Below are 57671 nucleotides of genomic sequence, written 5' to 3'. Positions count from 1 at the left end.
GCGGCCAAACTGCCGACTCCAGCCACCGCGCAGATAATCGGTGTTGTTGCCAGCAAAAGTGGTACTGCGTGCCCAGGAGAATGAAAGGTTGCCCAGTCCCTCTGTCGACCAGCTGATGCCACTGCCCCACTGATAATGGCTGCGACTCAGGCTATTAAGATTTTCCCTGTCAGCCCGTTGCAGAGCATCACTCAGTTCACGGTACCCGGCGGTTTGCTGACGCCCGTTGGCGCTGATGCTCAGGCGTTCATTCAAGCTGTGGCTGAGCAGAACAGACAGCAGAGTGCCGGTATCGTTGTGATCGACATCCTGTGCCAGGGTACTTTGCAGGCTGAGACGGGTCGAGTCAAACAGCTGGGTATCCAGGTTCAGCGCCCCGGCACGATAAGGTTCAGCCCCCAGTACGCCAGCATTCAGACTGATAAGCGGCGTGAGCTGCCAGCCAGTCGCTACCGTACCCAGCAAGGGTGCCTTACCCTCCTGCTGATCGAGTCGGCCTACGCCAAACGACAATCCGGGTGAGACCAGCGGCGCATGCATCAGCAAAGTGGCGGCCGGTACAATAAACTGCCGGGTCTCACTGTTGCTCCCCGTCAGGGTGACCACTAAATCAGTTCGGGTATTCAGCAGTGAGAATCCCTTAAGCCGGAAAGGACCAGCCGGTACGGCAGTGCTGTAAACCAGTACACCAGACTGGCGTACCTCAACCACGGACTGTGTCTGTGCGACGCCCTCGACCAGTCCGGCACCGTCCTGGCCAGATGTCAGTGCCGATTCAGGAAACAGCTGAAAACCCAGTACCTGACCGGTACCGAATAACGAGTTGGAGAGACTTATCTGACCTGCCTGCAGCACCTTTTTAATGCCGACAAAGCTGCGCTGGGCATAGGCTCCCTGATAATTGATACTCGCTTCACCGTTGAAGCGAGTAAAGGTCTGGCGGCTACGGACTATCCAGTCACCGGCATTGAATCCCGCTTCGGTACCGAGCTGACCAAAGTTGAGCCCCCCGGCAACGCCGGATGAGCTCAGATACCGGGCATCATAGTTGAGCATGCCCGCCACACCGCCGTGCTGCCAGTTGCCGTCTTCAACCCCAAGTACACTGAGCGCTTCAGGTGGGACGACCAGGGTTACCTTCCCTTCGCCAGGCGAAGGCAGTATCCCGGCTCGCGGTAAGGCGCGGCGAAGGTCAAAACAGGCTGCGCTATCAGCATAACCTGGAGGGGGTTCTATTCCGGCAGCCCGCAGAAAGGCGCGATCGGCACAGAGAGTACCCGCCTTATCAAATCTCACGCGGACCCGTCCACGGGAATTACCGTTGACGAAAAGCTCCACAGAACTTTCTCCGGGCAGAAAGCGCGGGGCTTGACCAAACAGGGCGGCAACACTGGGGTCGATGCCGCGACCGCTCAGTACGCGGGTATCGAAAATCAGGTTATCCTGAACATGCGTTTTATCGACCGCCCCGGCAAAGCTTGCGAAGAGCGAGGTAATCAATAGCGGAAGCAAACGCCGAAGCACCCGGCACCAATAGCGTTGTATTGCGAGCAACATCCTGTCACCCCTCTTTTTTATGATACCAGCGATGCCTCATAGCTATCGACGGTAAAACCCCAGGTAGTAGCGGGAGAGATTCGAACTTTACTGGCCTTTTCAGCGCCGGTGCCACCGCGTTTCGTCTGCCGGGTCAGTATCAGCTGCTGGCCCGGCAACACATAGCTATACGGCAGATTCCAGGCCACCTGGTCAGGCAATGAGGTCACCCCCTGCCCGAGACGCACAACGTAGGGGGACGGATTACTGACGCTCAACACTTCGGCCTTCAGGGACCAGATCAGACGCTTCCAGGGAGCTTCATCGCGGGCAAGACCCGCCGGGCGAATGATGACCGGCAGGTTCTGACGCACCGTAATATGCACCGAATTCTTATCTTTTTCCTGCGGAGGAACCCCTTCAAATACCACGCGTTTAAGACGCTCTGTTTTCAGTGGTGTTTTGCTGGTCAGCATAAAGCGAACACGCTGAGTCTTGCCGGGTTCAACGCGCGCCATCGGCGGCGTGACGATCAGCAGTTTTTCGCTATCCTGGGCAATATTCTGCAGAGTGGTCAGCAGCAGAACGGGAAAACTGTCGGTGTTTTGCAGATTGATAGCACCTTCACCATCGCCTTCCTCAATGATAACGACCGATGACTCGGGCAGCATGCCCGTGGCCTGGGCGCTGGCAGACAGCAGCCACAGGGCAGCCGCGAAGGCTGTGCAAAAAGCGGAGACGTTCATATAAGAAACCATCCATGTCTGTAAGCGAAAAGAAAAAATTAAAATGGCCGATTACGACAGAGAAAGACCGGGCTCGAGGCCCGGTCAACAGAAAAATCACAGGTAGACCAGCTCCAGCGTGGTCAGGCCGTCCAGTTTAATTGGCTTGGTGATGTCAAGATCTGAGATCTTGTTGAGGTAAGCCTGGACATTAAGCTTGCCGGATAATGTTGTAAAAGAAATTGGCTGAAGTTCTCCTTTTTTTGCAACACTGCCGAGTAACTTGTCGCCACCATAAACAGCAATTCCCTTCCATTGACGCCAACTCAATGTGTTTGCTTTATATATTCCATCAACCTCAACATTATCTGCCAAAATATTCGAAATAGAGATGGTGTATCCCCCTATCTTTTTATTGCCATCCTGGCCAAGACCGACAACATAGTCGCCATACGTAGTATTAATACCGTCTGGTGCTTTTGTACTACCGCCCGACTGCTCACTTGCAGTTCCAGCAGCAGTTCCAGGACGACCATTGATACCTGTTAAGGCAACTTGTGCTGGCGAATCACAGGTAATGGCAAAGTCCAGTTGCTTCGCAGCAAGTTGATTTAATTCATCTCTCTTTAAAGCTGCAATTTGAATTTTGCCATAGTCGATAACACCGCCGCCACTCAGCGTCGGTTTGCAGGCCGCCGGAGTAATGGTACCGATAACTTTCACATCAATGCTCACAGCCATGACGACGGAGGAGGTGGTGGCCAGCACAACGAGTGCACAGGCAGCTTTTTTAACTATATTCATCATGATATTTCCCTTCCATGTGGATTTATTGATAAACCGGCAAAATATCCTGAGCCGGCAGGTGCCGAGAGGTATATCCTCTTCAGCAGTTAACAATCTCGAATTATTTAAGATGCATAAAAAAATCGCTGAGTTATCTGGACTCCAATTTTTCAATGCGTTAACTTGTGTATACTGACAACTAATCGTTTAAGAAAAGAATAAAGCACAGCATTTATATAGTGATTTATCGAAGAACACTGCAGAAAAAAATAAAAACATTTCATCATAAAACGGAATAAATTAGACTATAAATCACTGTGTTAATCCCAGCCCGTCATACTTGACCGCAAGTAAACAAACACAGAACCCAGTTCAACATAGCCATTAAAGACCGAACGCAGGGTTAGAGATGGCTTGCCGCCAAGGAATAACCGGATCATTATACCGACAAATACATATCAGATAAAACACTTGATCGAAAAAAACATATATTTGGAATATTACTCTAAACATATTCATACCACAGCATATAAGATCGTTAAATAAAAATATTTACCGCCATTAGTTATCAAATAACTCACAAATAATCCTTTATCAAAGTTATATATATAATCCATCCAATTAAAATAAATAATCACATTTAACAACAACCTTATTGAGCTAATGTTATATAATATGTACTTGGAGAAATATTTCTGTTAATTGACTTACAGAATAAATCATTCTGTATTTTCCTGCTATAACTGCACCATGACTATAAGATGATTTTTAACTTTCTATGAATGCTACCCGTCATGATGATGTTCGCGATAATTGAAATTTCAAATATCCCCACACCGGGGGATATTTGAGTCCGCCAGAGCTTACAAAAACATCCCGCCTGAAGCTTCAATACGCTGTGCGTTTACCCAGCCCATGCCTTCATTCAGTATCGCCGCAATCGCCTGGCCGATATCATCCGGCTGGCCAACCCGACCTAGTGCCGTTTGCGAGGCAATAGCTTGGGCAATATGTGGATTATCTCTTACCGCACCTTCACCAAAATCAGTCGCAATAGCGCCTGGCGCAATAATGTTCACCGCAATACCCCGCGGCCCCAGCTCTTTCGCCAGATAGACCGTCAGAACCTCCATCGCTCCCTTCATTGCGGCATAGGCGGCTTTCCCTGGCAGCGCAAAACGGGTCAGGCCGGTTGAAACATTCAAGATGCGCCCGCCATCTGCCAGCAGTGGAAGTAACCGCTGCGTCAGGAAAAAGGGACCTTTAAGATGAATGTTCATCAGCAGGTCAAATTGCGCTTCAGTGGTGTCAGCGAAGCTGGCATCAAGTCCAATTCCGGCGTTGTTTAATAAATAATCAAAGGTATCGCGCTGCCATAGCAGGTTGAGTTGTTTACTTACCTCTGAAGCAAAAGCACTGAAGGTAGATGAATCGCCGACGTTAAGAGGAATTGCTGCAGATTTCCTGCCCATTCGTTGAATTTCATCAACAACATCCTGCGCTTCTTGCTGTTTGCTGTGATAGGTAAGGAGTACATCGACTCCCTTCGCAGCCAGAGCTAAAGCCGCATTTTTACCTAAGCCACGACTACCGCCGGTGATTAAAACGATACGCTGATGCATAAGAATCCTCTTTATTGTTCCGGGTATGCTGAAAACCAAGCTTATTAGCTATCAAGGGAACAATAAATACGTCAAAATACGCTTAACTGTTTCACTTGGAACAACAATGCGGGTAAAACATGGATAAAATATACGCAATGCAGTTGTTCTTATGCGTCGCAGAACGCGAGAGTTTTACCCGTGCAGCCGAAAGTCTCGGCATCCCTAAAGGGAGCATTTCCCGGCAAATTCAGGCGCTGGAAAATATGCTCGGCACACGTTTATTGCATCGAACCACCCGACGTGTTCAGCTAACACAGGACGGCATGGTGTATTACGAACGAGCCCGGGACTTGCTGGCGAATCTTGATGAGCTTGATAGCCTGTTCCAGCACGACCCGGCAAGTGTCAGTGGTCGGTTACGGGTCGATATGCCAGTAAGCCTGGCACGGGGTCTGGTTATTCCTAAGCTGCGTGAGTTCCTGCAACTCTACCCCGGTATTGAACTGGAACTCAGTAGCTGTGACCGTATGGTCGATGTGATTCGTGAAGGCTTCGACTGCGTGGTCCGTGTCGGGCATTTGAAAGATTCCGGCCTGATTGCCCGACCCATTGGTAAACTGACTATGATTAACTGCGCCAGTCCGGATTATTTAGCGCGTTTTGGCTACCCGGAAACACTGGATGACCTGACATCACATGCTGTGGTTCACTATGCGTTAAACTTAGGTACGCGCCCACAAGGATTTGAGGTTTGGACAGATAATACCACTCGCTGGGTCAAGACCGGGGGAATGCTGACCGTTAACAGTACAGAAACCTATCAGGCTTCCTGTCTGGCGGGTCTGGGAATTATTCAGGTACCGCGTATTGGCGTGAAGTCCTTGTTAAAGCAAGGTAGTCTGACTGAAATTTTGCCGCAATACCGCGCCGAACCGATGCCGGTTTCACTGCTTTATCCCCATCGCCGTAACCTGTCACGCCGGGTACATCTGTTTATGGAGTGGCTAACCGGGGTACTAAAAAACTATGTTGATTGAGCCAGCGACTATAATTTCTTAACGTCCTGCTACACCAAAAGGAGCATTTACCTGATGAGCTTGCCGGATAATAACGAAAAAAAGCCAGTCACGCCGTCTGAGAAACAGACCGCCACCTCTACTGACCAGGATGTTCCCGCGTGCGAACAAAAAAAAGCACTGGTGACATTTAAAACCGGTAACAGTGCGCTGAATAGCACCATTAACACCGTAAACAAAACCGCCAGAAACCCGATGGTGGCCCATCTGTTGCGCACCGTAGAGCGCTTTAACGATCGTATGGGTAATCAGTTTGGCGCAGCTATTACCTATTTTTCATTTCTCTCACTGATCCCGATGCTGATGGTTTCCTTCGCCGCAGGGGGTTATATCCTTGCCGAGCATCCCACGCTTTTAGAGGATATCTTTGCCAAAATACTCAGCAATGTCAGCGACCCTACGCTTGCAGCCACGCTGCAAAACACCATTAATATTGCGATTCAACAGCGAACCACTGTTGGTCTGGTCGGTTTACTGATTGCACTGTATTCCGGTATCAACTGGATGGGTAATCTGCGGGAAGCGGTGAGAGCTCAGACGAGAAAAACCTGGGAACGGACGGAGCAGGATAAAGAGAAAATCTGGACTAAATACTTACGTGATTTTGTCTATTTAACCGGGATGCTGATAGCCATAATTCTGACGCTAATCATCACCTCTATTTCCGGTTCAGCGCAGTCACTTATTATCCGTTTTCTGCACCTGGAGTCGATTGAGTGGTTACGTCCCACCTGGCATTTAGTCGGTCTGGCTATTTCAATTTTTGCTAACTACTTGCTGTTTTTCTGGATTTTCTGGCGACTTCCTTATCATCGTCCACCTAAAAAGGCGCTGATCCGCGGTACGCTGATAGCCGCTATAGGCTTTGAGATCATTAAGATGATAATGACCTATAGCCTGCCTAAACTTGTCAGCTCGCCATCCGGAGCTGCTTTCGGTTCAGTGCTGGGGCTAATGGCTTTCTTTTACTTCTTCGCCCGTCTGACCCTGCTTTGCGCAGCCTGGATTGGTACTGCAGAATATCCGGAAGACAAAAAATTATCCGATGAAGATACTACACAGTAATATTTAATACGGGTGTACGCCCTCTCTGACTGAGGAGAGGGTGCGCAGGAACATCGCTCAAAAGAGATCAAGCCAGATGTATCAGGACATTTTCCAGCTGTGCAAAGGGAACCGGGCGTGAGAAATAGTAGCCTTGGGCAGCAAACGCTGGCGAAGCTTGAACATCTAACCATTCATCAAGAGTCTCAACCCCTTCGACAATAACGCCTTTGCAGTGACTGTTCATCAGATGGATTAGCGTGGTAAATAAATTACGTCCTTCATCGCTTTTTCTCAGCATGATAAACAATTCACGAGCCACCTTTATGTAGTCGTAACGAACCTCACTCAGTGCAGAGAAGTTTGCCATTCCGGTGCCAAAGTCATCCAGCCATAGCGGCCCAAACTCCTTGATTCTTACCAGCGTCTCGGTTGTCGGTAACGTAATATGTTCAACCAGTTCAAATCGTATCCACGGAAGTCGGTCTATCAAATCCCTGATGGACGTATGATCTTTCATTGCCAGTAGGGTTGGGCCATCAACGTTAATCGATGCCAGGATCTCATATTTAAGGAAGAGGCTTTCCTGGGCCAGCAGACACTGTAATTGTTCTTCAATGACGAGCAGGCGATAACGAATAGGGATAGAGGAGAAATAACGATCGGGGGGTATACGAATACTGCCATCATCAGGGTGTGTCACTACGGTAAGCATTTCAACAGCCATCAGTTTGCCATCTGTCTTATAGATTGGCTGGATGGTGTACTCACGCAGGCACTGCAACCAAAACCGTCGTTGCTGTAAACTTTCGACACTCGCTTCAAACGTATTCAGCCTGTGAGTGATCTGCTTCAACTTCATCTGCATGTCCTGTTTGATGTGATTACCCGCATAGCTCATCGAGAGATTATCGGCGTTGAGGCTAAGAACTTTACGTTCATCTTCGATACAAGATTTAACCCGATAAATATTATCCTATTATAAAAATGCTGACAGATTCGATTTTTTTAGAAACATTGTTTTAAATAATTTGACTCACCTGGCAACGCAACCGACAATGAAAATATTTCCTTCTGAGTTCACTTTATCTACAGGTTTCCCTATGCCGAACAAGAAAATAGCCGTTATTGGTGAATGCATGATAGAGCTATCCCAAAAAGGTGCGGATGTCAGCCGCGGCTTTGGTGGTGACACTCTTAATACTTCCGTCTACATCGCCCGTCAGGTCGACGCCGATAAACTCGCAGTACATTATATTACTGCTCTCGGTAACGATAGTTTTAGTCAACAAATGTTAGAGGCCTGGCAACAAGAAAATGTCCTGACCTCACTGACACAGCGCCTGGAGCATCGTCTTCCGGGACTCTATTACATAGAGACCGATGCCAGCGGCGAGCGCACTTTCTACTACTGGCGCAATGAAGCGGCTGCCCGCTTCTGGCTTGAGAGCGAACAGTCAGAGGCAATCTGTGCCGAACTGGCACAATTCGACTACCTCTATCTGAGCGGTATCAGCCTTGCGATTCTTGACACCGCCAGCCGTAGTAAATTATTTACTCTGCTGGAAAAAACACGCGCTAACGGCGGCAAGGTTATTTTTGATAATAACTATCGTCCGCGTCTATGGGCAAGCAAAGAAGAAACCCAGCAAGTTTATCAGCAAATTCTTACTCATACTGATATCGCCTTCCTGACGCTTGATGACGAAGATGCCCTGTGGGGAGAGAAACCTGTAGAAGAGGTGATTCAGCGTACTCAGGCTGCTGGCGTTAATGAAATTATCATTAAGCGTGGTGCAGACGCCTGTCTGGTTGCCATCAAAGGTGAAGACGTCATTGAAGTGCCAGCGGTTAAATTACCGAAAGAGAAGGTTATTGATACCACCGCAGCAGGGGACTCATTCAGCGCGGGTTATCTGGCGGTACGTTTGAGCGGTGGAACTCCAGAAGCCGCAGCAAAACGCGGACATTTGACGGCAAGTACCGTGATTCAATATCGCGGCGCGATCATTCCTAAAGACGCAATGCCGGAATAATCAGCGTTCGAAATAGTCAAGGGAGCCAGAATACTGGCTCCCTTTCACCTGAGCTGGCACACCCTGTACACTAAGGCGATACGGCTTCCACTTCCTGCTTAGGATCATCCGTTGCAGGCGGCGTCGCCTTCGGCATCATGACTTTATCCCAGACAGCCTGAAGCTCTTTCATATTATATTCTGGCTCACCCTGAGGTTGCAGAAGTATCAGTGACATATCATGGGACAGCTGCTGACGCAGATCCTGATTTAAGACAGCGACCGTCAGATTATCAAGGAAGTCCTGACGCAGCCTCTGATAGTTCTCTGGTGCAATATCAACCACCTGATTTTGCTGAGAGCGCATACGCTGGCCCATTAGCATGTCAGTATCCATCCGGGCATAAGTGGTAAATAATTGGCTTAACTCATTTTTCTTCTGCGCTATCAGAGTATTAAACTCATCCTGTGACAGGCCATTATTTTTAACTGCCAGTAATTCTCGCCCTACCTGCTCCAGATTAGTGGTTAACTTATCAGTGGGTGATTCAATATTGATGGCGCATTGAGCAAGCTGATAAAGCACACGACAATCAAAGCTCAAGTTGGCGTCCTTGATGTTCTTTTTTTCCAGATGCTGACGAACATTCCAGAACAGCGCTTCCCGGGCTAAATCTGCACGCCAATAGTTCAGCAATGCGCCAGACTCACGGATAGGCTGCCAGGGAGTATCCCAGGTCAGTGATAACTTATTCTGACGAACATGATTGCTCATCAGGCTAACCGGAGCAGGATTGAGTGCCGACAGGGTAGGTACTGGAGCGGGTGCCTCACGTTTTCCTTTCAGCTCACCAAAGGTTTTATTCAGCTGCTCAACAAGACTGCGGCTATCGACATTGCCAACAACGACTAGGGTCATCGCATCCGGCGTATACCATTTCTCATAAAAGCCTTTTAGCTTTTCGGCATCAATCGGATGAATCATATTGCTCGCGGGATCGTGTCCCAGCAAAGTCGAGCCCTTCAAACGATAGCGCCACCAGTTATCCTGGGTATCAGGCCAGGTCTTTACGGGGTTATCCATGCCTAAAGTGGCATTAACGGCTTCTGAAGTTACCTGTAAGTCACCGGTGCTTTTTGCCAGCGAATGTAACGCCGTTTTTAGCAAGTCACTGCGGTTATTGGGCAAACTTAAACTAAATAATGTGTTGTCATAAGAAACGATTGCCGGGGGAGCAGGACGCTGCGGATCAACGCTTTGCTGCCATAATAAACCCGACTGCTGGCCCGCCTGATTAAGCATCAGACGTGACAGAAAATGACTAAAACCACTCTGCTGTGCGCTTTCTACCAGTGACCCGGTATTAATAAGTAAGCGCATTTCTACACGGTCGCTGGGACGCTGAGGTGTGGCTAAAATGTGCCACTGAAAACCATTTGCCAGCTTCCCTTGCTGCCAGGCCTGGTCAGGCTGTAATGTTTCTGCCTGCGCGTAACTGCCGGTGATGAGTAGCAGTAACCCACTGGCTAAAAGTCTAATTTTGGTGTTCTGCATATGAACCCCTAAAAACAATCCGGGTTAAAAAATAGATGCCGTGAGCTTGTTTACTTGCTCTGTCGTCATGAACCAACTTGTTCGACCACATTTTTACGAAAACGTCACCCAGGAAAATGAAAAATAAACATATGGGTCAAATTGCTGAAGAATATCGCTTGCCTGTGCTTATCAGTTTCTTCGGCAATGCTACAAACAACTTGAATTATTTAGGATCTCTATTGTTAATCCAGGTAGCGAGACTCAAACTGCGCCACAGGCTGAGCCTGACTAAATAAGTATCCCTGAGCATGACTGACACCATGAGCGACTAGCCAGTCTCTCTGCTGCTCAGTCTCAACGCCTTCAGCAACAATCTGCAAGTCCAGGGTACTGGCCATCGTGATGATAACCTCGACCATCGCACCATCTTCCGGAAGTCCTTGAACAAAGCTCTTATCAATTTTTAAAAAATCGACCGGAACTGATTTCATATGGTGCAAATCACGTAAACAGGCATATCCCATGCCAAAATCGTCCAGCGCAATACGCACCCCGGCTTCGTGTAATGGCCGTAAGATATTCGCTGCTGCCTGAGGATCATCGATGCGGCGGCTTTCGGTTATCTCAATCGTCAGTGTTTCCGGGTCAACCTGATATCGCTCCAGCAAGTTAAGTAATGCAGGCACCATATCTTTGTGCATTAACTGCAGAACCGAAAGATTGACCGACAAAGGTATCATAATGCCGCGTTTCTGCCAGGCTGACAGTACCCGGCATGACTCTTCCAGAACCCAGCTTCCTACAGTCACCATCAGACCACAATCTTCAATACGCTCAATAAGCCCCTCGGGCAAAGACCAGACTTCATCAGACTGTTGCTGGCGTAGCAAAACTTCCGCGCCTATAAGCTGACCAGACAGCATATTAAGCTGGGGTTGTAGCCAGATAGCAAACTCACTATCACTGAGCGCGGCTAAACGATTATTTTTTGTCACCAGTAAAAGGTCGGTTGAATCATCATCAAGCGGCTCAAAAAATTGTATTTGATCGCCGCCACGATAGCTGGCAATCAGTGCCGCAGAGCTCGCCCGATGACAAACATCTTTAGCGCTCAACGCCGGACTCAACATCGCAACACCGATGCTGGTCACCGCTCGATAATCAGTGGGTTGAATAGCTGAAGATTCACTGAACCGGCTCACCAGTTGCTGAGCATATTTCATCGCGATCCAGGGATCTTTCACCTCACCGATAAATATCCCTAAAGCGTCATTATTTAACTGCGCCAGGGCAACCGAGCTGGGTAGTAGCCGATGAACCTTTTCCAGCCATATCAGACGCTGCAGGCGGCTCTGAGTGGTATTCAATGCCTGGCAGGTTATACCTTGCTGTGCGCTAGTCATAATCAGCAACGCACCCTGCTGGTAGCGGCCCAGTAACGTCAGAAATGCGGCTTCATCGGGGAGTTCAGTATCGTTCGCCTGTACCGAACCACCTGCCTGCTGATTACGATTGTAACTGCGTACCAGCATACCTATTTCATCATCCTGATGGGATTCAGGTATCTGTAACTGGCGTGAACCGATGCCTTGTGCACTAAGGTTATCCAGTTCGTGAGCAATTTTACGAATAGGGTGGATAACCAATCGATTAATAAACCAGCTAATACTCACGGTCAGAATTAAGGCGAGCAATAGATAGGTAGTCAAAAGTATCGATAAAGTAGAGAGAATAAAGCGATAGAGATGTCGCGAATCAGCCTGTAATACCAGATATGCTAAGGGCTGCGAGTTTCCCGGCTGACCAAGAGCATAAAGCGGCTTAGAGACTTGCACCGGGAGCGCGAACAAACGGCTAACCAGTCGCGGAATTTTTACTTCCGGAGCAAAACTGACCCCTAAGGCCTGAAACTGGTCAGGAAGAACCACGTCAATCCGGCTAAGGATCCCGGCAGGTTTGAGCGTACCAAGTACTTCTTCTGCCTGTGGAATATCTGCTTTCAGTACCGCCTGGGCGAGCGGAATTCGTACCGAATCCGCCATGTTTTCCATGCGGGCAACGGTGTCATTACGGTTCTGTTGAACGAAATAAAAGAGCTGAATCACGATAAAAACAAAGATAAACACCACCGCAACGGTAGAAACCATCGCCATTTGTTTTATCGTAAGAGAACGACGAACACGCAAACTAACTCTCCCAATGACGCCTTCAGTAATGATTCTGACGCCGGACCATCTTATCTCACTGGAGTATACAGGAATGCGTTAACATTTTATCCCTGGCTGACTGTAAGGAGATATTGTTTCGATGTGTATCCTCTGCCAGGAGAGCTCCCGGCAAATAAAACAGGTGGTTATTTCATTTAAAAAATTGATAAATAAAGAGAGTTATTGCCCCGGCACGCAACCGAGGCAGGTAATACTCTTAGCTAAGCGGGCTTAAGGTAATCTCTACCCGGCGATTTTGCGCCTTTCCTTCTGTCGTACTATTGCTCGCGATAGGATTGGCCGGTCCCATACCAATAGTGCGAAGGCGGTTAGCCTCCACTCCCTGGGTAATCAGTGAGCTTGCTACGCTGTCAGCACGCTGTTGTGATAATTTCTGATTCAGCTCAGAACCACCCGTACTGTCAGTATAACCAGCGACATTGACCGCCGTTTTTGGATACTCTTTCAGAACCATCGCTACACCGGTCAAAGTGTTAGCACCAGCAGGTTTCAGCGTGGCGCTGCTGCTGTCAAAGGTCACGTTATTCGGCATATTAAGGACAATGTTGTCACCATTACGAGTCACACTGACCCCTGTACCACGCATTTTTTCACGTAATTTAGCTTCCTGCACATCCATGTAATAGCCGATACCGCCCCCCAGTGCAGCACCACTCGCAGCACCAATCAGAGCGCCTTTACCCCGGTCTTTTTTCGATGAAGAAAGAACACCGACACCCGCGCCCACCAGGGATCCGATTCCCGCTCCAATGGCAGAATTACCCACTTCTTTTTCACCACTATAAGGATTGGTAGTACAACCCGAAATCGCTAATGTGGCACAAACAATGGCTGCAATGGTTATAACGCGTTTTTTCATTTTTATTTTTCCTTTGATCCTGCTGGAACTGTACCAGGGTTTTATTATGAAAAAAAATGAAAAAATAATTGAGGGAAGTATTCTGATAATACGCTGCCAGAAAAAAGATAACGGCTTACTCTTCGTGATTCTTCCAGTTCATAATCCATGTCGGATGCTGGGTTTCAGTCTGCCAGGCAGCCTCTTCGATACGAAATCCCATATGGTGATAGAAATGAACTGCCCGTTGATTTTTCTGATAAACCTCAAGACTTAAACCAGAGTAGCGGGACTGAACATGCTTCAGTAGCTGGCCTCCGACGCCCTTCCCTGTGTGAGAAGAAGCGACAAACAGTGCACCAATAAATTGCCTGTCGATAATACTGATAAACCCAATCATCTCCTCTTCTTTCATATAGACCCAGGTTTCTGAATGAGGGATATAGACATCCCGCACCACTGCCCGGCTTTCATGCCAGTAACTCTCGGCGATAAATGGATGTCCACTAGTAGTACTCTCCAGCCACAGACTCATCAGTGTATCCAGCAGCTCAGGCTTAAAGGGAAGAATCATTGCGGTTTATCCTGATGGCAAAAGCATCCAACAACATGATCGTTAACCAATCCACAAGCCTGCATAAAAGCATAACAGGTGGTAGCCCCCACGAATTTAAACCCTCTGCGTTTTAATGCCCGAGACAAGGCTTCAGATGTTTCAGTTTTCGCGGGTATCTCTGAAAGAGAGGCGGGGTGAGTTACCACAGGCAAGCCATTCACAAATGACCAGACAAATGTCGGAAAGTCTTCACCGCTCTCCTCCATTGCCAGTAAAGACTTAGCATTATTAATGATGGCTTCGATTTTACCACGATGACGAATAATGCCTGCGTTCTGCATCAGATTATCGATATCACTGAGCGTCATTTTTGCGACAGCTTCAGGGGAGAAATCGTGGAAACTCTGACGATAGCTCTCACGTTTTTTAAGGATAGTTATCCAGGAAAGACCCGCTTGCTGCCCTTCGAGACAGATCATTTCAAATAATCTTTGCCTGTCACGCGTTGCCACACCCCATTCAAGATCATGATATGAAAGATACAAGGGATCTGCGGTAACCCATCCACAACGCTCCATTTTTCAATTCCTTACAATAAAGTTAAGCAGGGTCTAGAGTGAGGACAAGTTCGCTGTCATTGAATAAATAGGTATAAATAATAAACTGATATCGAATATCAGGCTCTTTTTACTAAGATGAAGACAGCTTTTTTTTGCATATTGCTGGATTATCAGCATTTACTGGAACTAGTAAGAACTTTATATATTCGCTATGGTCGAAACCACACGTCCCGTTCTGGTCTGCAAACGCCTTAAATGAATAAGATTAAATTAATCAGTCATCAGAAGTTATGCTTGCTCCTCGCCCTGTATGTTGGATTACTCCTCAATATCACGGTTTTTTATCAACGATTCAGCTCTGACACGTTGATTGTCTGGAAAGAGTTATCAGCAATCGCAGAAGTCGTTGCTTGTGTTCTCGTCACCTTCTTTCTACTCCGTATCCTGTCTCTTTTTGGACGTGCTGTCTGGCGTATTCTGGCGACTCTCGTCGTCGTTATCTCTGTTGCCGCCAGCTACTACATGACATTTCTGAATGTGGTTATTGGTTACGGTATTGTTGTCTCAGTGATGACGACCGATATCGACCTGTCTAAAGAAGTTATTGGTTACAAGTTCATACTCTGGATTGTGCTGGTCAGTGCTCTGCCGGTTTATATGATTTGGCGTAATACCTCATACGATACGCTCATCAGACAGCTAATCACTCCCGGTCAGCGCATCAAAAATATCGTCATTATTTTATGTACCGTTCTGCTGGTCTGGGGCCCTTTACGTATTTTGGGTGAGTTACAGGACAAAAGTGAACGTGGTACCACCACAGATACTGCCAGCTACGGCGGGGTCGTCGCTAACTCCTACCTCCCCTCAAACTGGGTATCAGCATTAGGGCTCTATGCCTGGGCCAAAGCCGATGAATCTGGTGATAGCCAATCACTGTTAAACCCGGCAAAACAATTCAGTTATGTTGCCCCAGAAAATGTTGAAGACACCTATGTGGTCTTTATTATTGGGGAGACCACGCGCTGGGATCATATGGGGATGTTAGGTTACGAGCGTGATACCACGCCTAAACTGTCTCAGGAAAAGAATCTGGTCGCATTCCGTGGTGAGTCTTGCGATACCGCAACTAAGCTGTCACTCCGTTGTATGTTTGTGCGTGAAGGTGGGGCGTCAGATAATCCACAGCGTACGCTGAAAGAACAGAATGTCTTTTCCGTGCTGAAACAGCTGGGCTTTAGCTCCAATATTTATGCTATGCAAAGCGAAGTGTGGTTCTACAAAAACTCCATGCCGGATAGCTTTGCATTCCGCGAAGAGATTGCCGCTAATCCTCGCAATCGCGGCAAAACAGTCGATGACATGATATTAATCGATGAAGTCAGTGAATCCCTGAAGCAGCATCCAAAAGGGAAACATTTGATAATCTTGCATACCAAAGGCTCGCACTTCTCCTATGCTCAGCGCTACCCACGGAGCTTTGCAAAGTGGACCCCGGAATGTGTCAGTATTGATAACGGCTGTTCAAAAGAGTCGCTGATCAATGCCTTCGACAACTCTGTGCTCTACACAGATACGATGATAAGTAGCGTACTTGACGAACTTCGTAATAAGCGGGCGATAGTCTTCTATGCTTCCGACCACGGTGAGTCAATCAGCGAGTCTACTCATCTGCACGGTACTCCTCGTCATATGGCGCCACCAGAACAGTTCCGTGTCCCGCTTCTGGTCTGGGCATCAGACAAGTTTCTTGAGAACCCGAAAAATAAACTCGCCTTTGAGCATTTGCAGGAACAGGCTGGTAAACAAGTCTCGCACCGTCATGTTGAGCTTTACGACTCAATTCTCGGTTGTTTAGGTTATACCTCGCCTGATGGAGGAATTAATCAGAACAATAACTGGTGTCATATTCCTGAAAACAGCACTCCTCAGTAAGCTCTGAAGACTGTTCAAATAGACGAATCACATAGCCTGGCGATGTGGTTCGTCTAATCTCTCGTCGTAACATTCTGGTAACCTGAAATATGATGACTAACCATGTTTATCACACCACAGATGCTATATATCATCGGATTTAGTTATCATAAAATTTGGTTGTTTACTTCGCTGTATATCACTCGCTACAGCATTTATTGCTAGAAGCGACGCAGATCACAAATCTAATCGTTCAACAATTCGTCATTTAACACAAAATTTACCACTAACAAAAACAGTTATTATGACTGCAATATTGTAAATTATTGGAACTAATAACTAGCAATGACACATAGCACAATGTTCATCACTGTAAATTGTAGTGAAAAGTTTTTTTAATCTTTGCCAGCAAAATCCCATCCGGAAAGTAAATCCCCACCAGCCGTATTGACGTTTGTATCATCTATTGACAGATTGTAGGGCAATAGAGGCCATACACGAACTGTCTGCGCTGCTTCCGGTCATTTCACGCAAAAGGAACAGCTGCCTCTTTATCGCCTTCGGGTATACCGTATCGACCGCAAATAAATAACAAAGGTCAACGGTGAGTAGTAATACAACACCACACACAATTGGAGCAAAATAATGCCTATTTCCTTGAAGAAGTCAGGGATGCTGAAATTTGGCCTGAGCCTTGTTGCTCTGACCGTTGCAGCAAGTGTACAAGCTAATACTCTGGTTTACTGTTCAGAAGGTTCTCCTGAAGGCTTTAACCCTCAGCTCTTTACCTCTGGTACTACCTATGACGCCAGTTCAGTGCCTATTTATAACCGTCTGGTAGAATTTAAAGCGGGCACCACTGAAATCGTTCCCGGACTCGCCGAGAAATGGGAAGTTAGTGAAGATGGTAAGACTTATACTTTCCATCTGCGCCCGGGCGTAAAATGGCAGGATAATAAAGATTTCAAACCCACTCGCGATATGAACGCAGACGATGTCGTGTTCTCATTTGATCGCCAGAAAAACCCGGAAAACCCGTACCATAAAGTTTCTGGTGGCAGCTACGAATACTTCATCGGTATGGACTTACCGGACCTGATTACCGAAGTGAAAAAGGTTGACGATAATACCGTTCAATTCGTTCTCGCCCGCCCGGAAGCCCCTTTCCTTGCTGACCTCGCGATGGACTTTGCCTCTATTCTTTCTAAAGAATATGCCGACAACATGATGAAAGCGGGAACCCCTGAGAAGATTGACCTGAACCCAATCGGTACCGGTCCATTCCAGTTACAGCAGTACCAGAAAGATTCCCGTATTCTGTATAAAGCATTCCCTGGCTACTGGGGCACCAAACCACAGATTGACCGCCTGGTATTCTCTATTACTCCAGATGCCTCTGTGCGTTATGCCAAGCTACAGAAAAATGAATGTCAGGTTATGCCTTACCCGAACCCGGCTGATATCGCACGTCTGAAAGAAGATAAGAATGTCGATCTGAAAGAGCAGGCGGGCCTGAACGTCGGTTATGTCTCTTTCAACACCGAGAAAAAACCGTTTGATAACGTCAAAGTACGCCAGGCACTGTCATACGCGGTGAATAAAGACGCCATCATCAAAGCCGTTTATCAGGGCGCCGGTACTTCGGCTAAAAACCTGATCCCACCAACCATGTGGGGCTATAACGACGATGTGAAAGACTACACCTACGATCCGGAAAAAGCGAAAGCGCTGCTGAAAGAAGCCGGTCTTGCCGATGGCTTCACCGTTGACCTGTGGGCAATGCCTGTTCAGCGTCCGTATAACCCAAATGCCCGCCGTATGGCTGAGATGATTCAGGCTGACTGGGCGAAAGTGGGCGTTAAAGCCAATATCGTCACCTATGAGTGGGGCGAGTACCTGAAACGTGCTAAAGCAGGTGAGCACGAGGCTGTTATGATGGGCTGGACCGGCGATAATGGGGACCCGGATAACTTCTTCGGTACTCTGTTCAGCTGTGCTGCTGCAAAACAAGGCTCTAACTACTCTCGCTGGTGCTACCAGCCGTTTGAAGAAATCATTCAGCCTGCACGTTCAACTGATAACCACGAGAAACGTGTTGAACTCTACAAACAGGCTCAGGTCGTGATGAATGAACAGGCACCAGCCTTGATCATCGCTCACTCCACAGTTTATGAGCCTGTCCGCAAAGAAGTTAAAGGTTATGTGGTTGACCCATTGGGCAAACACCACTTCGATAACGTCTCGATTTCAAAATAAAAACAACCAGCTGTATGCCCTCTTCCCTATGGGAAGAGGGTAATCTATTTTTGAGCAATGCAGACGGGCAATATTTATGATGGCCTGTCGCTAAAGAGAATCCGGGATATGCTGCAATTCATCCTCCGACGACTGGGATTAGTTATTCCCACGTTTATAGGTATTACCTTACTGACTTTCGCCTTTGTCCATATGATACCCGGCGATCCGGTACTGATTATGGCCGGAGAGCGCGGTCTTTCTCCTGAGCGCCACGCCCAGTTACTGGCGGAGCTTGGCCTCGATCAGCCCATGTGGAAACAATACCTCCATTATATTTGGGGCGTGATGCATGGTGATTTAGGCATCTCGTTAAAAAGTCGCATCCCGGTCTGGGAAGAGTTTGTGCCGCGCTTGCAGGCCACGATGGAACTCGGCGTCTGTGCCATGATATTTGCAGTCTCAGTTGGCGTCCCAGTGGGCGTACTGGCTGCGGTTAAACGTGGTTCTATCTTCGATCATACTGCGGTCAGTATCGCGCTGACTGGCTACTCCATGCCTATCTTCTGGTGGGGTATGATGCTGATTATGCTGGTTTCTGTTCAGTGGGATCTGACGCCAGTATCCGGCCGAGTGAGTGATACCATTTTCCTTGATGACTCTAATCCACTGACTGGCTTTATGTTGCTGGACACCGCTATCTGGGGTGAGTCAGGCGACTTTATCGATGCCCTTGAGCATATTATTTTACCTGCCATTGTACTGGGTACTATCCCACTGGCCGTTATCGTGCGTATGACGCGCTCCTCAATGCTTGAAGTGCTGAGTGAAGATTACATTCGTACCGCACGCGCTAAAGGCTTAACCCGGATACGGGTGATTGTGGTTCATGCCTTGCGTAATGCCATGTTACCTGTGGTCACGGTTATCGGCCTTCAAGTCGGCACCATGCTGGGCGGGGCGATTCTGACGGAAACTATCTTCTCCTGGCCGGGTCTTGGACGCTGGCTGATAGAAGCTCTACAGCGCCGTGATTATCCGGTAGTACAGGGCGGAGTCTTACTGGTAGCGACCATGATTATCTTGGTCAACTTGCTGGTTGATTTGTTATACGGCGTGGTGAACCCGCGTATACGCCATAAGAAATAAGGGTAATCATGACACAATCAACTGAAAATAAGGTTCTTGTGGCACCTAAGCCAATGACACCTTTGCAGGAATTCTGGCACTACTTTTCTCGTAATAAAGGGGCTGTCGTCGGCCTGGTGTATATCAGCCTGATGGTCTTTATTGCGGTCTTCGCTAACTTCCTGGCACCACACCTCCCGGCAGAGCAGTTCCGTGATTCACTATTGCGACCGCCGGTCTGGATGGAAGGCGGAAGCTGGGAGTTTATTCTGGGTACCGATGATGTTGGCCGCGATATTCTTTCGCGCCTGATGTACGGTGCGCGCCTGTCATTGCTGGTCGGCTGTCTGGTGGTAGTACTGTCGCTGGCGATGGGTATTGTGCTGGGCCTGGTGGCGGGTTACTTCGGTGGTATCGTTGATAACCTCATTATGCGTGTGGTCGATATCATGCTGGCGCTGCCAAGCCTGTTGCTGGCTCTGGTACTGGTGGCTATCTTTGGGCCTTCAATTACCAATGCCGCACTGGCATTAACCTTTGTCGCACTCCCCCACTATGTTCGTCTGACGCGTGCAGCAGTATTGGTGGAAGTGAACCGCGACTACGTGACCGCTTCGCGTGTTGCGGGTGCCGGTCCTCTGCGTCAGATGTTTATCAATATTTTCCCTAATACCCTGGCGCCGCTGATTGTTCAGGCATCGCTGGGCTTTTCTAACGCCATTCTCGATATGGCTGCTCTTGGCTTCCTTGGCATGGGTGCGCAACCACCAACACCGGAATGGGGCACGATGCTCGCCGATGTGTTGCAGTTCGCGCAAAGCGCCTGGTGGGTTGTGACCTTCCCTGGTCTGGCAATCTTGCTGACGGTGCTGGCATTTAACCTGATGGGTGACGGCTTGCGTGACGCGCTCGATCCTAAACTCAAGCAGTAAAGAGGCACGAGATGGCGTTATTAAATATAGATAAATTATCGGTGCATTTTGGTGATAAAAATGCCCCCTTCCGTGCCGTAGATCGTGTGAGCTACAGCGTGGAACAAGGAGAAGTCGTCGGGATTGTCGGTGAGTCAGGTTCCGGTAAATCGGTCAGTTCACTGGCGATTATGGGACTGATCGATTTCCCAGGCCGAGTCAGTGCCGAAAACTTGCATTTCAATGGTCAGGATTTACAGCGCATCTCGGAAAAAGAGCGCCGTAATCTGGTGGGCGCTGATGTCGCAATGATCTTCCAGGACCCGATGACCAGCCTGAACCCCTGCTATACCGTGGGTTTCCAAATTATGGAAGCTATCAAAGTACACCAGGGGGGTAATAAAAAAACGCGTCTGCAGCGTGCTATCGATCTTCTGAACCAGGTCGGTATTCCTGACCCGGCATCACGTCTGGATGTTTATCCGCACCAGCTGTCTGGCGGTATGAGTCAGCGCGTCATGATAGCGATGGCCATTGCCTGTCGTCCCAAATTGCTGATAGCAGATGAACCAACAACGGCACTGGACGTTACTATTCAGGCGCAGATCATCGAACTACTGATCGAGCTGCAACAAAAAGACAATATGGCGCTGATCCTGATCACTCACGATCTAGCGCTGGTGGCGGAAGCGGCCCATAAAATTATCGTGATGTATGCCGGACAAGTGGTAGAGGCGGGCTCCTCTAAGGATATTTTCCGTTCACCGCGCCATCCTTATACCCAGGCACTGTTACGGGCCTTGCCTGAGTTCGCTCAGGATAAAGCGCGCCTGGCTTCACTGCCAGGTGTGGTTCCGGGTAAATATGACCGCCCTGACGGCTGCCTGCTCAACCCACGCTGCCCCTATGCCACCAACAAATGCCGTAGCGAAGAGCCCGAACTCACGCTGGTTGATAACGGTCGCCAGTCTAAATGTCACTATCCCCTCGATGATGCCGGGAGGCCAACGCTATGAGTACCCCACAGGCCGCCGCGCAACCCTTGTTGCAGGCTATCGATCTGAAAAAACACTATGCCGTGAAAAAGGGGATGTTCGCCCCTGAGCGACTGGTGAAAGCGCTTGATGGCGTCACCTTTACCCTTGAGCGCGGTAAAACTCTGGCGGTGGTGGGTGAGTCTGGCTGTGGTAAATCCACACTAGGTCGCCTGCTAACAATGATTGAAGTGCCTACCGGCGGTGAGCTCTATTACCAGGGCCAGGATCTGCTGAAGCACGATGCTTCCGCCCAGAAACTGCGTCGTCAGAAAATTCAAATTGTGTTCCAGAACCCATACGGTTCTTTGAACCCACGCAAGAAAGTCGGACAAATTCTTGAAGAGCCCTTAGCGATTAATACCTCGCTGAGCAAATCAGAGCGCCGTGAAAAAGCGCTGGAGATGATGGCAAAAGTGGGCCTGAAAACCGAGCATTACGACCGTTATCCGCATATGTTCTCTGGCGGCCAGCGTCAGCGTATTGCTATTGCTCGTGGCCTGATGCTCGACCCTGACGTGGTGATTGCCGATGAACCCGTCTCGGCTCTCGACGTTTCTGTACGTGCTCAGGTTCTGAACCTGATGATGGATTTACAGCAGGAGTTAGGTCTCTCTTACGTCTTTATCTCCCACGACCTGTCGGTGGTAGAGCATATTGCCGATGAAGTGATGGTGATGTATCTCGGCCGCTGTGTGGAAAAAGGTACTAAAGAGCAGATTTTCTCTAATCCTCAGCATCCTTATACTCAGGCCCTGCTCTCAGCCACACCGCGCCTGAACCCGGATGACCGCAGAGAACGTATCAAGCTGACCGGTGAGTTACCTAGCCCGCTGAATCCACCGCCAGGCTGTGCTTTCAATGCTCGTTGCCGTCGTCGTTTTGGCACCTGTACTCAGTTACAGCCAAAACTTAAAGATTACGGTAATGGTCAGCTGGTCGCCTGTTTTGCCGTCGACCAGGATATCAACGGCGAAGTTCGCTAGTCGCTCTATCCTCTCCTTGTTAAAACGGGGAGAGGATAATTTCCCGCAATATCTCCTGCCGGCATCTGATTGTTCACCCTCAGAAACAGTGAAAACACCCGCAGTACATTTATCCGAGGTCTCATACACCGTAAATTGTCATCATCATCACTTATAACAACTGACGATAATGACGAGTACAATTATGACTACAGGAAATAAGCCCACCTCATCGACCTGGCTTGCCGTGTTATCACTCTCGATAACCAGCTTTATCATGGTCACCACTGAGCTCCTGCCGATAGGCTTACTCACCGGTATTACCTCTTCATTGGGTGTTTCTACCGGTAGCGGTGGGTTAATGGTGAGCCTGCCGGGTGTGGTTGCCGCTATCGCCGCACCTGTACTGGGCCTAATCTCTGGCAAACTCGATCGTCGTTTATTAATGCTCAGTTTATCGGCGCTGCTGGTGATCTCTAATCTCATTTCTGCTCTGGCGGTCAACTATCCGATGATGCTCGCAAGCCGGTTATTACTGGGTATCTGCGTGGGAGGTTACTGGTCTTTTTCTACCCACTACGGCCGTCTCCTGGTGCCTGAGCAAAGTCAGGGGAAAGCCCTGGCGATAATTATCAGCGGTGTCTCGGTCGGGGTTATTTGTGGTGTGCCTGCGGGTGCGCTGCTGGGCGACTTATTTGGCTGGCGTTCCGCCTTTTTCATTAGCACCGCCCTGACTGCGATAATCTTTCTTGCTCAGCTACGTCTTCTGAAGCCGGTACCTGCCAGCCACGCGATTACCGTTCAAGATTTACTTTCACCGTTTCGTCTCCCCCTGGCAAGAATCGGCCTGATTGCTATCGTATTACTCTTTATGGGTCACTTCGCCGCCTATACCTACCTGCGCCCACTGCTCCAGCAAGTCTTTGCCTTAAGTCCTTCGGTTATCTCTTTCCAGCTCTTGGTTTATGGTGCGATAGGCTTACTGGGCACATTTGCCGCCGGACGTCTGGCACAACGTAACCTGCGTGCTACCTGTATGCTGGTGGCTCTGATGCTGGCCAGTATTCTGACCCTGGCCCCCAGCCTCAGTGGCCTGACAGGAGCGACCTTTATGGTTCTGGTATGGGGCCTGGCTTTTGGTGCTGTTCCTATCTCTGCCACACACTGGATGTTTGCCGCAGTACCTGATGCCCCGGAGGCAGGACAAGCTTTACTCGTTTGTGTGGTTCAGATAGCGCTGGCCAGCGGGGCCTGGTTGGGCGGGGAAATAGTGGACTGGAAAGGGGTGACGAGTGCAATATCAGTTGGTGGCGTGTTAACTCTGGGTGCCGCTGTGGTATTTGGTCTGTCTTTCAAAATTCGGGCCGTTAGCGCCAGGTCATGCCCCTGACGATTTATACTGACTGAGTGGATTATGGATCATCATTTATTGGCTATTCGGGTATTTAATCGTGTTGTGGAAACCGGGGGATTTACCCGGGCCGCGGATTCCCTGCGCATGCCGAAAGCCACCGTCACGAAACTGATTCAAAATCTTGAAAGTCATTTGCAGACGAAATTATTTCAGCGCACCACACGCAGTGTTTCCGTGACTAAAGAAGGCGAGTGCTATTATCACCGTACTGTGAAATGGCTGGCTGACCTCGAGCAGATGGAAGGCAGTATGACTGAGTCTCACAGTACGCCGCAGGGCATATTGCGTATCGATGCCGGTAGCGCCGTAACCAGAGAATTACTGATCCCGGCTCTGCCTGATTTCCTGGCACGCTTCCCTGGCATTTCAATTGATTTAGGGGTCAGCGATCGAGAGATAAGCCTGATTAATGACAGCGCCGATTGTGTTATTCGTCGTGGCCCGCTCACCGACTCGACCCTGATAGCCCGCCGCCTGCTTAATCTCGACTGGGTGACTTGCGCCACGCCTGACTACCTTGCTCGCTATGGTATACCCCAGTCGCCCGCTGCGCTCGAACAAGGATTCCCCCTGGCTTATGCGCGCCATGCCCGTAATGACAGAATTTTTCCCTTCCGCTTTTTGGAAAATGACCAGGTGCATGAGATCCAGCATAGCTATCAGCTCAGCGTTAACGAAAGTAATGCCTATATCGCCGCCGCGCTCACCGGAATCGCCATGATCCAGACCCCTCGCTTACCGGTACAGTCCTACCTGGATAGCGGGCAACTGGTCAGTGTCCTCGACGCCTGGCAGCCCCCGACAGAACAACTTTTTATCGTTTATCCTTCCAGCCATCACTTAACCGCTAAACTACGGGTATTTATTGATTGGGCCATGGAATATTTTGTTTGATACCTGGACGCGGTCGATTGTCTGCAACACCCAGGTAACTTGGAGTATGACGGGTAATATCCTAAATAATTCGAGTTACCTGTAGGCGCCAAGTTCAGCCCGTCGATGAGCATAGATAAACTATGTGATTCGGCGGGTTGAACACAGGCAACACCCAGGTAACTTGAAGTATGACGGGTATATGTTAATCTCCGCAACACTGCCGCTACCGGAGATAACCATGAGCCTGAAAACGACGCGACCCACTATCAGTGATGTCGCTAAAGCGGCAGCAACCGGTAAAACCAGTATTTCTCGTTATCTTAACGGGGAACAACATTTGCTTTCTGTCGGGCTACGCGCGCGAATCGAACAGGCTATCAATACGCTCAATTATCATCCTAATCAGATGGCTCGCGGCTTAAAGCGAGGACGCACCCGTCTTATCGGGCTGATTATTGCCGATATTACTAACCCTTATTCTGTTGATATCCTCAGTGGCATCGAAGCCGCCTGCCGTGAAAAGGGCTTCACCCCCTTAGTCTGTAATACCAATAATCAACTTGAACAAGAACAGCACTATCTTGATTTGCTCTATAGCTATCAGGTTGAAGGAATCATCGTGAATGCGGTTGGCATGGGGGACAACAGCCTGCATCGCCTGCAGCAATCCCGCTTACCGATGGTACTTATTGACCGTAAGATTGCCGGTTTTACCTGTGATCTGGTGGGGCTTAATAATACCCAGGCCGCCGCTATCGCAACGGAACATCTGATTGAACAAGGGTTTAAGGCCCTGTTATTTATCAGTGAGCCGATGGGCGTCGTGAACACCCGCCACGAACGACTGCAAAGTTTTCTCGCCGTCGTGGCACAGTCCCCAGGGGTAATCGCGGAAAATACTGAAATTTCCGCCGATGACAGCGCAGCATTAGATAATTGCATCAGACAGTTTCAGCAACAGTACCAGAGTGTTAAGACAGCTGTTATCTCGGCTAATGGTGTGCTGACATTACAGATTGCCCGCTCACTACGCCGCACTGGCCTGGTCTGGGGTCAGGATGTTGGTTTGCTGGGTTTTGATGAACTGGAATGGGCAGAACTGGCGGGTGTCGGTATTACCACCTTAAAACAGCCCACCCGCCAAATTGGCTATGCCGCTCTGGAACAGGTTATTTCCCGTATTGAAAATCCGGTTCAGGAAACCTGCGAGCAGATTTATTCCGGAGAACTGATTATTCGGGCTTCAAGTTGCTATTAAGGCCCCCCTTTATCCCCTTCCTCTCGTCAAAATCGTTCTTCCTCCTGCAAAAAAGCCTACCCAGCCTGTTCCTTCACATTACGATGACTTTCTTTTGGAACCGGTTCCATTTAGCCTGAGATTAATACTATGATGTATGCTTGTTATCTGAACGCGTATCGGTCAGCCTGCGGCCGATTTACAACAATGATGCACGGAGACCCTAATGAAGCCGTCGATTATCCTCTACAAAAAATTACCTGATAACCTCGTCAAACGTCTTGAAAGTCACTTCGTCGTCAATCAGCTTGATGATATCAGCCCTGAAACTATCGCGGCTAACCCACAAATTTTTGCCAGTGCCGAAGGTCTGCTGGGCTCTGGCGGTAAAGTTGATGAGACTTTCCTGGCAAGTACGCCAAAACTGCGTGCCGCCTCAACCATTTCTGTTGGCTATGATAATTATAATGTCGATGCCCTGAATGCCCGTAATGTGGTGCTTATGCACACCCCAACAGTGCTAACCGAAACCGTGGCCGATACGGCAATGGCGTTGATTCTTTCCAGTGCTCGTCGAGTGGTGGAACTGGCTGAACGCGTTAAAGCGGGCGAGTGGCAAAGCAGTGTTAAGGCTGACTGGTACGGTATCGATGTGCATCATAAGACGCTCGGTATTATCGGTATGGGGCGTATCGGGCTGGCGCTGGCGCAACGTGCTCACTTTGGCTTTAGCATGCCGATTATCTATAACGCGCGTCGTCATCATAAAGAAGCAGAGGAACGTTTTGACGCCCAGTATTGCGACCTCGATACCTTGCTGGCGACGGCTGATTTTGTCTGTATTCTGCTGCCCATGAGCGCAGAAACACATCACCTTATTGGCGCAGAACAACTCTCAAAAATGAAGCCTTCAGCAGTGTTCATTAATGTCGGTCGTGGCCCGGTAGTGGATGAGCAGGCGCTGATCAAAGCATTGCAAGAAGGTAAAATTCACGCAGCCGGGCTGGATGTTTTCGAGCAGGAGCCACTGTCTGTAGACTCGCCGCTGCTTAAGATGTCAAACGTGGTTGCACTGCCGCATGTGGGTTCAGCCACACATGAAACACGTTCTGGAATGGACGAATGTGCCGTTGATAACCTGATTGCTGCCCTCACGGGCAAAGTAGAGGTTAACTGCGTCAATCCTGAGATTTTAAAGTAACAGGCTGGAAGATAAAAAAGGCTATCCGCACCGGATAGCCTTTTTTACTTATAAAAATCAGATTACTGTACGGCGTTCTGAGTTGCAGTATATGCCTGCATAAATGCCTGATGCTGACCAGAAAGCGGAGCAATCAGCGTATTATACTGGCTAGCCTGACGCGAAGTCGGGAACTGAATGCCACTGGCATTAAAGCTCACCTGACCTTCTTGCTCAGCGATATAATCACCAACTTGCACCAGTTGCTGGGTAAGATTCTGCGCTGCCGGAATCAGTGGCACAATGGTATTCGCCGGGTTAGTGACGACTTTATCAAAGACTTTATCGTAAACGACTTTCAGCTCTTCAGGTTGCTTGAGCGTAGAAAGAGCGCTATCAGCCTGCATTTTGGCGTTTTGTATCTGCTGGCCTAAAACATTGAGCGCGCCGTTTTCCTGCCGTAGCGTATTACGCTGGGTCAGATAGTCCTGTGGAACCCGAATACCATTGACGGTGTCCAGTACCGGCTTAATCCCCTGATCCATTGCCTGACTCATCTGCTGTGAGAAGCCATAGAGAATGGCATAGTCAGAGACCAGAGGTCCAAACTGTTTCTTCTGATCAGAAGTCAGCGTAGGCAGACGATCGCCACTACGCATTGCGGTATTTTCGAGAAAATCGATAAATGCCTTACGCTGGTCACCTTCTTTATCAAAGCAACCACTCAGACTTACCACCATTAGCAACGCCGCCAGCGGCGCAAACCAGCGAGACCAGGACTTACCTGTCGCCATCTTATCTACCCCTTTAACAAATTTCAGACAACTGTATTAATCAACCACCAAATCATGTGCTAAGGATAGTCCAACCGCAGCTTGCAAGATACCCTTTAGCGTGAATCTCTTCACTTAGGTGGGATTAGGGCGCTGTTCAACCGATGCGACTAAGTAGTGGAATAACTTTGTTAAGCGTCAAGGGTGCAAGTTCGTGAGTAGCGCTATCTGCCGGGGAAAGCCATAGAATTTCTTCAATTTCAGCGGCAGGCACAATATCACCTTTAATAGTGTCTATTCTGAACATGTCAGCAATCACAGTATGGTTAGCTTCATTCGCGGCAATATCAGTGAACTGCCCTAAGGGATGTAGCTGTTCCGGCGTAATTTCTAGCTGTAACTCTTCATTAAGTTCCCGAATAAGAGCCTGTTCAGCTGTTTCACCCGCATCAGGCTTACCACCCGGCTGCATAAAAAAGGATGTATTACGTTTTCTCACTAATAATATTCGACCTTCAGAGTCGGTGATAACTGCCGCGGATACATGGATTTGTTGATTTGCAGACACAATTAGCTCCAATAAGATCCTTCGCTTTCTACAGGCATATCGAAGGAGATATGATGACCAGTGCATCAGTTCGCTCAGGATTTAGCTTCCGACTGAAGCAAGATACTGTTGATGCCTGGCTATTGTATCACCCGATGACGCTATTTCAGCTCATAACATCGTTCTGAGCTCTCCTCTTTTGAAGGAAGGGGAGAGCTCTGTTCACTGAGGCTACCCTACCCCGCCATCATGATGACTTTCTATCAGGAGAATTAACACTCCTGCAGAAAATAATTCATGATTTTTTCCTCTCGCTGCTCAAGCTCTTGCGTAGAATGTTTTTTGTAATCTCTGTTCACTTCACGTAAAAAAACATCAAAATCCTTTTTATTAATAATAGCTCCAGCCGCCAAATAAAGAGTAGCTAACTTCCTTCTCAGCATAATTTCTTCACCGTGTTCTTTGGCGGATAATATCTCTTTTTCAGCATTTATTCTGCGAACTAACGTTTCATACTCTTTAAGCGCTTCTATTTTATCATTGATATCGCCAAGTAGTTTACATCGTAATTCTTGCGTTCCCAGGTAGGCTTGCTCAATATCATATTTAGTCTCTTTCAGACAAAAAGCGAGTAGTTCATTGAAGAATTTTGTACCTAATGGATAGTTATATTTCCCTTTGACGGTTTGATAATAAACAGATCTCCCGGATTCATGTTTATAATCTGTTACCGCTGCGTCAGCCCCGCTAGTACTGGATGTCGTTATCGTTGGTTTTACTGTCATATATGCAGACGTAGAGCGACCCGTAGTCATCATGACAGGTTCCTTTATAGTTACAGGTTTTTCCGTCGTTGTTACCGGACTCCCCGTTGTCGTTGCGGGTTTCTCTGTCGTTGTTAAAGAAGTCGATGGCGAGTTATTATTTTTCGCTGCTGTATCCCCATAAATATCCTCATAATAAGAATAAGGAGAGGGTGCAGTTTCTGTAGTAATTGGCAAGTTCATGAGAGCTTCCGGAGTATCAGCCAGCGTTGTTGATAAGCGGCTATCCGTTTCCCATGGAATAATATTAGCCATTGCTGGTGCCGAAAGGCGAGAAAGACGACTATTTTCTGGCAGATCGGAGCTCGCCCCACCTGCGATATAATAGTAGCCACATATAGCCAGAGCCCCCAACGCCCCTATACCTGTCAGAGTAACCGCACCAATAATCAAAGATTTCACTAACCCTGTCTTCACAGGAATATTATCAGCTCTGCTATTAATCTTTTTTTCCCCGGTATTTTTTACCCCGGAAATTCTTTGAATTAACAGATATAACTCAGAATCATTAGGTTGTATTTTTTGATCATGCGGCTGACACGCATTACGTAAAATACTTTCCTGCGACGATATATCTGAACAATTGTGTATCATATACTTCCCTGTGTTATTTTCGACACTAAAAAAGAATCACCAAGACAAAAAAAATAACACCATCCGAAGCATCAATAATATAAACAAAAAATTTACTTACTTTTTATTTATATTATTAACATAGAATATGATTAAGATATTTTATATACAACCTGTATTCAGGGTGTTTGAAAAAAATAAGGGGAGAAATTCATTATTTTCTCCCCTTATCAGTAAACCCGTGGTGGACTTATTTTTTATTGCAGCAGAGATATATCTGCTACTTGTAAGAACAGCTCACGCAGTTTAGTCAGCAACGTCAGGCGGTTAATACGCAAGGCTTCATCATCGGCATTAACCATCACTTTATCAAAGAAGGCATCAACCGGTTCACGCAGCTCCGCTAACTCTTCCAGTGCTTCCTGGTAACGACCTTCAGCAAAGTATGGCTGTAGCTTGTCGCGTAATACCACCAGGTGCGTCGCCAGACGGATCTCTTCCGCTTCTTTCAAGACTGAAGCCTGTACGCTGTCGTTAAGCGTCTCAGTCGACTTAGCAAGAATGTTAGAGACACGCTTATTCGCTGCCGCCAGAGCGGCTGCTGCTTCCAGATTACGGAAATACGAGACAGCCTTCATACGGGCATCAAAATCAGCCGGTTTAGTCGGACGACGCGCCAGCACTGCCTGAATAGTGTCGACAGAATGGCCTTCTTCCTGATACCAGGCGCGGAAACGGCCCAGCATAAAGTCGATAACCTCATCAACCACCTTGGCGTTAGTCAGTTTGTCGCCATAGAGACGAACCGCTTCTTCCGTCAGGGTCTGCAGATCAAGATTGAGGTTTTTCTCCACGATGATACGCAAGACGCCCAGAGCCGCACGACGCAGAGCAAACGGGTCTTTATCGCCTTTAGGGTGCTGACCGATACCAAAAATACCTGCCAGGGTATCCATTTTATCTGCAATTGCGACAGAGCAAGCGACCAGATTCGAAGGCAGTTCATCCCCGGCAAAGCGCGGCTGATACTGCTCATTCAGAGCAACGGCAACATCTTCTGCTTCACCGTCGAAACGCGCATAGTGCATGCCCATCACGCCCTGAGTGTCGGTAAACTCAAACACCATATTGGTCATCAGGTCACACTTGGAAAGCAGGCCTGCACGGGTCGCGTGGTTAACATCGGCGCCAATCTGTTTAGCAATCCAGCCTGAGAGCGCTTCAATACGATTGGTTTTGTCACGCAGGCTGCCCAGCTGCTGCTGGAACAGAACGGTTTCAAGACGCGGTAGGTTATCTTCCAGACGCTTTTTACGGTCAGTATTAAAGAAGAACTCAGCATCAGCCAGACGTGGACGAACCACTTTCTCATTACCTGAGATAATTTGCTGCGGATCTTTGGACTCAATATTGGTGACAAAGATAAAGTTTGGCAGCAATTTACCGTCCGGGCTATAGACCGGGAAGTACTTCTGGTCACCTTTCATGGTGTAAACCAGCGCTTCGGCAGGAACCGCGAGGAATTTTTCTTCAAAGGTCGCGGTCAGAACCACCGGCCACTCGACCAGAGAAGCCACTTCTTCTAACAGGCTTTCGCTTAAATCAGCAACGCCACCAATTTTACGCGCGGCTTCTTCAGCATCACGTTTAATTAATGCTTTACGCTGCTCATAGTCGGCAATCACTTTACCGCGCTGCTCTAATACTTCCGGATACTGGTCAGCGTGTTCCAGGGTAAATTCAGATTCACCCATAAAACGGTGCCCGCGAATAACACGGTCCGACTGAATACCCAGAATCGTGGCAGGAACCACTTCACTGTCTAACAGCAGGGTCACAGTATGGACTGGACGCACGAACTGCGTATCAGACGCGCCCCAGCGCATTAATTTAGGAATTGGCAGTTTTGCCAGTGAGCTGGTAATGATATTCGGTAGCAGTGCCTGAACACTTTCACCTTTAACCCGCGCACGATACAACAGCCACTCACCTTTATCAGTAGACAAACGCTCAGCCTGGTCAACGGTAATACCGCAACCACGCGCCCAGCCTTCTGCCGCTTTACTCGGGCGACCTTCAGCATCAAACGCAGCGGCAATAGCCGGGCCGCGTTTTTCAACTTCACGGTCAGGCTGGGTGGCAGCAAGCTGAGTAATTTTTAGCGCCAGACGGCGCGGAGCAGCAAACCACTTAATATCGCCATAAGTCAGGTTTGCGGCATCCAGCTCAGCGGTCACATTGGCAGCAAAGGATTCAGCCAGGCTGCGCAGGGCTTTCGGTGGCAGCTCTTCAGTGCCAATTTCCACCAGAAAAGTTTTTTCAGACATCGCAGCCTCTTATTTATTCTTATTACACATCGGGAAGCCAAGCGCTTCACGAGAAGCATAGTAGGCTTCAGCCACTGCTTTCGTCAGGGTACGAATACGCAGAATATAGCGCTGACGTTCAGTCACAGAGATAGCTTTACGGGCATCAAGCAGGTTAAAGCTATGCGCGGCTTTCAGAATACGTTCGTAAGCTGGCAGTGGCAGAGGTTTTTCTAAAGCCAGTAACTGTTGAGCTTCTTTTTCATATTGCTCAAAACAGGTAAACAGGAAATCGACATCGGCGTATTCAAAGTTATACGTGGATTGCTCAATTTCATTCTGGTGGAATACATCACCATAGGTTGTTTTGCCTAACGGGCCGTCGCTCCAGACCAAATCATAAACGCTATCCACGCCCTGGATATACATCGCCAGACGCTCTAAGCCGTAAGTGATTTCACCAGTGACGGGTTTGCACTCCATGCCACCGACTTGCTGGAAGTAGGTAAACTGAGTGACTTCCATGCCGTTAAGCCAGACTTCCCAGCCGAGGCCCCAGGCACCCAGGGTTGGGTTTTCCCAGTTATCTTCCACGAAACGAATATCATGAATCGTTGGGTCCATACCCAATTCTTTCAGCGATCCAAGATACAGTTCCTGAATATTGTCCGGTGAAGGCTTAATCACTACCTGGAACTGGTAGTAATGCTGTAAGCGGTTCGGGTTTTCGCCATAACGGCCGTCCGTCGGGCGACGAGAAGGTTGCACATAAGCAGCCGCCATTGGTTCTGGCCCTAACGCCCGCAGACAGGTCATCGGGTGAGAGGTTCCGGCGCCAACTTCCATGTCCAAAGGTTGAACAATGGTGCAGCCCTGGCGGGCCCAGTAATCCTGTAAAGTCAGGATCAGGCCTTGAAAGGTCTTGGTATCAAACTTTTGCATGTTGAATTCGCACGCGTTCCGTGGATTTAAGAGAAGCGGCCAGTATATACGCAAACGTCATCAAGTTGTATGGTCATGCCCCGGAAAAAGCGGCAACTGGGGAGGGGAATCAATAAATCAATGACATGCCCTGATAAAACAGAGCATGCCATTACAATAACCGGTATCGGAAATAAGCCGCCTTACCAGGTCGACATCAGATTCTGATTACTCTGGTACATCGCAAACAGATAGTTGTTATAACGATTACCTTTTTGAGAATAACCTTCCAGCTTATGGATCATCGTGCTGGCCGTGACTTCCTGATCCGCTTTACGTAACTGAGCGCGCGATTTACGGAAGGATGAATAGGCAGGATGAGTATTCAAATTAACGACATAAGAATTAACACCCTCTTTCAGCGAACCATAGTGCTGATAGCCTTTTACCTTACCCGGCTCACTATTGCAGTGCTTTTTAGAGCATTTCATCCCGAACAGATTATTGTTGCTACGGGCCAGTTTTGATGTCCCCCAGCCACTTTCTGCCGCTGCCATGGTAGCGGCCATTTTAGTCGGGATAATATCGACTCTTTCCAGCAAAGTATTCCAGGGTATACGTTTGGTATTTCCCTGCCAGGCTATTTTATAGCGGCGAGTAATATCTTTCAGACGCGAAACTTCCGTCGGTGAAAAACGACTTGAATAACGCTTTGTTATTAACCAATTACGTTCAGCGGTAATCACTGCATTTTGCTGAGTAATATATGGCATAACCGCCCGGAGAAACGCTTTTTTCCTTGGAGTTCCGGAAGGGTATTTTCGCAAATCAGGAAGCGAACTCATTTCACTTTTGCGAGAATACTCTTTTGTGCTGTGTGCCGTATTTTTAGTATTAACTTTTTTTATCGGGGCTTTGCTGTGCGCCTCTGCAACATGTGGACTGGCTAAAACTGTATTATTCAATCCCACCGACAGTAGCAAAAATATCGCGGCCCCTAACTGTTTTATTAGGGTTTTTATCATTCATTACTCCGAACAGAAAAAGGACTTTCTGACTAATCATTTCTAATTCAGTATAGAAAGCAGGCGCGAAAGATACCAAAAATAACTGCTTATGGCACGTTAAGAAAGGGTATTATTCCGAAAAAGCGCCGTGCTAAATCATAATAAAAAGAAAAAAGCATTGTAAAATTCGGGAGTTAATTGCCGATAACGAAAGAGTAAATATTGGCGAATTTATTCACCCATCCTGAGTGTATAAAGTAAAAACTGTCCGATGCGGTATAGCGGACGCATGTATTCAGCTCCTTCGTTGATACAGGATAACTGGCAAAATGAGCCTGGTTCAGAACCTGATAAAAAAAGCCTTCGCGACCAATAATGCGCATGAAGCCGCAAGCTTCTTAGCAAGTGCATGTAACCGTATGAAGCTGCAAAATAAAGAGCAAATTATATGGGAAGTGAATAGCGCACTGAACAATGTTAATCTTGACGATAAAACCGCTCCCCGAACTTCCTGCCAGGATTCACCAGAGACATTACAACGCTTACAGCTAGCCGAAGCTCGCGTTACCAGCCTGCTATCGCAATTACGTGAAGAGCAGCAAAAACACCTCTCGCCGCAAACTCTTTATTACGATACTCCGGAAACGACCAATCGACTGCGTCAATGTGAAAATCAGATAACTGAGCTAAAAAAAGCGCTGAATATTAGCCAGGAGATGCACCTGAAAGAGTCAGCCCTGGTACGCAGCGTGATGCAGCGGGAAATCGATAAACTACAAAGCCATTTTAATCGACACAGACAGACCGCCCAGCTAAAGGCTAATACTTATCATCAGGAAATAGCAGAGTCTCATCAGCGACTGGCCGCCGCGGATACACTGATCAAAACACAGCATGAAGCACGTCTGCGAGCTGAAGCAGAAGTAACGATATTGTCTGAAAAGCTACAGCAGATCCAGTCAGAGTATCTCTCTGGTTTTGAGCGGCATGCCAGTTTACATGCCCAGCTAAGCAGAACGCTTGATGAGCTCTCTGCGAGCAGAAATATGCTGGGTTCTCATATCGAACAGTGGCAGACAGACAAACAACCATAATCAGAATATTAAACTACAACTTCGGCTTAGATTTGATATAAAAAACTATAAACACTGTGTAAAGTCTGTTTGCACCGTGCCTTTACCAGCGTTATGGTTAGCCTCTTTCAAAAGATTCTGTAGATTATACGTTATGACGTTTTCTCTTTTCGGCGACAAATTTACCCGCCATTCAGGCATTACACGCCTGATGGAGGATCTCAATGATGGTTTACGTACCCCTGGTGCAATCATGCTGGGTGGAGGTAATCCCGCGCAAATTCCTGCAATGAATGACTACTTTAAACAGTTGCTTTCAGATATGCAGGATAACGGCAAACTCCTTGATACTTTGTGTAATTACGACGGACCACAGGGGAAAAGTGAGCTGTTGACTGCCCTGGCTGGCATGCTACGCGACGAATTAGGTTGGGATATTGAGCCGCAGAATATCGCACTAACAAATGGCAGTCAGAGCGCATTTTTCTACTTGTTTAATCTGTTTGCCGGACGCCGCAAAAATGGCACAACCAAAAAAGTGCTCTTTCCGCTGGCACCAGAATATATTGGCTATGCCGATTCTGGATTAGAAGAAGACCTTTTTGTCTCCACGCGCCCAAATATCGAGTTATTACCAGACGGACAGTTTAAGTACCATGTAGACTTTGAACATCTGCATATTGGCGAAGATACCGGCATGATCTGTGTATCACGTCCGACTAACCCGACCGGAAACGTCATCACTGATGAAGAGCTGATGAAGCTTGATGCGATGGCGAATGAGCACGGTATTCCATTAGTGATTGATAATGCCTACGGTGTCCCTTTCCCGGGTATTATCTTTACTGAAGCACGCCCACTCTGGAACCCTAATATCATCCTTTGCATGAGCCTTTCCAAGCTCGGGCTTCCGGGAAGCCGCTGCGGGATTATCATTGCCAATGATAAAGTCATTTCAGCAATCAGCAATATGAACGGAATTATCAGTCTGTCACCGGGCGGTGTTGGCCCGGCAATGGCCTGCGAAATGATTAAACGTAACGACCTGCTGAGGCTATCAGAAACAGTCATTAAACCCTTCTATCTCCAGCGGGTTCAGGAAACCGTCGCGATTATCCGTCGCCATCTGTCACCAGAGCGCTGCCTGATCCATAAACCTGAAGGCGCTATTTTTCTCTGGCTCTGGTTTAAAGACTTGCCAATCTCCACCGAACTTTTGTACCAGCGTCTGAAGAAACGCGGCGTTCTGATGGTACCAGGTCATTATTTCTTCCCGGGTCTTGAGAAGCCATGGCCTCATACACATCAATGCATGCGTATGAACTATGTGCCAGAGCCAGACAAAATTGAAGCTGGCGTTAAAATTCTGGCTGAAGAAGTCGAGCGGGCCTGGGCTGAATCGCGCTAAAAATAACGACAGTACTTATCAGGTTATTTTACTGGCAGAGGGGTTCTTCCCTTTGCCATAAATCTCCTCTCGTTTCTGAGTAGCTTCTCAACAATAAAACATCACTTTATCTTCTGCTTTAACCACTCAATAACGCTATTTTTAACCTGTTATTAACGAATCTATAGCTAATCGAGTTATTTCTGCGTAAAAGCCGTATTCATACATCATAAATACTTCTTTCTTGAAATAAATTCATCACATTAATAAAAACACTCACCCATACAACAACATCTGTTTGTTATTGACTTTCAATCAATTACAAAGATACTCAAGCGTTATACATTTAAAAATATTAAATAGTCATAATTCACAGGCAATACTGTGGATATCTATTACGCTTAGTACAGAATCGTGCTTAGAATTTTCATCGCGTGCAAATAAAAACAGCAACTTATGTTTTCTTTGCTAACGTGAACCTTGGCTGCTCTACAGCACAGAATTTTTATTTCTATAAAATTTATCAAAGGATTATTCATGATTTCATCATCAAGGTTACATATTCCTTTTCTGATAGCGCTTTTATTAGGTACATCTTCTGTTGCCGTTAATGCCGCCGACCATACGATTAAATTAGCGATTGGTGATGAACCTAGTGAAGGGTTTGATCCGATGCTGGGCTGGAGCCATGGCAGTTACCTGCTGTTGCACAGTCCGCTGTTAAAACAGAAAGCCGATCTCAGCTGGGACAGCTTTTTACTGAACGATTATACGTCCAGCCATGACGGCAGAACCTGGACCCTCACCCTAAAGCCAGACCTTAAGTTTTCTGATGGTTCACCGCTTACGGCAAAAGACGTGGTTTATACCTACAACAATGCGGCAGCCAGTGGCGGCAAAGTCGATATGGGTAACTTCTTAAAGGCAGAAGAGATTGATCCCCAGACCGTTCGCATTCAGCTTAAAGCCCCACAAAGCACCTTTATCAACGTCCTGGGTTCACTCGGAATCGTGTCGAAAGACAAATACGATGCCAAAACTTACGCCCAGAAACCTATTGGTGCAGGCCCCTATCGTTTAGTCAGCTTCCAGCCCGGCCAGCAGCTGATTGTTGAGGCGAACCCTTATTATGCCGGTAATAAAAACGACTTCGATAAACTGGTTTTTGTCTTCCTTGATGAAGACAGTGCTTATGCAGCAGCAAAAAGTCAGCAGCTCGATGTGGTGCGTATCCCGCCGTCGATGGCAGTCGAGCCTTCCAGTGAAATGAAGTTATGGGTGCAACCAAGCGTTGAAAACCGCGGAATCGTCTTCCCTACCACCCCTGCGGGTGAAAAAAACGCCCAGGGTTATCCTGTCGGAAATGATATTACGTCTGATGTCGCCATCCGTAAGGCAATTAACTACGCTATTAATCGTCAGTTGCTAGCAGATCAAATTCTGGAAGGCCATGCGATTCCAGCCTATACCGGTGTACAGGGACTGCCCTGGGATAATAAAGAAGCCGCGATAAAAGACGGTGATATTGAAAAAGCCAAAGAAATTCTCGAACAAGCTGGCTGGAAGCTCAATAGCCAAGGGATTAGAGAGAAGAATGGCGTACCCGCTAAAATTACTCTGTGGTATGCCAGCGGTGATGCCACGCGGCGTGACTTAGCGCAAACCGTCCGTTCCATGCTGAAACCTATCGGCATTGACGTTGACTTAAAATCCGGTAGCTGGGAAATCGTTGAACGTAATATGCATGCTAACCCAACTCTGTTTGGCTGGGGCAGCCTCGACCCGATGGAGTTATACCATCACTATAGCGGCGGGGCAGCGGGTATCGGTTATTACAACCCGGGCTATTATAAGAATGCGGAAGTTGATAAACATCTTCAGCAAGCGCTGGATGCACCAGACTGGAAACAGGCAATACCCCACTGGCAGCAGGTCGACTGGGATGGTAAGAACGGGGCCGGTATCCGGGGTGATGCCGCCTGGGCATGGCTGTTAAATATTCAGCATACTTATCTGGTAAATCCTTGTATCGACTTAGGGAAAGGTGCTCCAGAAATTCATGGCTCCTGGTCAGCGCTGAATAATCTTGATAGCTGGAAATGGACCTGTAACTAATGCGCTCAGTGCCGGTATTTTTCCTGCGCTTAATATGTCTGCTTCTGGTAACAGCAGCAGGCACCTTTGTGTTACTCAGCTTTTCACCTGTTGACCCTATTCGCGCCTATATCGGCAGTGACTTGCTGCATGTCCCCCCTGAACAATATCCGCTGATCGCCGCCCGCTGGGGGCTGGATTTACCCCTATGGCAGCGCTTTCTGCACTGGTTTATGCAGATGATACAGGGCGACCTGGGCTATTCGATGCTCTACAACGCCCCTGTCGGCCAGGTGATTGGTGAACGGTTTGCCACCTCATTTGCCTTACTGCTTTCCGCCTGGATATTTTCCGGTATCCTCGGGCTATTAATGGGGTTAACCGCCGGGCGCTATCTCAACCGCTGGCCGGACCGCCTTATTTCAAGTTTCTCCTATTTGCTAGCTTCCCTACCCACCTTCTGGATAGGCCTCCTGTTACTGTCATTATTTGCCGTCCAGCTTAACTGGGCACCGATTTGTTGTGCCTGGACACCGGGTAGTAACGCTGAAACCGCCAGTTGGGGCGATAAGCTCCATCACCTTATTCTGCCTTGTATTGCTTTAGGGCTACTGGGTGTCGGTAATATTGCACTCCATACTCGGGCCAAGGTAGCCGAGGTAATGAACAGTGAATTTATTCGCTACGCTCAGGCGCAGGGTGATAAGGGCTGGTCACTGGTGCGATTTCATATCCTGCGTCATGCGATAACCCCGGCGCTATGCCTGCAATTCGCCTCTCTGGGGGAATTACTCGGTGGCTCTTTGCTGGCGGAAAAAGTCTTCGCCTATCCGGGCCTGGGACAAGCCACTATTGATGCCGGGCTCCACGGTGATATTCCCTTATTAATGGGGATCGTGATGTTTTGCGCCATTCTGGTGTTCTGCGGAAACAGTATCGCCAACGGACTCCTGCATCGTCTGAACAGGGGGCTGCGCGGTCAATCATGACATATAACCCTAATCAGGCATTATTGCGGCTCGCCGTTTCCTTCATATTGCTATCAGGTTTAGTGATTTATGGGTTTTCTATTTATCACCTTGATATACCGATGGAACTGCTGGCCAGGCGCCAACCGCCCTCTAGTCTCTACTGGTTCGGTACTGACAGCCTGGGACGTGATTTATGGCTACGCTGCTTTCAGGGGCTGACCACCAGCTTACAGATTGGCTTAACCGCCGCCTTTACCAGCGGTCTGATTTCTCTACTTGCCGCCGCATTATGTTCGATTAATAAAACCATGGACTATCTGATCCGTGGTCTGATCGACAGTATGCTGGCGCTACCTCATCTACTGTTACTGGTGCTGATTTGCTTCACTCTGGGCGGCGGTAAAGAGGGAGTGATTCTGGCGGTAGCTTTCACACACTGGCCAAAACTGGCCTTGATTCTGCGGGCAGAAATTCTGCGTATTCGTGAAACGGACTACGTGAAACTGTCCCATCGTCTGGGCAACGGTAATTTCTATCGCTGGCGTCATCATCTGCTACCTTTAATACTGCCGCAATGGATAGTGGGCACACTGCTGATGTTCCCGCATGCTGTATTACACAGCGCGGCGCTGAGCTTTCTGGGATTTGGTTTATCACCGCATGAAGCCTCGCTAGGCATTTTACTTGCCGATGCCCTGCGCTACTTAAGCAGCGGTGCCTGGTGGCTGGCATTTTTCCCGGGCCTGATATTAGTCGGGTTAGTGCTTATTTTTGACCAACTGGCCCGAGCGCTTCAACAGCTCTGGGTAAGGGTGTCATGATGCTGAAATTCTCAAATTTTTCTCTCGATGTTGCCCACTATCGCTGGCTGGGACGTAAAACCTGGCATCCCCTGTTGAGTGATATCTCTTTAGAGGTCCGGCCGGGTGAATTAGTCGCGCTGGTCGGCGGCAGCGGCGAAGGTAAAAGCCTGCTATTGCAAAGTGTACTTGGTTTGATTCCGGACAATATGCGCTGTCGTGGCGAGATTATTCTGGATGGAAAGACGCTGGACACCCGAGAAAAAATAGAGAATCGCGGTAAGTCCGTCTGTTATGTCCCTCAGGGCGTTAGCGCCTTAAATCCACTGATTAAAGTGGGTTCACAAATCACCCGGGCAGCACAACTGAGTGGCGTTGAATTACGCCTTAAAGATGTCGCCATGCAGTTGCAAACTTATAATCTTGCGCCAGGCTTAATCTATGACTTTCCCCGGCAGTTATCCGGGGGAATGGCAAAACGGGTACTGGCAAGCTGTGCGACCCTGACTCATGCACAATATATTCTGGCTGATGAGGTGACCTCCTGGCTGGACGATGAGCATGCCTGTCAGCTACTGACCCACTTACGCGCTTTTTGTCAGCAAGGACGAGCGATTTTATGGGTCACGCACGACTTAGCGCTGGCGGCGCGATTTGCCGACAAAATTGCGGTGCTCCGCCAGGGGGAAATATGCGAAACGCTGCGGGCTGATGAGCTGAAAAATAAGGGTGGAAGCGAATGGCTGCAATCATTGTGGGCCGCGCTACCGGAACAGCAATTTATCAGCCAGGCCATTTCGCAAAGAGAGGAAACTGAACATGCTGACTATCGATAAGCTATCGATAACCCAGGGGGGGCAACAGCTCTGGGAGGATGTTTCATTCACTCTTAACCCGGGTGAGCGTTTAGGGATCTCAGCGCCCAGCGGATTTGGCAAAACAACGCTTGGCCGGGTGATTGCTCAATGGCAGACCCCCACCAGCGGCCAGGTACTTATCGATGGTATACCTCCGGCTAATACCGGTTACTGCCCGATTCAGCTCGTTCCCCAACACCCTGAACTCAGCTTCAATCCTTACCGTACTACTGGCGATAGTCTGCGTGATGCCTGGAGACCTGATGCTCAGTGGCTTGAGCGTATGGCGGTTAATCCAAACTGGTTAAAACGCAGGCCTGATGAGTTATCCGGGGGAGAATTAGCCCGTATTGCGCTGTTACGCGCCTTAGATCCGCGAACTCGCTATTTAATTACCGACGAAGTGACGGCTCAGCTTGATGCACATATTCAGGCACAAATTTGGAAAGTCCTGCTGGAAGAGACCCAAAAACGTCCATTAGGATTAATTATTTTTAGCCATAACAAAGCCTTACTGGAAAGAGTCTGTTCAAGGATATGGATCCCTGGCAGAAAACATAAATCGCCCCATGACGACGGGGGCTCATTGCCTCCGGTAAACAGGGCGATTTCGTTTTAACTGGTTAACCTTAGCCAGGCGGGTTGTTTTATAAGGTGTTTATTCACCATTGTGGTTGTCGTTATTTTTCACTTTATTAACAGATACAGGAGGGCTCATGCAGCTCACCCCAAGAGAAGTTGAAAAACTCATGATTTACACGCTGTCTGACGTGGCATTCAAACGTAAAGCACGTGGTCTGAAGCTCAATTATCCGGAAGCGGTTTCTATTATTACCGTCACTGCGATGGAAGGTGCCCGGGATGGCAAAACCGTAGAAGACGTCATGAAGGAAGCCAGCCAGGTTCTGACAAAAGACGATGTGATGGAAGGCGTTGCCGATCTGATACCTAACGTTCAGGTTGAGGCCATTTTCACCGACGGCAGCCGTCTGGTAACGGTACACGACCCTATCAAGTAATGATGAACCGCGTGCGAGTAAAACCTGAATTGAATATTGCAGAGGATTAAAGCATGAGCGCGAAAAAGAATACCCAGACCAATCCTGAAGAAAATACACCACTCGGGGGCGTTATTTTAGCCGATACCCCGATTACCTTTAATGAGACCAGACCGTCCGTTAAAGTGAAAGTCCGTAATACCGGAGACCGTCCTATTCAGGTCGGCTCTCACTTCCATTTCTTTGAAGCCAACCGTGCGCTGGAATTTGACCGCGAAGCGGCTTATGGCAAACGGCTGAATATTTCATCCACCACCGCGATCCGTTTTGAGCCAGGTGATGAAACCGAAGTCTCGCTTATTCCTTTTGGTGGCAAACAAACGCTCTACGGCTTCAACAATCTGGTTGATGGCTGGGCGGGTGAAGGCGTGGTCCCGGGAAGTCAACGTCCTGACAAACTGCAATCACTGCGTCTCGCAGAAGCGCGCGGCTTTAAATCGCCTAAGAAGTAAGCGGTAATACTATCTAAATTCAATGACGTGTAGCTAATAAGCTGCACCTCCCGAAAAAAGAAAGGAACGAAAGATGCCTCAAATTTCTCGGCAAGAATATGCGGGTCTGTTTGGCCCGACTACAGGTGACAAAATTCGTCTCGGCGATACCAACCTGTTCGTTGAAATTGAAAAAGATTTACGTGTTTATGGTGAAGAGTCTGTCTACGGTGGCGGTAAGTCACTGCGTGACGGTATGGGTGCCGATAACACCCTGACCCGTGATAATGGCGTACTCGACCTGGTAATTACCAACGTGACTATCGTTGATGCCCGCCTTGGCGTGATTAAAGCTGACGTCGGTATCCGTGATGGCAAAATTGTCGGTATCGGTAAAAGCGGTAACCCGGGAACAATGGACGGCGTCACCCCGGGACTGGTTGTCGGTGTCAGCACCGATGCGATTTCTGGCGAACACTTAATTCTGACTGCAGCAGGTATCGATAGCCATATCCACCTGATCTCTCCTCAGCAGGCTTACCATGCCCTTTCTAACGGCGTAACCACCTTCTTCGGCGGCGGTATCGGGCCAACAGATGGAACCAACGGTACCACTGTCACCCCGGGTCCCTGGAACATTCGTCAGATGTTACGTTCCGCTGAAGGTCTGCCGGTTAATATCGGCTTACTGGGCAAGGGTAACTCCTTCGGTCGTCAACCGCTGATTGAGCAGGCTATTGCTGGCGTAGTCGGTTATAAAGTGCATGAAGACTGGGGCGCTACAGCCAATGCTATCCGCCACTCTCTGCGTATGGCTGACGAACTGGATATTCAGGTTTCTGTCCATACCGACAGTCTGAACGAATGCGGTTATGTTGAGGATACCATCGATGCCTTCGAAGGCCGTACTATCCATACCTTCCATACCGAAGGTGCCGGTGGCGGTCACGCGCCGGATATCATTCGCGTTGCCAGCCAGTCCAACGTCCTGCCAAGTTCAACTAACCCGACTCTGCCGTATGGCATCAACAGTCAGGCTGAACTGTTCGACATGATCATGGTATGTCATAACCTGAATCCTAACGTTCCGGCTGACGTGTCGTTTGCTGAAAGTCGTGTGCGTCCGGAAACTATCGCTGCAGAAAACGTACTGCACGATATGGGCGTTATCTCGATGTTCTCCAGTGACTCTCAGGCGATGGGGCGTGTTGGTGAAAACTGGCTGCGCATCATCCAGACCGCTCATGCAATGAAAGCTTCTCGCGGTAAATTGCCAGAAGATGCACCGAATAACGATAACTTCCGTGTACTGCGCTATGTCGCCAAAATCACCATTAACCCGGCGATTGCCCAAGGTGTCAGCCATGTTCTCGGTTCGGTTGAAGTCGGCAAAATGGCAGACCTGGTTCTCTGGGATCCTCGCTTCTTCGGCGCGAAACCAAAAATGGTGATTAAAGGCGGCATGATCAGCTGGGCGGCAATGGGTGACCCTAACGCTTCCCTGCCAACACCACAGCCCGTGTTCTATCGTCCTATGTTTGGTGGAATGGGTAAAACATTGCAAGACACCTGTGTCACCTTCGTTTCTCAGGCAGCGTTAGACGATGGCGTCAAAGAGAAAGCCGGTCTCGATCGTCAGGTTATTGCCGTGAAGGGCTGCCGTACCATCTCGAAAAAAGACCTGGTGCGCAACGACAAGACTCCGCATATCGAAGTTGACCCGGAAACCTTTGCGGTCAAAGTCGATGGCGTACATGCCACTTGCGAGCCTATTGATACGGCAACCATGAACCAACGCTATTTCTTTGGTTAATCGGTAAATCAGGACGTAAATACCTTTCAGTGTGTCCGTTATGACGACGGGCGCACTGACTGGCTAAAAAATAGAGATAAGGAATAGCAGCATGATTTTGATCGAAGATATTCTCGGCAATGTCAAAAAAGACACCGTCTGGCAGGAAAGACTGAAAGATGCCACTCTGGATTTGTTAGTTCTCGATCAGCGTGAAGCACAAAAAAGCCGCTGCCGTAAACTCAGCACCCAGGGCGTTGATTTGGGTATTTCGCTCGACAGACACGTTATGCTGGCTGACGGTGATGTCCTGTCATGGGATGAGCAGAATAATGTTGCCATCATCGTGCAAATTAACTTACGTGACGTGATGGTTATTGACCTTAGCGAATTAAAAAATCGCTCACAGGACGAGTTAATTAAAACCTCTTTTGAGCTGGGCCATGCGCTGGGTAATCAGCACTGGAAAGCGGTCACCAAAAATAACAACGTTTATGTACCGCTGACAGTCGCCACGACCATGATGGAATCTGTTATGAGAACCCATGGCTTCCAGCATCTTCCTTTCCATTTCGTCAAAGGCCAGGAAATCCTGCCGCTGCTCAGTAACTCCGAAGCGCGCTTACTATTCGGTGGTGCGGAAGATACTGATACGCATGTTCATGTCGCAAGTCCTCTGGATGCTCCCCATGCCGGTAGCGCAGTTCATTCACATGGTCATGGCCATAGTCACAGCCACTCACATGGTCATAGTCACTCTCATGACCATGACCATGACCATGACCATAATCATGATGACCATAAACACGGATAGTTTGCAGGAGGCACGACTATGAATGCATCAGATCTCATTCGTATCATGCAATTTGGTGACTCGGTTCTGCCTGTGGGTGCCTTTACCTTCTCCAATGGTGTGGAATCGGCAATTCAGGCTGGCGTCGTTCGGGATGTGCCAACCCTTAAAGGTTTTGTTCTGACCGCACTGAAACAAGCTGCCAGCTGTGATGGTATGGGAGTGGTGGTCGCTCACCGGGCAGTGCTGGCTGACGACAAAGAGATGCTCTTCAGAGCTGACTGGGCGGTGAATAATCGTAAGCTAAATGAAGAAAGTCGACTGATGGCAACCCGTATGGGGAAAAAACTGGCCGAAATGTCGATACGGGTTGTGGAACATCCACTGATTGAATGGTGGTTACAGGAAATCAAAGCGGGTAACGCTGCCGGTACCTACCCCGTCACCCAGGCGCTGGTGATGGCAGTTCAAGGTATCGGGGAGCGCGAAGTCGTGGTTATGCATCAATACGGTGTCGCCATGACGATGCTCAGTGCCGCAATGCGCCTGATGCGAATTACCCACTTCGAAACGCAGCATATTATGTTCGAGTTAAGCAAAGACATCGAAATATTCTGTGAGATTGCCGAGAGGGCTGATATCGACCAGATGTCTTCTTATGTACCTATTGTCGATATTTTAGCGGCAATGCATGTACAGGCGCATGTCCGTCTGTTTAGTAACTAACTCACGATAACGTAAAAACTATTTTGTGTAGTGGAAACCGTTCAACTCCGCGACACAGTTAAAATTAAATAATAAAGAGGAATACACCGTGAATAGCCATTCAACCGATAAACGCAAAAAAATTACCCGCATTGGTATTGGTGGCCCGGTAGGTTCAGGTAAAACCGCCATTATCGAAGTGATCACGCCGATTTTAATTCGTCGCGGACTGAAGCCACTGATCATTACTAATGACATTGTGACCACCGAAGATGCCAAGCAGGTTAAACGCACGCTGAAAGGGATTTTAGATGAAGATAAAATCCGTGGTGTAGAGACCGGTGCTTGCCCTCATACCGCGGTACGTGAAGATCCAAGCATGAATATTGCTGCCGTAGAAGAGATGGAAGAACAGTATCCGGACAGCGACCTTATTATGATTGAAAGCGGCGGCGACAACCTGACGCTAACCTTCAGCCCGGCGCTGGCCGACTTCTATATCTACGTTATCGATGTGGCCGAAGGGGAAAAAATCCCGCGTAAAAATGGCCCGGGTCTGGTACAGGCCGACATTCTGATTATCAATAAAATTGACCTCGCCCCTTATGTAGGTGCCAGCCTCGATGTAATGGAAAGTGACACCAAAGTCGTTCGTGGCAACCGTCCTTATATTCTGACTAACTGCAAAACCGGGCATGGTATTGAAGAGCTGGTCGATATGATCATGCGTGACTTCTTATTTACCCATGTAGAAAAACAAGGAGAGCCTGCATGATTCGACAGAGCCAGAACATCGCGGAAACACCTTCCCGGGTTCGTGCTCATGCGTTGGGTGTTAACGCACCAGAACTCGCAGAATATCAGGATGAACCAGCACAAATGCGTAGTGGAACTGTGGGGAAAAGTGGCTATCTGAAGCTAAGATTTGCCAAGCGTGAGCGTCGTAGTATTTTGGCCGAAATGGAACGACGGGTGCCCTCTATGGTGCAGAAAGCACTGTACTGGGATGAAGAGATACCGGAACTGCCTTGCGTCACAATGATTTCAACATCCGGGTGCATATTACAAGGTGACCGACTGGCAACAGATGTGATAGTGGAAGCGGATGCTTGCGCTCATGTCACCACCCAGTCGGCGACCAAAGTTCATATGATGAACGCTAACTATGCGACCCAGATCCAGCATTTTATTGTAGAAGAAAAGGGTTATCTGGAGTTTATGCCAGACCCGCTGATCCCGCATCGTGACTCGCGTTTTATTACCGATACGCTGATCGATATTCATCCCAGCGCAACGGTACTCTACTCAGAAGTTTTGATGTCCGGTAGAAAATACCACCATGAGGATGAGCGCTTTGGGTTTGATGTTTTCTCCTCGCGTATTGTGGCGAAAAGTCCCGAGGGCAAAGAGTTATTCGTCGAGAAATATATTCTTGAACCGCAAGCGGAAAGTCTTGATGCCGTCGGCGTGATGCAGACCTTTGATACCTTCGGTAACGTCATATTACTGACGCCAAAGGAACATCACGACCGTATTTTAGCGCGTATCACAGCTAAGTTTGATATGGAAAATCATATTGCCAGCGGTGTCACCCGATTACCGAATGACTGTGGTTTAATTTTCAAAGCGCTAGGTATCGACAGTGGTGGCGTCAGAAATGAAATTCGGCATTTCTGGAAAGTCGCCCGGGAAGAGATCCTCGGCGTGACCTTGCCAGAAAAATTCTTATGGCAATATTAAAACGTTAGTATTTCTCATCGTTGCAGCGAAATATCGCTGCAACACTCAAGCAACTCGATGTATGACGAGTACACAGCTGCTTATATCAGAAGGGCAAAATCATGACTGCGAAAACAGGCAAACAATCCGCATGGTCTCAACTCAGTGCTTCCAATGTTTTCATTGAATTTATTGATGTAACGCTCCGCGGCTGTGCTCAGGTTATGTTCCAGAATAATCCATTAACCGGGCTCTTTTTCTTTGCCGCGGTATTTGTCGGTGCCTACGCTGAAGGTAACCCCGCGGCAGCCTGGGGCTGTGTCCTGGGGACGGTAGTAGCTACCCTGACAGGTGCCCTGATGCCAGATAAAGACTCATGGAAAGTGGGACTTTTTGGTTATAACGGCTGTCTGGTCGGTGTTGCATTACCGACGTTCCTTGAGCCGAATGCCGCTCTCTGGGGCTGTATTGTCCTCGGCAGTATCGTCTCTGTGATTGTGCTTATCTGTATTGCCGATATTTTAAAAGTCTGGAAAGTTGCAGCCCTGACAGCACCTTTTGTGCTCGTGTCGTGGATTATCTTCCTCGCCAGCTATGATTTCAGTGCGTTACACAGCATTGGTTTACCAGCCCCAGCATTACCTCAGCCTCTGGTGGCTCATGAGATAGTAGGTAATGATTTCGCAGTGAGAACCTTCAACGGTATCTCTGAGGTGTTTTTATTCAGTAGCTTAATTGCCGGGGTTTTGTTTGTTATCGGGCTTGCGGTTGAATCAATCTGGGCAGCTGTTTTTGCCGTAGGTGGCTCAATTCTGGCGCTGCTGACCGCAATGGCTCTGGGCGCAAACCCTTCCAATATTGATGCCGGGCTGTATTCATTCAGTGCCGTATTAACCGCCATCGCTCTGGGTTCAACCTTTAATAAACCGAGTAAACGCGTGATTCTGTATACCATTGTCGGTGTTATTTTTACCGTCATCGTTCAGTCAGCGCTCGGCGTACTACTGTCACCTGTCGGTATACCGACGCTGACCATGCCATTCGTCATTGCGTCATGGCTGTTCCTGGTACCGAATAAAGATGTGATGCCAGAACACAGAAAATAGTGAAGAGGGTAAAACCGAAGGCGAATTAATTCATAAGATTCGTCTTCGGTACATTATTCAGAGCAAATTTCGCCGCTATCATATAACTGAAATAATAATTGATATTCAGAAATTAAATCGCAGAATTGATAATATTGCAAAAACAATAAAGTGCTCTATGTTTTAGTTAGTAGAATCAATAAATATCTGCTTCATGAGCAATGAGTAACCACATATACCTTGATCAATCATGGTTACTCATAATGTATGATAACAAGCAAAACCAGGCTAAAAACATATGGAAAACAAACTTCTTCTTCTTCAATCTTTAGACATTCCAAATACAGCATTTATGCTGATTTGCGCAAGTCTTGTTATGCTGATGACACCGGGGCTCGCATTTTTCTATGGGGGTCTGGTTCCACGCAAAAGTATTCTGAACATAATGTTTCAGAGTTTTTGCTCAATGGGATGGGTCGCCATTCTGTGGTTTGCCGTCGGTTACTCGCTCTCATTTGGCCCGACAGTCAATGGTATCTTCGGCGACCCCTTCTATTACGCATTCTTAGATAATATCCAGCCGAATACTATGTATACCGGCAATAGCGGAGGTATTCCGCTGCTGGTACATTTTATCTATCAAATGATGTTTGCCATTATTACCCCAGCATTGATTACTGGGGCCTTTGCTAACCGCGTTAACTTCTCAGCCTATCTGATTTTCCTGACGCTCTGGACTCTGCTGGTTTACTGTCCGTTTGTTCATATGGTCTGGAGTCCGGACGGCATCTTCTATAAATGGGGTGTTGTTGACTTTGCTGGTGGTATTGTCGTTCATGCGACCGCAGGTTTTGCTGCATTAGCTTCAGCCCTGTACGTCGGTAAACGTATGGTCAAATCAGATGGCTCACACAATATTCCTTATATTGCACTGGGTGCTGGCCTGCTGTGGTTCGGCTGGTTTGGTTTCAACGCCGGCTCCGAACTTCGTGTAAACGCCGTTACCGTTTCAGCCTTTGTCACCACCCACACCGCGGCAGCCTTTGCCGGTGTAGTCTGGCTTATCATTGAAAAATTCCATACCGGTCGTCCAAAACTGGTCGGCTTCCTGACAGGTTCAGTTGCCGGCCTTGCGACTATTACCCCGGCTTCGGGTTATGTTTCTGTTCAGTCAGCGGCTCTTATAGGGATAATCGCGGCATGTGTTTGTTACTGCGCGGTTCTGCTGGTAAGAAAACATCTTGATGATGCCCTGGATGTCTTTGGTGTTCACGGTGTTGGTGGTATTACCGGTTCAATTTTAGTCGGTATCTTCTGTTCAACGCTCTGGAACCCTGCTGGTCCTGAAGGTTTACTGTCAGGCGGCGGCTTCACTCAGATCTTTAAACAGGTTGTCGCAGTCGTCTTTACCTCTGCCTGGTCATTTATCTTTACCCTGCTAATTCTGTGGGTTATCAATAAGTTTACCCCTGTTAAAGTTGACCAAAGTAAAATGGGTGAAGACTTGGACTCCGGTATGTTTGGCGAACGAGCCTACACCGACGAAAAATAATTAAGTGTTAATTGTTACCGGAGAGCGTGAATTCTCTCTCCGGTAACAATAAAAACCATCATTTTTTCCATCAGCACTCTCCCGTAGGGGTTTTAATTTTTTTGTACTATTATGTAGATCAGTCATCTTTTTAAAGAAGGTGTTATGACGCCACTTACCGCAATAAAAATAATCAGATCAAAGATAACCATTCCTTTGTGCCTGGCTGTTTTAGTGGCCATTAATGGTGGTTTTTTTCTGATTCCTGTTGTCTCCAATATAATAAACCACTTACCCAGCCTCAAAAGTGACTTTACCTCCTGGAAAGATACCCTTAGTTTTCTTAACTATTTTGAGATCCCGCATCTTTCTATTGGTCTGTTTATGATATTTATGGCAGTGCTACTGCCAACCAGGAATAGGGTTGCCTGGTTTTTCACGGTAATTTTACTACTTACTATTATTATCCTGGATATTTTCATTATTCATGAAAATAACAACAAAATAGCCTATTCCTCGGCTGTACTGATAGCGATGATTTATTACTGGCGTCAGTTTTATTACCACAGCCTTGCCAGCGGTACCTACTTCGCCATCATCAGTATCTCCTGGCTTATCGTCTATAGCATGCTGGGAACGCTCTACCTGGGCGATCAGTTTACTCCTCATGTTACCGACCTACAGACCGCTTTTTATTTTGCAATCGTCTGTATGTCGACCGTCGGTTTTGGCGATATTATTCCGCATAGTACCGAAGCACGGATGTTCACATTGACGGTGATTGTCTCAGGTATCACTGTTTTTGCCGCATCAATCTCTTCTATTGCTGGCCCGATGATCAGTAATAACGTTAAGCGTATAGTTAAAGGCAGGGTTTATAACATGGACAGAAAAAATCACTATATTGTCGTTGGTGCGAATCCTTTATCCGTCACTGTCTATAATTCACTGCGTGCGCGTGGTGATGATGTCACTGTGGTATGTAATCCTGGCACGCCCCATAACTACCCCGCTAAAACAGATATCGTTGAGGGAGACCCATCGGCAACCGCAACGTTGAAGCTTGCCGGGGCTGATAAGGCAAAAAGCGTTATTGCCTTATCCACCAATGATGCCGACAATGCTTTTGTGATTCTGGCAGCGAAAGAAGTCGCGGGTGAGGATACCAAAACCTTGGCGCTGGTTAACGACACGCAAAATATCAAAAAAATGAAACGCGTAAACCCGGATATGGTGTTCTCCCTGCCCTTATTAGGCAGTGAACTGCTGGTCAGAACGCTGGACGGCGAAACCATTAATAACGAACTGGTGACGCAGTTATTCTTTGGCCATGATGATAAACAGTCATAAATTCATTTTTTGATAACAGGTTAACGTATCCGATGAGTGCATAATATCTGATACGTTAATCGCCATTTAATCAGACTAAACTGGCTATAAAATTGCGATAATCCTCAGCGCTTTGTGCCAGTACTTCCGGCGCAATTTCACCTGCCAGCTCGGTCCCATAAAAACCAAAGTGTGGCAAATAGTTCGAATTTATATAATTAAAGGTCATCTCAAAGGGTCTGAGCACTTCTTCCAGAGAGTATTTATAGCGTCCCTGTTCAGCAAAATCTTCAAGACGAATACCCGCGCTGACTGCCAGCGCCACATTCTTGCCTTTCATTTTGTAACCACTCTTAGAACCATATGCCCAGCCATAAGTCAGGACATCATCCTGCCATTGCTTCAGCAATGGCGGGCTACTGAACCAGTATATCGGGAACTGCAGGATAATATTGTCATGCGCTTCCAGTAACTTCTGCTCGTAAGCCACATCTATCTTCCCGTCCGGGTAGGCAGCATACAATTCATGAACGGTATACAACTCTGGATCGGCCCGTAACGCCTTGACCCAGTTCTGATTAATCACCGAATTTTTCATATCCGGATGGGCAACGATGACCAGTGTTTTCATAGTAAATTTTCCTTATCTGGGGGCTGTTGCTGCATCATAGGTTATACTTTCAAAAGAGAAAATACGCACACCGATGACACATACTAACCCTGAGGAAAGTACCCATGACCACAAAAGACCTCTGTTCTCCTACCGGTATTAACATGGAAGAGACGGGCTACGGTTACACCCTGTCAGTGGTAAGCGGGAAGTATAAAATGATTATTCTCTACTGGCTGACAGAGTATAAGCCGGTGCTCAGGTTTAATGAGCTACAGCGCTGTATCGGCACTATCTCCTATAAAACCCTGAGCCTGACCTTAAAAGAAATGGAGAAAGACGACCTGGTCATCCGCAAAGAGTATCCGCAAATCCCACCTAAAGTGGAATACAGCCTGTCTGAGCGCGGTAAATCGCTGATCCCGGTTATCGATATGATGTGTCGTTGGGGTGAGGAGAATCGCCCGCTGATTAAGCCAGTAGAGAGCACCGGATAATCAGATTTATAGCTGCAAGCGTTATTTGATAACCGGGTTTATCAGAGGGGTGCTATACCTAAAATAATTTAAAGAGGGTATACATATGTCCCCAAAAACATACAGTAATGAGTATATAGAAAAAACAAAATTAGCTTCCGGATGCTTTTCGATGTTTTTATTAATGGTCGCCATAACATTTACGCCTCTGTTATTTAAAGACAATAATCTTATAACTCATGACATGCTACTACCTGCCTTGTATGTAACTGAGCTTATCATTCTGATTCCATTGTATTTTTTGTTTTTCATAAAACGTCCCGGGCTGGGAAAAGGCACTTTTAATGTAAAAGTTTTCTTTCCGCTATTAGCAATTATCCTGCTTTTGCAGTTTCTTGCTCCAGGGTTGCTGGGGATAAAAAAGACTGAAGAGTGGGTTGTAACTCAGGTAACATTAGAGAGCTACTCTTTCTGGCTGAGTAGTATCCTGTTGATATTCATCGTTCCCGCATATGAAGAAATAGTCTTTCGTGGATGTCTGTTTAACACCTTTAAATACTGGTTTAATGAAAATGTTTATTTAGCAGCTATCCCCGTATCGTTATTATTTTCGATACTTCATACTCAGTACTCATCCTTTTTTTGATTTCGCTGGTTCTTATCTTCGCAAGAGTTAAGTCCAATGGAATACTCATGCCTGTTGTTTTACATATGATGATGAATGCCATCATCATCGGGGTTCAATATTCATTTATTTTCTTTTTTTGATAAAAAAGACTACCCAGTATATTCAATAAACCGGGTAGCCGACATTCTATCAACGGTTATTCGTTACTGTACCAGCAGGATTATAAACGAAGGCTGTAATTAGCCCCTCGAGGAGTGCACCGAGCCCACCCCCAACGGCGGATCCAATTGACCCGCCTGTCTGGCTATTAATGGCATTACCAATAGCACCGCCAATCACTGAGCCGAAGGAGAATCCACCTCCCGTATTTCCACCCTCACTGCCGGCACCAGAAACGACGTCCAAGAGATCATCACTAATAACTTTCATACTCACTCCTTTGAATTTCATTTTTTGAGGTAAATAATACGTATAATAAAAGAATCAATTCTTTCGTAAAGGTACCCGTGAACAATATCAGGTTTTAATTGCGTTAAATTACAAATTACAATCCAATGTATTATATTTCTCCAAATAATTAAAACCCAAAAACATACTTCATGCAATTCAATAGGTTATCAAGCAAGAAATGAAATTGATACATTGTTATAAATAAACCACTCGGTTATCTTAATGTCAGTAATACTCAAACAATTTAAAGTATGACGGACTATTAAAAATAATAATCGTTTGTAAACTACCTGAAATAACTAACATCTAATATGTATAGATGACTTTATTGAGATTATCAGATAACTCTCAAAATCGAATGTTAAACGATTCAGGGATTCCTGCTCAGAGCACTTCTGAGCAGGAATGATGCAGCCCGAGAGCTTTTGTGGCATTCTTTATACCAATAAGCATCCTGGTTATGATTAACAGATATAGCCTTATTTTTAATACGGCATTGATAATCATTTTCAAGGCTGTTTAATTAACTATAATGAACTGAGTGATTACGCGGCGCTACAGCTTGACCGCCGCCCAACGTTAACGGAGACGATGAAATGAGCTATACCCTGCCATCCCTGCCTTACGCTTACGATGCACTGGAACCACATTTCGATAAAGAAACGATGGAAATCCACCACAGCAAACACCATCAGGCTTATGTTAACAACGCGAATGCTGCCCTGGAGTCTCTGCCAGAGTTCGCCAGCCTGTCTGCAGAAGAGCTGATCACCAAACTGGATCAACTTCCTGCTGACAAAAAAGGTCCTCTGCGTAATAACGCTGGCGGCCACGTAAACCACAGCTTCTTCTGGAAAGGCCTGAAAAAAGGCACCGAGCTTTCAGGTGAACTGAAAGCCGCCATCGAGCGTGATTTCGGTAGCGTTGATGCTTTCAAAGCTGAATTCGAAAAAGCTGCAGCAACCCGTTTCGGTTCTGGCTGGGCTTGGCTGGTTCTGAAAGGTGACAAACTGGCTGTAGTTTCTACTGCTAACCAGGACAGCCCATTGATGGGTGAAGCTATCTCTGGCGTATCAGGCTTCCCAATCATCGGTCTGGATGTCTGGGAACACGCTTACTACCTGAAATTCCAAAACCGTCGCCCGGACTACGCTAAAGAGTACTGGAACGTGGTTAACTGGGACGAAGCAGCAGCACGTTTCGCCGCTAAAAAATAAGGTTGCGTTATCGCCTTAGAAAAGCGAGCCTGATGGCTCGCTTTTTTTATATCTGCAAAACCAGAGAGTTCGTTTATGCACCACTATTCGCTTCAGGTTTATGCTGGCAAAGTTCGTGATTACAACGGGAGCAAGTCCAGCGCGATTGCTAAAGTACAACAAGAAGGGGGCATTTTACTCACTCCACTTGGCCTCACCGGTGATGAACAAGCCGAGAAAGTAGTTCATGGCGGCCCGGACAGAGCGCTCTGCCACTACCCACGAGAACACTACCGTTACTGGGCGCAATACTTCCCCGAGCAGGCGGACTGCTTTGATGCCCCGGCATTCGGTGAAAATATCTCGACCGAAGGACTTACAGAACAGAACGTTTATATGGGAGATATCTTTCGCTGGGGTGACGCACTCATTCAAATCACTCAGCCACGCTCTCCCTGCTATAAACTCAATTTTCACTTTGGTATCCCTGATATGTCTGAGCGTATGCAGAGTTCCGGCTACTGTGGCTGGCTATATCGGGTTATTGCCGAGGGTATGGTTTCCAGCGATTCGCCGTTTGAATTAGTCTCGCGCGTCAGCGATATTACGGTGGCAGAAGCTATTGCTATCGCTTGGGCGATGCCATTTGATGACTCACAGTATCACCGCTTATTGTCTGCACCAGGTTTATCAGTCAGCTGGGCTCGTACCATGCAGAAGCGCCGAATTTCAGGAAAAATAGAAGATAATTCGCGACGTTTATGGGGAAAGTAAGCGGGGAGATGGCGGGAAACAGATTCCCGCCGTCATGGTCGTTTTATTCTTTAGGATATGTTTTAGCCAGTAACTTATCTAACTCGTCACCGTCAACATGGCGGAAATCCTGCCCCTTCACGAAGTAGAAAATATATTCACAAATATTCTGGCACCTGTCGCCAATACGCTCGATAGAACGAGCACAGAACAGCGCGGTCAGAACGCTTGGAATAGTTCGCGGATCTTCCATCATATAAGTCATCAGCTGACGCACAATGCCCTCATACTCCTGATCCACTTTCTTATCTTCGCGATAAATACGTACCGCTTCATCCATATCCATACGGGCGAAAGCATCAAGTACGTCATGTAACATTTGTACCGTATGGCGACCCAGAGATTCCAGACTCACCAGCAGTGGCTGATGCTGCCGGGAGAACTTCTCCAGCGCCGTGCGACAGATTTTATCCGCCACATCACCAATACGTTCAAGTTCAGCAATGGTTTTAATGATGGCCATCACCAGACGTAAATCACTGGCTGTTGGCTGGCGTTTCGCAATGATGCGCACACAGGCTTCATCAATGCTTACTTCCATCATATTGACCTTATGGTCCCCCTCGATAACACGCTGGGCCAGTTCACGGTCTTGATTGTGCATCGCAGTAATGGCATCAGAAAGCTGTTGTTCAACCAGCCCTCCCATTGTCATTACCTGGGTGCGAATATATTCCAACTCGGCGTTAAACTGGCCGGAAATATGTTTATTCAGATTGAGGTTATCCATTGCACTCTCCAGCATCAACCATAGCGGCCAGTAATATAATCTTCGGTTTGTTTCTTGGCAGGCGTAGTAAACAGAGTGTCTGTTTTACTGAATTCAATCAGCTCGCCAAGATACATAAATGCAGTGTGGTCTGAACAACGGGCCGCTTGCTGCATGTTGTGGGTTACTATCACTACAGTATAGTCCTGCTTCAGCTCGGTTATCAGCTCTTCAATGCGCCCGGTAGAAATAGGGTCAAGCGCTGAACAAGGTTCATCGAGAAGCAAAACTTCCGGGCGAATCGCTACGCCACGCGCAATACACAGACGCTGCTGCTGGCCACCAGACAGGCCATAACCACTCTGATGTAACTTATCCTTAGTTTCATTCCACAGCGCCGCTTTGGTCAGGGCCCACTGCACACGCTCATCCATATCGGTGCGTGACAGTTTTTCGAATAAACGGACACCAAACGCGATGTTGTCATAGATAGACATCGGGAAGGGGGTCGGTTTCTGGAAGACCATACCCACTTTGGCACGCAACAGGGCAATATCCTGTTTCTGTGTCAGAATATTTTCGCTATCCAGTAAAATCTCCCCTTCAGCACGCTGTTCCGGATAAAGGGAATACATCTTATTAAAGGTGCGTAACAGGGTGGATTTACCACAACCAGATGGCCCGATAAAGGCCGTAACCTGATTCTTGGCGATATCCAGATTGATGTTTTTCAGAGCGTGGAACTTTCCATAATAGAAGTTCAAATCGCGGACCTGAATTTTGCTCTTCTCTAAATCAATCTTACTCATTTGTC

Annotated in this window: 53 protein-coding genes and 1 pseudogene (1 of these 54 only partly in view); 34 read left to right on the top strand and 20 right to left on the bottom strand. The window is 47.7% G+C overall.

Features of this window, described 5'->3' with window-relative positions:
• The 4 genes from M2387_RS15805 to M2387_RS15790 all read right to left on the bottom strand — a co-directional run.
• On the bottom strand, positions 1 to 1557 hold the 5' portion of the coding sequence (locus M2387_RS15805) for a fimbria/pilus outer membrane usher protein (RefSeq protein ID WP_259050798.1). 879 nt of this gene lie to the left of the window's left edge; only the first 1557 of its 2436 coding nucleotides appear in the window; it begins with the start codon at positions 1555 to 1557; its stop codon lies off the left edge, out of view.
• Positions 1558 to 1574: 17 nt separating this feature from the next.
• A complete protein-coding gene (locus M2387_RS15800; RefSeq protein ID WP_259050797.1) occupies positions 1575 to 2282 on the bottom strand; it encodes a fimbria/pilus chaperone family protein in 708 nt (235 codons plus the stop codon).
• Positions 2283 to 2378: 96 nt separating this feature from the next.
• A complete protein-coding gene (locus tag M2387_RS15795; protein WP_259050796.1) occupies positions 2379 to 3068 on the bottom strand; it encodes a DUF1120 domain-containing protein in 690 nt (229 codons plus the stop codon).
• Positions 3069 to 3910: 842 nt separating this feature from the next.
• Positions 3911 to 4669, bottom strand: coding sequence for an SDR family NAD(P)-dependent oxidoreductase (locus M2387_RS15790; RefSeq protein WP_259050795.1), 759 nt, complete (start codon positions 4667 to 4669; stop codon positions 3911 to 3913).
• 119 nt (positions 4670 to 4788) lie between these two features.
• Here M2387_RS15790 and M2387_RS15785 point away from each other — a divergent pair, with 119 nt between their 5' ends.
• Positions 4789 to 5688 carry a LysR family transcriptional regulator gene (locus M2387_RS15785; protein ID WP_259050794.1) on the top strand — a complete coding sequence of 300 codons (900 nt, stop codon included), beginning with the start codon at positions 4789 to 4791 and terminating at the stop codon, positions 5686 to 5688.
• Positions 5689 to 5742: 54 nt separating this feature from the next.
• On the top strand, positions 5743 to 6792 hold the full coding sequence (gene yhjD, locus M2387_RS15780; RefSeq protein ID WP_259050793.1) for an inner membrane protein YhjD: 1050 nt from the start codon (positions 5743 to 5745) through the stop codon (positions 6790 to 6792).
• 67 nt (positions 6793 to 6859) lie between these two features.
• On the opposite strand, the gene pdeH is transcribed toward yhjD, so the two are convergent.
• On the bottom strand, positions 6860 to 7633 hold the full coding sequence (gene pdeH, locus M2387_RS15775) for a cyclic-guanylate-specific phosphodiesterase (RefSeq protein WP_259050791.1): 774 nt from the start codon (positions 7631 to 7633) through the stop codon (positions 6860 to 6862).
• Between the two features lie 241 nt (positions 7634 to 7874).
• Here pdeH and kdgK point away from each other — a divergent pair, with 241 nt between their 5' ends.
• A complete protein-coding gene (kdgK, locus tag M2387_RS15770; protein WP_259050790.1) occupies positions 7875 to 8807 on the top strand; it encodes a 2-dehydro-3-deoxygluconokinase in 933 nt (310 codons plus the stop codon).
• Positions 8808 to 8877: 70 nt separating this feature from the next.
• Here the strand turns inward: kdgK and M2387_RS15765 are convergent, their stop codons facing one another.
• From M2387_RS15765 to M2387_RS15745, 5 genes are all read right to left on the bottom strand, one after another.
• Positions 8878 to 10341, bottom strand: coding sequence for a M16 family metallopeptidase (locus M2387_RS15765; protein WP_259050789.1), 1464 nt, complete (start codon positions 10339 to 10341; stop codon positions 8878 to 8880).
• A 224-nt stretch (positions 10342 to 10565) separates the two neighbouring features.
• Positions 10566 to 12509 carry an EAL domain-containing protein gene (locus M2387_RS15760; protein WP_259050788.1) on the bottom strand — a complete coding sequence of 648 codons (1944 nt, stop codon included), beginning with the start codon at positions 12507 to 12509 and terminating at the stop codon, positions 10566 to 10568.
• A gap of 238 nt (positions 12510 to 12747) precedes the next feature.
• Positions 12748 to 13410, bottom strand: coding sequence for an OmpA family lipoprotein (locus M2387_RS15755; protein ID WP_259050786.1), 663 nt, complete (start codon positions 13408 to 13410; stop codon positions 12748 to 12750).
• Positions 13411 to 13525: 115 nt separating this feature from the next.
• Positions 13526 to 13963: an N-acetyltransferase gene (locus M2387_RS15750; protein ID WP_259050785.1), complete on the bottom strand. Its 438-nt coding sequence runs from the start codon at positions 13961 to 13963 to the stop codon at positions 13526 to 13528.
• Positions 13960 to 14523: a DNA-3-methyladenine glycosylase I gene (locus M2387_RS15745; protein ID WP_259050783.1), complete on the bottom strand. Its 564-nt coding sequence runs from the start codon at positions 14521 to 14523 to the stop codon at positions 13960 to 13962. Before M2387_RS15745 ends, M2387_RS15750 begins: the two co-directional genes overlap by 4 nt.
• Before the next feature lie 237 nt (positions 14524 to 14760).
• Between M2387_RS15745 and eptB the strand changes: the two genes are divergently transcribed.
• From eptB to ghrB, 10 genes are all read left to right on the top strand, one after another.
• Positions 14761 to 16440, top strand: coding sequence for a kdo(2)-lipid A phosphoethanolamine 7''-transferase (gene eptB / locus M2387_RS15740; protein WP_259050781.1), 1680 nt, complete (start codon positions 14761 to 14763; stop codon positions 16438 to 16440).
• 624 nt (positions 16441 to 17064) lie between these two features.
• Complete coding sequence (gene dppA, locus M2387_RS15735; protein ID WP_259050779.1) at positions 17065 to 18675, top strand: dipeptide ABC transporter periplasmic-binding protein DppA; 1611 nt, start codon at positions 17065 to 17067, stop codon at positions 18673 to 18675.
• 108 nt (positions 18676 to 18783) lie between these two features.
• A complete protein-coding gene (dppB, locus tag M2387_RS15730) occupies positions 18784 to 19803 on the top strand; it encodes a dipeptide ABC transporter permease DppB (protein WP_259050777.1) in 1020 nt (339 codons plus the stop codon).
• 8 nt (positions 19804 to 19811) lie between these two features.
• Entirely contained in the window at positions 19812 to 20714 is a 903-nt protein-coding gene (gene dppC / locus M2387_RS15725) for a dipeptide ABC transporter permease DppC (protein ID WP_259050775.1), read from the top strand.
• A gap of 11 nt (positions 20715 to 20725) precedes the next feature.
• Positions 20726 to 21709 carry a dipeptide ABC transporter ATP-binding protein gene (dppD, locus tag M2387_RS15720; protein WP_259050774.1) on the top strand — a complete coding sequence of 328 codons (984 nt, stop codon included), beginning with the start codon at positions 20726 to 20728 and terminating at the stop codon, positions 21707 to 21709.
• Positions 21706 to 22713, top strand: coding sequence for a dipeptide ABC transporter ATP-binding subunit DppF (gene dppF, locus M2387_RS15715; protein WP_259050771.1), 1008 nt, complete (start codon positions 21706 to 21708; stop codon positions 22711 to 22713). Before dppD ends, dppF begins: the two co-directional genes overlap by 4 nt.
• A 181-nt stretch (positions 22714 to 22894) precedes the next feature.
• The gene (locus M2387_RS15710; protein ID WP_310572786.1) at positions 22895 to 24082 is read left to right on the top strand and encodes an MFS transporter; all 1188 of its coding nucleotides are present in this window, start codon (positions 22895 to 22897) and stop codon (positions 24080 to 24082) included.
• Between the two features lie 24 nt (positions 24083 to 24106).
• Positions 24107 to 25000, top strand: a complete 894-nt coding sequence (locus tag M2387_RS15705) for a LysR family transcriptional regulator (RefSeq protein WP_259050768.1) — start codon at positions 24107 to 24109, stop codon at positions 24998 to 25000.
• Positions 25001 to 25220: 220 nt separating this feature from the next.
• A complete protein-coding gene (locus M2387_RS15700) occupies positions 25221 to 26240 on the top strand; it encodes a LacI family DNA-binding transcriptional regulator (protein WP_259050767.1) in 1020 nt (339 codons plus the stop codon).
• Positions 26241 to 26445: 205 nt separating this feature from the next.
• Positions 26446 to 27420, top strand: a complete 975-nt coding sequence (gene ghrB, locus M2387_RS15695) for a glyoxylate/hydroxypyruvate reductase GhrB (RefSeq protein WP_259050760.1) — start codon at positions 26446 to 26448, stop codon at positions 27418 to 27420.
• A gap of 62 nt (positions 27421 to 27482) precedes the next feature.
• On the opposite strand, the gene M2387_RS15690 is transcribed toward ghrB, so the two are convergent.
• The 6 genes from M2387_RS15690 to M2387_RS15665 form a co-directional block, all read right to left on the bottom strand.
• Positions 27483 to 28193: a DUF3053 domain-containing protein gene (locus M2387_RS15690; protein ID WP_259050758.1), complete on the bottom strand. Its 711-nt coding sequence runs from the start codon at positions 28191 to 28193 to the stop codon at positions 27483 to 27485.
• Positions 28194 to 28329: 136 nt separating this feature from the next.
• Positions 28330 to 28740 (bottom strand): NUDIX hydrolase, encoded by a 411-nt coding sequence (locus M2387_RS15685; RefSeq protein ID WP_259050756.1) that lies wholly within the window; start codon positions 28738 to 28740, stop codon positions 28330 to 28332.
• 251 nt (positions 28741 to 28991) lie between these two features.
• Entirely contained in the window at positions 28992 to 30137 is a 1146-nt protein-coding gene (locus M2387_RS15680) for a hypothetical protein (RefSeq protein ID WP_259050754.1), read from the bottom strand.
• A 236-nt stretch (positions 30138 to 30373) separates the two neighbouring features.
• Positions 30374 to 32443, bottom strand: a complete 2070-nt coding sequence (glyS, locus tag M2387_RS15675; RefSeq protein WP_259050753.1) for a glycine--tRNA ligase subunit beta — start codon at positions 32441 to 32443, stop codon at positions 30374 to 30376.
• Positions 32444 to 32452: 9 nt separating this feature from the next.
• Positions 32453 to 33364: a glycine--tRNA ligase subunit alpha gene (glyQ, locus tag M2387_RS15670; RefSeq protein ID WP_259050752.1), complete on the bottom strand. Its 912-nt coding sequence runs from the start codon at positions 33362 to 33364 to the stop codon at positions 32453 to 32455.
• A gap of 182 nt (positions 33365 to 33546) precedes the next feature.
• Positions 33547 to 34368 carry a protein bax gene (locus M2387_RS15665; protein WP_259050751.1) on the bottom strand — a complete coding sequence of 274 codons (822 nt, stop codon included), beginning with the start codon at positions 34366 to 34368 and terminating at the stop codon, positions 33547 to 33549.
• A 311-nt stretch (positions 34369 to 34679) separates the two neighbouring features.
• Here M2387_RS15665 and M2387_RS15660 point away from each other — a divergent pair, with 311 nt between their 5' ends.
• The 17 genes from M2387_RS15660 (at position 34680) to kch (ending at position 51996) form a co-directional block, all read left to right on the top strand.
• Complete coding sequence (locus M2387_RS15660) at positions 34680 to 35444, top strand: hypothetical protein (RefSeq protein WP_259050750.1); 765 nt, start codon at positions 34680 to 34682, stop codon at positions 35442 to 35444.
• Positions 35445 to 35577: 133 nt separating this feature from the next.
• A complete protein-coding gene (gene avtA, locus M2387_RS15655; protein WP_259050748.1) occupies positions 35578 to 36831 on the top strand; it encodes a valine--pyruvate transaminase in 1254 nt (417 codons plus the stop codon).
• 516 nt (positions 36832 to 37347) lie between these two features.
• Positions 37348 to 38925: an ABC transporter substrate-binding protein gene (locus tag M2387_RS15650; protein WP_259050746.1), complete on the top strand. Its 1578-nt coding sequence runs from the start codon at positions 37348 to 37350 to the stop codon at positions 38923 to 38925.
• Positions 38925 to 39893 (top strand): ABC transporter permease, encoded by a 969-nt coding sequence (locus tag M2387_RS15645; protein ID WP_259050744.1) that lies wholly within the window; start codon positions 38925 to 38927, stop codon positions 39891 to 39893. The genes M2387_RS15650 and M2387_RS15645 overlap by 1 nt, the downstream gene beginning before the upstream one ends.
• Entirely contained in the window at positions 39890 to 40696 is an 807-nt protein-coding gene (locus M2387_RS15640) for an ABC transporter permease (RefSeq protein ID WP_259050743.1), read from the top strand. The genes M2387_RS15645 and M2387_RS15640 overlap by 4 nt, the downstream gene beginning before the upstream one ends.
• Positions 40696 to 41511 (top strand): ATP-binding cassette domain-containing protein, encoded by an 816-nt coding sequence (locus tag M2387_RS15635; RefSeq protein WP_259051144.1) that lies wholly within the window; start codon positions 40696 to 40698, stop codon positions 41509 to 41511. The genes M2387_RS15640 and M2387_RS15635 overlap by 1 nt, the downstream gene beginning before the upstream one ends.
• The gene (locus M2387_RS15630; protein WP_259050741.1) at positions 41495 to 42151 is read left to right on the top strand and encodes an ABC transporter ATP-binding protein; all 657 of its coding nucleotides are present in this window, start codon (positions 41495 to 41497) and stop codon (positions 42149 to 42151) included. The genes M2387_RS15635 and M2387_RS15630 overlap by 17 nt, the downstream gene beginning before the upstream one ends.
• A 97-nt stretch (positions 42152 to 42248) precedes the next feature.
• Complete coding sequence (locus M2387_RS15625; protein WP_259050738.1) at positions 42249 to 42551, top strand: urease subunit gamma; 303 nt, start codon at positions 42249 to 42251, stop codon at positions 42549 to 42551.
• Between the two features lie 53 nt (positions 42552 to 42604).
• Positions 42605 to 43042: an urease subunit beta gene (gene ureB, locus M2387_RS15620; RefSeq protein WP_259050737.1), complete on the top strand. Its 438-nt coding sequence runs from the start codon at positions 42605 to 42607 to the stop codon at positions 43040 to 43042.
• 73 nt (positions 43043 to 43115) lie between these two features.
• The gene (locus tag M2387_RS15615) at positions 43116 to 44834 is read left to right on the top strand and encodes an urease subunit alpha (RefSeq protein ID WP_259050727.1); all 1719 of its coding nucleotides are present in this window, start codon (positions 43116 to 43118) and stop codon (positions 44832 to 44834) included.
• Positions 44835 to 44925: 91 nt separating this feature from the next.
• On the top strand, positions 44926 to 45627 hold the full coding sequence (locus M2387_RS15610) for an urease accessory protein UreE (protein WP_259050726.1): 702 nt from the start codon (positions 44926 to 44928) through the stop codon (positions 45625 to 45627).
• A gap of 18 nt (positions 45628 to 45645) precedes the next feature.
• A complete protein-coding gene (locus M2387_RS15605; RefSeq protein ID WP_259050724.1) occupies positions 45646 to 46332 on the top strand; it encodes an urease accessory protein UreF in 687 nt (228 codons plus the stop codon).
• Positions 46333 to 46420: 88 nt separating this feature from the next.
• Complete coding sequence (gene ureG / locus M2387_RS15600) at positions 46421 to 47086, top strand: urease accessory protein UreG (RefSeq protein WP_259050722.1); 666 nt, start codon at positions 46421 to 46423, stop codon at positions 47084 to 47086.
• Positions 47083 to 48051 (top strand): urease accessory protein UreD, encoded by a 969-nt coding sequence (locus M2387_RS15595; protein ID WP_259050716.1) that lies wholly within the window; start codon positions 47083 to 47085, stop codon positions 48049 to 48051. The genes ureG and M2387_RS15595 overlap by 4 nt, the downstream gene beginning before the upstream one ends.
• A gap of 101 nt (positions 48052 to 48152) precedes the next feature.
• Positions 48153 to 49136 carry an urea transporter gene (yut, locus tag M2387_RS15590; protein WP_259050713.1) on the top strand — a complete coding sequence of 328 codons (984 nt, stop codon included), beginning with the start codon at positions 48153 to 48155 and terminating at the stop codon, positions 49134 to 49136.
• A gap of 277 nt (positions 49137 to 49413) precedes the next feature.
• Complete coding sequence (locus M2387_RS15585) at positions 49414 to 50667, top strand: ammonium transporter (protein ID WP_259050710.1); 1254 nt, start codon at positions 49414 to 49416, stop codon at positions 50665 to 50667.
• Between the two features lie 144 nt (positions 50668 to 50811).
• Positions 50812 to 51996 (top strand): voltage-gated potassium channel protein, encoded by a 1185-nt coding sequence (kch, locus tag M2387_RS15580; RefSeq protein WP_259050709.1) that lies wholly within the window; start codon positions 50812 to 50814, stop codon positions 51994 to 51996.
• A 70-nt stretch (positions 51997 to 52066) separates the two neighbouring features.
• On the opposite strand, the gene M2387_RS15575 is transcribed toward kch, so the two are convergent.
• Entirely contained in the window at positions 52067 to 52606 is a 540-nt protein-coding gene (locus M2387_RS15575; RefSeq protein ID WP_259050708.1) for an NAD(P)H-dependent oxidoreductase, read from the bottom strand.
• Between the two features lie 104 nt (positions 52607 to 52710).
• On the opposite strand from M2387_RS15575, the gene M2387_RS15570 reads away from it, so the two are divergent.
• Positions 52711 to 53082 carry a winged helix-turn-helix transcriptional regulator gene (locus tag M2387_RS15570; RefSeq protein WP_259050706.1) on the top strand — a complete coding sequence of 124 codons (372 nt, stop codon included), beginning with the start codon at positions 52711 to 52713 and terminating at the stop codon, positions 53080 to 53082.
• A gap of 85 nt (positions 53083 to 53167) precedes the next feature.
• Positions 53168 to 53829: pseudogene (locus M2387_RS15565) on the top strand (lysostaphin resistance A-like protein).
• Positions 53830 to 53878: 49 nt separating this feature from the next.
• Here the strand turns inward: M2387_RS15565 and M2387_RS15560 are convergent.
• Positions 53879 to 54118 carry a hypothetical protein gene (locus tag M2387_RS15560; RefSeq protein ID WP_259050704.1) on the bottom strand — a complete coding sequence of 80 codons (240 nt, stop codon included), beginning with the start codon at positions 54116 to 54118 and terminating at the stop codon, positions 53879 to 53881.
• Between the two features lie 617 nt (positions 54119 to 54735).
• Here M2387_RS15560 and sodA point away from each other — a divergent pair.
• Together sodA and yiiM are read left to right on the top strand one after the other, a co-directional pair.
• Positions 54736 to 55356: a superoxide dismutase [Mn] gene (sodA, locus tag M2387_RS15555; RefSeq protein WP_259050703.1), complete on the top strand. Its 621-nt coding sequence runs from the start codon at positions 54736 to 54738 to the stop codon at positions 55354 to 55356.
• A gap of 75 nt (positions 55357 to 55431) precedes the next feature.
• Positions 55432 to 56109 (top strand): 6-hydroxyaminopurine reductase, encoded by a 678-nt coding sequence (yiiM, locus tag M2387_RS15550; protein ID WP_259050701.1) that lies wholly within the window; start codon positions 55432 to 55434, stop codon positions 56107 to 56109.
• 43 nt (positions 56110 to 56152) lie between these two features.
• On the opposite strand, the gene phoU is transcribed toward yiiM, so the two are convergent.
• Together phoU and pstB are read right to left on the bottom strand one after the other, a co-directional pair.
• Positions 56153 to 56878 carry a phosphate signaling complex protein PhoU gene (gene phoU, locus M2387_RS15545; RefSeq protein WP_259050697.1) on the bottom strand — a complete coding sequence of 242 codons (726 nt, stop codon included), beginning with the start codon at positions 56876 to 56878 and terminating at the stop codon, positions 56153 to 56155.
• Between the two features lie 14 nt (positions 56879 to 56892).
• Positions 56893 to 57666, bottom strand: coding sequence for a phosphate ABC transporter ATP-binding protein PstB (gene pstB / locus M2387_RS15540; RefSeq protein ID WP_259050695.1), 774 nt, complete (start codon positions 57664 to 57666; stop codon positions 56893 to 56895).
• Between the last annotated feature and the right edge of the window lie 5 nt (positions 57667 to 57671).

It is taken from the genome of Klebsiella sp. BIGb0407 (assembly GCF_024807845.1).
Lineage (GTDB): Bacteria > Pseudomonadota > Gammaproteobacteria > Enterobacterales > Enterobacteriaceae > JGM124.
Note: the sequence above shows the minus strand (reverse complement) of the source record. Positions and strands in the feature narration are given on the sequence as shown.

Bases quoted from the DNA above. Each gene is read 5' to 3' on its own strand.
- M2387_RS15575 (WP_259050708.1), bottom strand. From the start codon at position 52,606: ATGAAAACACTGGTCATCGTTGCCCATCCGGATATGAAAAATTCGGTG.
- pstB (WP_259050695.1), bottom strand. From the start codon at position 57,666: ATGAGTAAGATTGATTTAGAGAAGAGCAAAATTCAGGTCCGCGATTTG.
- M2387_RS15750 (WP_259050785.1), bottom strand. From the start codon at position 13,963: ATGATTCTTCCCTTTAAGCCTGAGCTGCTGGATACACTGATGAGTCTG.
- M2387_RS15665 (WP_259050751.1), bottom strand. From the start codon at position 34,368: ATGATAAAAACCCTAATAAAACAGTTAGGGGCCGCGATATTTTTGCTA.
- yhjD (WP_259050793.1), top strand. From the start codon at position 5,743: ATGAGCTTGCCGGATAATAACGAAAAAAAGCCAGTCACGCCGTCTGAG.
- pdeH (WP_259050791.1), bottom strand. From the start codon at position 7,633: ATGAAGTTGAAGCAGATCACTCACAGGCTGAATACGTTTGAAGCGAGT.
- phoU (WP_259050697.1), bottom strand. From the start codon at position 56,878: ATGGATAACCTCAATCTGAATAAACATATTTCCGGCCAGTTTAACGCC.
- M2387_RS15785 (WP_259050794.1), top strand. From the start codon at position 4,789: ATGGATAAAATATACGCAATGCAGTTGTTCTTATGCGTCGCAGAACGC.
- M2387_RS15680 (WP_259050754.1), bottom strand. From the start codon at position 30,137: ATGATACACAATTGTTCAGATATATCGTCGCAGGAAAGTATTTTACGT.
- eptB (WP_259050781.1), top strand. From the start codon at position 14,761: ATGAATAAGATTAAATTAATCAGTCATCAGAAGTTATGCTTGCTCCTC.
- ureB (WP_259050737.1), top strand. From the start codon at position 42,605: ATGAGCGCGAAAAAGAATACCCAGACCAATCCTGAAGAAAATACACCA.
- dppC (WP_259050775.1), top strand. From the start codon at position 19,812: ATGACACAATCAACTGAAAATAAGGTTCTTGTGGCACCTAAGCCAATG.
- M2387_RS15690 (WP_259050758.1), bottom strand. From the start codon at position 28,193: ATGGCGACAGGTAAGTCCTGGTCTCGCTGGTTTGCGCCGCTGGCGGCG.
- M2387_RS15560 (WP_259050704.1), bottom strand. From the start codon at position 54,118: ATGAAAGTTATTAGTGATGATCTCTTGGACGTCGTTTCTGGTGCCGGC.
- M2387_RS15755 (WP_259050786.1), bottom strand. From the start codon at position 13,410: ATGAAAAAACGCGTTATAACCATTGCAGCCATTGTTTGTGCCACATTA.
- M2387_RS15645 (WP_259050744.1), top strand. From the start codon at position 38,925: ATGCGCTCAGTGCCGGTATTTTTCCTGCGCTTAATATGTCTGCTTCTG.
- M2387_RS15795 (WP_259050796.1), bottom strand. From the start codon at position 3,068: ATGATGAATATAGTTAAAAAAGCTGCCTGTGCACTCGTTGTGCTGGCC.
- yiiM (WP_259050701.1), top strand. From the start codon at position 55,432: ATGCACCACTATTCGCTTCAGGTTTATGCTGGCAAAGTTCGTGATTAC.
- M2387_RS15595 (WP_259050716.1), top strand. From the start codon at position 47,083: ATGATTCGACAGAGCCAGAACATCGCGGAAACACCTTCCCGGGTTCGT.
- M2387_RS15605 (WP_259050724.1), top strand. From the start codon at position 45,646: ATGAATGCATCAGATCTCATTCGTATCATGCAATTTGGTGACTCGGTT.
- M2387_RS15745 (WP_259050783.1), bottom strand. From the start codon at position 14,523: ATGGAGCGTTGTGGATGGGTTACCGCAGATCCCTTGTATCTTTCATAT.
- ghrB (WP_259050760.1), top strand. From the start codon at position 26,446: ATGAAGCCGTCGATTATCCTCTACAAAAAATTACCTGATAACCTCGTC.
- M2387_RS15610 (WP_259050726.1), top strand. From the start codon at position 44,926: ATGATTTTGATCGAAGATATTCTCGGCAATGTCAAAAAAGACACCGTC.
- dppB (WP_259050777.1), top strand. From the start codon at position 18,784: ATGCTGCAATTCATCCTCCGACGACTGGGATTAGTTATTCCCACGTTT.
- M2387_RS15650 (WP_259050746.1), top strand. From the start codon at position 37,348: ATGATTTCATCATCAAGGTTACATATTCCTTTTCTGATAGCGCTTTTA.
- glyQ (WP_259050752.1), bottom strand. From the start codon at position 33,364: ATGCAAAAGTTTGATACCAAGACCTTTCAAGGCCTGATCCTGACTTTA.
- M2387_RS15625 (WP_259050738.1), top strand. From the start codon at position 42,249: ATGCAGCTCACCCCAAGAGAAGTTGAAAAACTCATGATTTACACGCTG.
- dppA (WP_259050779.1), top strand. From the start codon at position 17,065: ATGCCTATTTCCTTGAAGAAGTCAGGGATGCTGAAATTTGGCCTGAGC.
- M2387_RS15700 (WP_259050767.1), top strand. From the start codon at position 25,221: ATGAGCCTGAAAACGACGCGACCCACTATCAGTGATGTCGCTAAAGCG.
- M2387_RS15615 (WP_259050727.1), top strand. From the start codon at position 43,116: ATGCCTCAAATTTCTCGGCAAGAATATGCGGGTCTGTTTGGCCCGACT.
- glyS (WP_259050753.1), bottom strand. From the start codon at position 32,443: ATGTCTGAAAAAACTTTTCTGGTGGAAATTGGCACTGAAGAGCTGCCA.
- sodA (WP_259050703.1), top strand. From the start codon at position 54,736: ATGAGCTATACCCTGCCATCCCTGCCTTACGCTTACGATGCACTGGAA.
- M2387_RS15585 (WP_259050710.1), top strand. From the start codon at position 49,414: ATGGAAAACAAACTTCTTCTTCTTCAATCTTTAGACATTCCAAATACA.
- M2387_RS15570 (WP_259050706.1), top strand. From the start codon at position 52,711: ATGACCACAAAAGACCTCTGTTCTCCTACCGGTATTAACATGGAAGAG.
- avtA (WP_259050748.1), top strand. From the start codon at position 35,578: ATGACGTTTTCTCTTTTCGGCGACAAATTTACCCGCCATTCAGGCATT.
- M2387_RS15800 (WP_259050797.1), bottom strand. From the start codon at position 2,282: ATGAACGTCTCCGCTTTTTGCACAGCCTTCGCGGCTGCCCTGTGGCTG.
- kdgK (WP_259050790.1), top strand. From the start codon at position 7,875: ATGCCGAACAAGAAAATAGCCGTTATTGGTGAATGCATGATAGAGCTA.
- M2387_RS15635 (WP_259051144.1), top strand. From the start codon at position 40,696: ATGCTGAAATTCTCAAATTTTTCTCTCGATGTTGCCCACTATCGCTGG.
- M2387_RS15640 (WP_259050743.1), top strand. From the start codon at position 39,890: ATGACATATAACCCTAATCAGGCATTATTGCGGCTCGCCGTTTCCTTC.
- kch (WP_259050709.1), top strand. From the start codon at position 50,812: ATGACGCCACTTACCGCAATAAAAATAATCAGATCAAAGATAACCATT.
- dppF (WP_259050771.1), top strand. From the start codon at position 21,706: ATGAGTACCCCACAGGCCGCCGCGCAACCCTTGTTGCAGGCTATCGAT.
- M2387_RS15660 (WP_259050750.1), top strand. From the start codon at position 34,680: ATGAGCCTGGTTCAGAACCTGATAAAAAAAGCCTTCGCGACCAATAAT.
- M2387_RS15765 (WP_259050789.1), bottom strand. From the start codon at position 10,341: ATGCAGAACACCAAAATTAGACTTTTAGCCAGTGGGTTACTGCTACTC.
- M2387_RS15705 (WP_259050768.1), top strand. From the start codon at position 24,107: ATGGATCATCATTTATTGGCTATTCGGGTATTTAATCGTGTTGTGGAA.
- dppD (WP_259050774.1), top strand. From the start codon at position 20,726: ATGGCGTTATTAAATATAGATAAATTATCGGTGCATTTTGGTGATAAA.
- M2387_RS15630 (WP_259050741.1), top strand. From the start codon at position 41,495: ATGCTGACTATCGATAAGCTATCGATAACCCAGGGGGGGCAACAGCTC.
- yut (WP_259050713.1), top strand. From the start codon at position 48,153: ATGACTGCGAAAACAGGCAAACAATCCGCATGGTCTCAACTCAGTGCT.
- M2387_RS15790 (WP_259050795.1), bottom strand. From the start codon at position 4,669: ATGCATCAGCGTATCGTTTTAATCACCGGCGGTAGTCGTGGCTTAGGT.